This is a genomic window from Paenibacillus phyllosphaerae (assembly GCF_014192105.1).
Taxonomy (GTDB): domain Bacteria; phylum Bacillota; class Bacilli; order Paenibacillales; family Paenibacillaceae; genus Paenibacillus_Z; species Paenibacillus_Z phyllosphaerae.
Genome location: NZ_JACHXK010000006.1, coordinates 288358 through 346028, shown reverse-complemented (window position 1 = coordinate 346028; position 57671 = coordinate 288358). Strand labels below are relative to the sequence as shown.

The following is a 57671-nucleotide window of genomic DNA, read 5'->3' as shown; positions in this document are numbered from 1 at the left end:
GTAATTTTCTTGGACAGGTCGCCCTTCGCCACAGCCGTCGTGACGCCGGCAATGTTGCGCATCTGATCGGTCAGATTGCGCGCCATATTATTAACGCTCTGCGTCAAATCCTTCCACGTCCCGCCGACACCCTTAACTTGCGCCTGACCGCCAAGTTTCCCTTCCGTACCGACCTCGCGGGCGACGCGCGTAACCTCGGAAGCGAACGTCGACAGCTGATCGACCATCGTATTGATCGTATTCTTCAGCTCGAGCATCTCGCCCTGGACATCCGCGGTAATCTGCTTGGACAGATCGCCCTTGGCGACCGCCGTCGTCACCACCGCGATGTTCCGCACTTGATTCGTCAGGTTCGAAGCCATGTTGTTAACGCTCTCGGTCAAATCACGCCACGTGCCCGCTACGCCGGAAACTTCCGCTTGGCCGCCGAGACGCCCCTCGGTTCCGACCTCGAGCGCCACGCGCGTAACCTCGGAGGCGAACGTCGACAGCTGATCGACCATCGTGTTGATCGTATTCTTCAGTTCCAGCACTTCGCCTTGAACATCGGCCGTTATATGTTTCGACAGATCGCCGTTCGCGACCGCCGTCGTTACGACCGCGATGTTCCGCACCTGCTCGGTCAGATTGCTCGCCATCGAATTGACGTTCTCCGTCAGATCGCGCCATGTCCCGGAGACGCCCTTAACGTCCGCTTGGCCGCCCAGCTTGCCTTCCGTGCCTACTTCGCGCGCCACCCTCGTGACCTCGGAAGCAAAGGTCGAGAGCTGATCGACCATGGTATTGATCGTATTCTTCAGCTCCAGAATCTCGCCTTTGGCATTAACGGTAATCTGCTTCGTCAGATCGCCTTTGGCAACGGCCGTCGTTACTGCCGCGATATTCCGCACCTGGTCCGTCAGATTGCTCGCCATGTTGTTGACGCTGTCCGTGAGGTCCTTCCACGTACCGGAGACGCCTTTCACATCCGCCTGTCCGCCGAGAATCCCTTCCGTGCCGACTTCCCTGGCGACCCGCGTAACCTCCGAGGAGAACCGGCTGAGCTGGTTCACCATCATATTAATATTGCTGGCGGAGCGCAGGAATTCGCCGGTCAGCGGTCGTCCTTCGAATTCAAGATCGACCTTCTGCGTCAGATCTCCCTGTGCGACCGCATTAATAACGCGCACCATCTCGCTCGTCGGCTGGATCAAGTCTGTCACCAGGCCGTTCAGCGACTCGACCGCGATTCCCCACGATCCACTGGTGCTCTTATGCTCGAAGCGCCGGGACAGCTTTCCTTCCTTGCCGACGACTCTGGCTACCGTCTGGATTTCGCCTACCAAACCTTCCTGCAAATCCATAATCTCGTTAAACGTATCTGCCACTTTTCCCGGAATTCCAGTATAGTCATAGGGCATACGGTAAGAAAAATCGCCCTTCTTAAAGGCCATCAACGCTCGAAGCAGCTCGCCCGTGTACAGTTCTTGGTCTTGCTGGTCTGGATCACGATTCTTCTCCTGCTCTGTCATACGTTCGATCCTCTCCCGCTTCCATTTGTCATATTATGTATCCGAATAGCACTCTACTATTTTACCCTTCCGTCCTAAGCTTGTCAGCAGAAGTTAGGGAATCGACATAGAAAAGCCATCCTCCCTTGGGCGGGACGATGGCTTGGTATAGACGCTGAACATGCTATTGCTTATTGCACGGAGGGGAAGAACACGTCGATCGTGGTGCCTTGGCCTTGTACCGATCGTATCTGCAAATGCCCCTGATGCGCTTCAATGATCCGCTTCGTAACCATGAAGCCGAGACCGGTTCCTTTCTCCTTCGTCGTATAGAAAGGCTCGCCCAGACGCTGTACGATATCTTCCGGCATCCCGCAGCCTTCATCCTGAATCCGAACGCGGACATAAGCGTCCTCCAGGTCAAGCGCAACTAGGATCGTACCGCCTCCATGCATGGCCTCGATCGCGTTCTTCAGCAGGTTAACGAAAATTTGCTTCAGCTGAGTAGAGTCCCCGCGGACTGTGGTCGTCCCTGCGCGCACTTCCATGACGATCTCGATATTGCTCATGATGGCTTGCGTCGACAACAGCACAATCGTCTGCTCCAGCACCTCTTGAAGCTCCAAGGAATGGATCCGGCCCGCCTGGGGCTTGGCCAGAACGAGCAATTCGCTGGAGATCAACTCGATCCGCGACAACTCATCTTGTATGATCTTGAAGTACTCCGGGTTGATTGCCGTTCCGCTCGTATGGATCAGCTTGATGAAACCTTTTAACGCGGTTAACGGATTGCGGATCTCGTGCGCGACCGCAGCGGCGAGCTGGCCGACCACCTTGAGCTTGTCCGACTTGCGGAAGAGCTCGTTCGTCTCCAGCTGCTCCGTGATATCCTTGACGATGCTATATGTACCGACGCGCTGACCGTTAACGATAATCGGAACGAGCGTATTCGTGACCGGAATAGAGGTGCCGTCTTTTTTTAACAAATGGCTGTCTAACCGGTCGATCTTCTCTACGTCAGCGCAGGACACGACTTCAAGGTGAATCCGCTGCGCTTCCTCAGCCGTCACCATCTGCACGTAAGACATGCCCTTGAGCTCCTGAGACGTGTAACCGGAGATTCTCTCGAACGCGGGATTGACTTCGGTAACCAGTCCCGTCATATCGAACGCGCATACGCCGTCCGGGTGATGGTTGACGATGGAACGGAAGCGCTGCTCGCTCTCCGATAGCTGCCGTTCGATCTGACGAAGCAGCGTTATGTCCTGAAGACTGCCTCCCATTCGCATCTTCGCCTTGTCGCTCAGCAGGCCCGTACAGCGTACCGACCGTTCTTCTCCGTTCGGACGACAGATCCGGTATTCGAACTCGAACCCGCTTTTTCCCGACTCGCTCAACCAGTCGTAATAGATGGTCGCTATGCGGTGCCGGTCAGAAGGATGTATGAATTGCAAGAATTGATCGTAGCTCACGAACCCGTCAACAGCCGGATCCAGGCCGAATATATGGAAGATTTCGTCGGACCAATAGATGCGCCGCCGCTTCTGATCGACTTCCCAGCTGCCTACATGCGCCGTCTTCTGCGCGTCGGCCAGAAGCTCGATGCTTTTGCGCAGCAGCGCCTCGGTCATATGCTGCATGGTCATATCTTTGGCAATGCCGAGTATGCCTGTTACTTGTTCGTCTACGCGGATCGGCACATTCGTGATATGCAAATTTCTTAGCGTCCCGTCTTTACGCCTGATCGTCACCGGATAATGCTGAACATAGCCTTGGAGGGCCTGCCTAAAATGCGCTTTGGTCCGTTCAAAGTCACGTTCAATGATCAAGTTCGCGAAGGCAAGATTCTCGAGCTCCTCCGCGGTATAGCCGGTGATCCACACCGACGACGCATTCACGGTCTGATAGCGGCCATTCGGATCGACGGTGTAGACGGCGTCCGGATTATGATCGAACAACGAGTGAATACGCTGCTCGGTGTAAAGCTGCGAATGCTTTAATTCGGTAATATCTCGGATATAGAGAAGTATGCGGGGTTCCAATAGATAAATCCTCAGCTGGCAAATACGTTCTGCTGCCGAATCGTAACACTCACATTCCAAATGCTGATGACCGTCCAGTGCCTTCCTGATCGGCTCCGACAGCCAACCGATAATCGGACTCCATCGTTCACAAGTCGTGTCGGCATCCCCATTCATCCACCGGGAGAAAAGCGCAGGCGCCGCCGGACTTGCATATACAACTTCCAGAGAAGCATTTAATTCGAAGTAAGCGTCGTTCACATCTGGTAATGGATGATAATTGGCGGTATCGGGAAATTCGGAGTTGACGCTGTTTGCCCTGAGTTTCATCTATGTTTCCCCCCACTGTTGCGTGATGTCTGATAGGAATATTCTGCATGGATTGGGGTGTACCTGCTAATCGGTCAAAAATCTTCGCAAAAAGACGAAAGAAACTTCACCCGATTAAAGATTACTCCTATGTTTGTGAAAAATTCACAAAATGGAGCGGCTGTAAACAAAAAAAAGAGCTGCTATTCGGCAGCCCTCTTGCGCAGACAAATCTATTTGAAGGAAGCGAATCCTTGGTCGACCATCACGACGCTGCCGTTAATCGCTTCCGCTTCTTCAAGCGATAGCAAGTAGACCGAGTTCGCTACCGTCTCCGGCTTCGTGAGCTCGCCGCCCATTACCTTGGCCTTCATGCTCTCTAGCATCCCGCTGTTCTTATACCCCTGAATAATCGGCGTATCGACTGCGCCTGGCGCTACCGCCACGACGCGAATGCCGTATGGCGCAAGCTCGAGCGCTGCCGACTTGGACATCATGATGACGGCGCCTTTGGTCGCATGGTACGCGAACGTGCCCGGCGAGGCGAGGAACCCGAATACGGAAGCCGTATTGATGATCACGCCTTTAATGCCCAATTCCTTCATTTTATTGCCCGCCGCCATGATGCCGTAAGCGACGCCATGCTGGTTGATCGCAATGGTCCGGTGATACAGCTCCATATTCTGCGACAAGACAGGTCCGGCACCGCCGATGCCCGCATTGTTGAACATGACATCTATTCTTCCGTATCGCGATACGGTCGTTTCGACCAAAGCCTCAACGCTGGACTGAACCGATACGTCTACTTGAATGAAAGATGCGATACCGCCCTCCTGCCCGATCATGGCGACAGTCTCTGCACCGGCCGCTTCGTTGTAATCCGCGACGACGACAATATCGCCTTTGCGCGCAAACTTAAGCGCCGTCTCTCTTCCGATACCGCTTGCTCCACCTGTAATAACCGCTACGCGTTGTGCTGACATCTGGATCGTCTCCTCTGCTCTTGTTGAGTCATTCGCTCTATTTGCATTGTAGAGCAGTAGAAGGTTTACGTATATTTACACTTAATTAATTATAGTTAAGTCACACTAAAGCAACTGGACCAAATTAAATAGCCCTAACCAGCAATGAAGGTTACGTTGCGGTTAACGTACATCCTCCGTATGAATGCTACCTGTTAATCAGTTTGCTCCAACTCGTGCTTCAGCTTCTGCAGGAATAGGCGGGACAAGTTCGTAAGCCTTGTTTCCACTGACCGCACCGAAGTTAAGTAGATCGCTTGATCTTGGGGAAAATCGAGATCCAGAATGACGTAATCTTCCCGCTTATTCGCCGGCATCCGATGAAAGGAGAAGTCTAGACCGACCGTAATGGCTGCATTGTCGCCTACCGCCTTCATAATGGCATCTCTGTTATTGGTCGAGAATAGCACATCTACCGGACCATAACGGGATTGGAACGCCTCGATGTACTCTTTCAGATTGTCATCCTTATAGAGGACGAGCGGCTGGCTCTGCAACTGCTCCGGCGTCAGTCTCTTGAATAACGCGAGCGGCGAACGCCGGCTGACGCAGACGACCATCTTCCCTTGCAGCAAGCGGTCGAATTCCAGACCGTGCTGCTGCCGCTCATCCGATTCATGGATAACGATAAGGCCTACATCCAACCGGTGGTGGCGGATATCCTCGATAATCTCGCTCGTCCCTTTCTCGACAATATCCAGCTGCACCTGCGGATAATCTCTTTTGAATCCGAAGATGGCATTGATATACAGCGTAAGCGGCGCAGGAATCGTACCGACCCGCAATTCGCCGGATTGCGTGCTGGAGAAGCTGGCTACCTCTTCCTTCAGATCCTGGATCTTGCTCAGCACCTCATATGCTTTAGCGATGATCACTTGGCCTTGTCCCGTAGGCACTGCCCCTTGCCGGCCGCGCCTTAATAAGATGATGCCGAGCTCCGCCTCCAGATTAGAGATGGATTGGCTCACTGCGGACAGCGTCACATGAAGATTGTTCGCTGCAGCCGTAAGCGAACCCATCTTGGCTACTTCGACCAGACATTCCAGCTGTTCGATATGCATGTATAATTCACCTTCGTATTTAGTCATATTAAAGCATCGATTAGCACAATTAAATAGGCTTTCCCGTTGATTCGATTTACAATGGGAACGACACCATCAAGGCAACAACAATGGAGGTAGACCCCAATGATCATCATTCACGCTGAATTGAAAATTAACCCTGAGCAACGCTCCGCGTTCCTCGAGCAAGCGCGGGCGGCCGTAGCCGAAACACGCAAGGAAGAAGGCAATATCAGCTATTCGTACTACGAATCGGTTGAAGAACCGAATACCTTTATGTTCGTCGAGCAATGGAAAGACAAGCCGGCCGTCGATTTCCACTCCGGCAGCGCTCATTTTCTCGCCTTCATCGGAGCCATCCGCCCGATGCTGACGGCGCCATTCCAGCCTCAAGTCTTCCTCGTGCCCGACCCGCAGCAATAAGCGGCAACCGGCAAGTTCACCAAAAAACCTGCGCAGATGACTAGCGCAGGTTTATTGGGTTATCTATGTTATCTATGTTACTCCGCTTCAGCTAGGTGCTCCCGGCAGAATGAATCAATCTCCGCCAGTTCCTCGTCTTCGAAGTCCATCTCGATGTAGCGGTCGGAAGAACGCTCGCGGATTTCGTATTTCACGATCCCGCTGTTCTCCTCTTGCGACCGATAGACGACGCGGACATAAATGCCCATCTCCGAATGCAGCTCGTCGTCTTCGGGAATTTCCAAGTCCAATATGAATTCGTAGCGTTTGCCCGGCAGAATCCCGAATGGATCCTTCACCAGCTCGACGCTATACGATGTAATCGTCAGCATATGCGGTTACTCCTCTATGACGGTACTAAAGTGCTTAAGGCAGGAATTGCATGATTCGCTCGCGAACCTGCGGGTTGTTCAGTTCGGCGCCCATAATCGAGACATAACCTTGGTCATCGCGCGAACGGATAAGCCGCCCGATACCTTGACGCAGTCTGAGCAGCATATAAGGCATATCAACTTCCTCGAAAGGCTGCGCGCTGTCAGCTCTCCTAGCCGCGAAGACCGCATCGTTCGGCGGGAACGGGAGCGACCAGATGATGACATGGGACAATGATGGCCCCGGAATATCCAGCCCTTCCCATAACGTAACCGCGCATAACACGCTCGGCTCATCATGCTGGAACGCCGCGATCAGCGAGCTGATCTCCGCTTGGCCCTCGTAGAGGAACCGATACGAATTGGCGGCGGCAGCATGCTCCGTCGCTTGACGGAACGACCGCAGCTCCTCTTCGGACGGGAACAGGATAAGCGCTCGGCCTTCGCTTTTCTGCAACAGCTCGAGAACGAGCTTCGCTTTGTCCACGTCCGGTTGGTCCGGAATAAGCGAGGCTTGCATCTGCGCCTTGTAATCGTAAGGCGATTCCACGCTGAAGGAGAGGAATTGCTCGATGCCAAGCGTACTTGCCATATAATCGAACGTCCCGTCCACCGACATCGTAGCCGACGAGAATACGATCGGCATCGGGCGGGAGAAGACGCGCTCCTTGAGCACTTCCTTCACCTTTTTCGGCATAATGACGAGCGTAATGCCGTCCCTGTCTTCCGTAATCCAGGAGATCAGCTGCTTCGGCTGCGCGAACAGATTCAGCGCGATCTGAATCATCTCGATATGCTCTTCGACGATCGTGACATGATAGTTATCGAGCGTGAACAAGCCGCTCTCGAAGACCAGCTCCTCCTCAATATCCGAGAGCAGGCCGCGGAAGCGGTTCACTTCCCTTAGCAATTGATCGGAGAAGACGATGTCTCTGCGATCGGATCCCGGCACTTTCTTGCTCGTGCGATCGAGCAGCTCGAACAGCCGGTCGCTCTGCATGATGGCCTCTTCAATCGTCTGGGCCAGCTTCTCGCGAACTTCGCCCTCCAGCAACCGCGTGATGATGCTCTCGAACATCGCATGCTTCAACTTATAGGTCAACGCATTCTGAGCGGCGGTCTCCAGCAGATGGCCTTCATCGAAGACAACGGAGCTGTGCTCGGGAAGCAACGGCAGCTGCCCTTCGCGTTTGCGCGCTTCATAGGTCCACACATACTCCATATAGAAGTCATGCGAGCAGATGATGACATCCGCCGCTTTGCGATAGTGATCCCGAGACAGCGTCTGGCCGCAACGGTGCCGCTGTGGACAGACGAGACAATCCTGGAATACGTTCCAGCCGATCTTGTTCCACTGCTCATCGCTTAAATCCGGATAATCCTTGCGGTTTCCGTAGGGATGGAACGCCTGCATCGTATCCGGCGTCTGGACAAAGTCCGGCAGCCCCGAATAAATATCGCGGAACCGTTCTCCGTCCTCATGCTCGAATTTCGCTTCATCGAGCCGGTTCAAACAAATATACTGGTCCGGCGATTTGCCAAGCCTTGCGTCGATCGTCAAGTTCAAGTAACGGCCCAGCTTCGCAATATCGCCCTCTTCCTTCACGAGCTGCTCGATGAGCGACTCATCCGCGCAGGCGATAATGGCCGGCTTGCGCGTGTAGCGGGCATACAGAACGGCATATAGCAGATAGACCAGCGTCTTACCTGTACCGACACCCGCCTCGGCGAGTATCGTCTTCTTCTCTTGATAAGCGCGCTCGAGTTGGAACGCCATATAAATCTGCTCATCCCGTACCTCGAATCCGGCCTCGGGCAGCTGTTCGTAGAAAACATCCGCAATCCAGTCGCTTGCCTGCTGGATGAACGGCTGTTTGGGGTCAAATACAAAAGGATACGTTGTCGTCGTCAATCGGGAATTGCCTCCACATCGTTCTAATAATCGCGTCTACGCATTATATCACTTTCTGCCGTAGTCTGCTTTAATCTCGCCCCACTCCGCCGTATTCCACTTGAATATCGGCGCATGCGAACTTCGGCTTCTCAGCCAATCGAGCGCGCGGTCGACGAGAAACCAGATCTCCTCGGTCGACTTATCCCGGGCCAGATTGGTGTTGACCGCCTTATTCTTCACCCACAGCATGGCGGTTTGCGAATCCGAGTAGACGATTTTGTCCGACTTGTTCTCCTCGATCCACCTGAGCGCATGGACGATCGCCAGGAATTCGCCCAGATTGTTCGTCCCTTTGGCAATCTCCGGATGGGCAAAAATGATCTCGCCCGTCACCGTATCCACGCCTTTATACTCGACGATGCCCGGATTGCCCTTGCTGCCGACATCGACGGAGATGCTGTTCGTGATGATGCTTGCTTTGGAACTGGCAACAGAAGCGCCTTGTGCCGATCTCACGCTCGCTTGCGCCGCTCGTTCGGAAGCCTCGCCGGCATAGGCGGCCTCTGCCTCGGCCTTGGATTCGAACGACTTGAATCTCGCGCCGGAGAAGCCCGTCGTCTGCTTCTGGCATTCCGCCCACGTCGTATAGATCCCGGGTTTTCTGCCCGCCCATACGACATAATATTTGCTTTTGGCCAATGTCGCTACCCCCTGATTAAAGATCGATTACGATGCAGATGAAACCCGTGCCGTTGTGCTTGTCCGCTGGTACCATACCATAACCGCCAATGAAAGTATACAGACTGCGAGCAGGATGCCATATACATGCTGATAGGCCTCGGCGATCGGAAGATCCGCTTGCGCGGATAACAAGAGTCCGCATACCGCCACCGAGAACGAGCCGCCGAAAAATTGGATAAGCTGCATGAGTCCCATGCCTGACCCGATCGCTTGCTTGGGCAGAATGCGGGACGTCTCATTATTAAGCGAAGCCATCGTCGCCGAGAAAGCGGGAGAGAAGAACAGATACCCGCACAGAATGATGAGCGGCGACGCCGGCACGTCCAAGGCGAACAGGGTAAGCACGCACGCAAGAACCACTTGGCCTATCAGCAGGAATTTCAAGTTGCCGTAGCGGTCGATCCACCTTCCGACGAAGCGCGTCAGGAAGGCCGACAGAATGGCGCCTGGCGCAATCATCATGCCGATGAGCAGCGGCGACTTGTGGAACAGATCCGCCAGGACGAGCGGCATCAGGAACAAATTGCCCAAATTCAGCACCAGGATACAGAAGCCGACCGTCAGCAGTTTGCGATAGGAGCTGTTGCGCAGCAGGCTGGGATTGACGAACGTTTCCTTCGCCCTTCGCAAATGCCAGGCGTGGAGCAAGAGCGAAATCACGCTAATCGCCAGCCACAGGAACGAACGCTGCATGACGGCAATCAGCAGCGTAGCCGCGTTGCTGACCGTGAGGATGGCCCCGACCATGTCGAAGCGGAATGGCTGCGGCTTCTCCTTCGGCAGCAGGACGAACAAGACCGGCAACACCGCGAGCACGAGCACCGTTACGCCGAATACGCCGTTCCAGCCCCAATATTCACTGATGAGACCGCCGACGATCGGACCAAGGCCGAATGCCATCGCGCTGCCGGCAGAGATCATCGCAATGGCGCGTCCGCGCCTTTCGTAAGGAATATACCGGCTTGCTAGCACAAGGCCGAGTCCCGCCATCGCGCCAGCTCCTGCCGATTGCAGTATTCTTGCTGCCAGCACTGCTTCGAAGCTGTTCGCGAATAACCCGTAGACAGACGACAGACCAAGCACGGCCAAGCCAACGGCCAGCAATCTGCGGATCGGGATCACGTCGGACAGCCGGCTGTAGATGACCGTCGACAACGCATAACCGATCGAATAGCTGGAGATCACCCATGAGCCGAGATCGGTCGAAATATGCAGATCTTGGATAATGCCGGGAATGGATACGTTGAACATCGTTGTGTTCATCACGACAATGAAGAGCCCGAACGTCCAGATGGGCATAACAACCTTGTCATTCATAACCTAGCGCCTTCTTTCTTCGTCTTTGTTGCATTCTTTATTTTATTGGCTATGCCAACCTTACTATGGTATCAAATCCGAACGCGTTTAGCGAAGAGCACATACCCCTGCGATTCGGAGCATAGTCTAGTTAATCACGAGTATAAAGGAGAATTCGCTTGAATGACTTGAATTATTCTTATGCTTATGCCCGTTCGCAGCCGATGACGTTCGTGCTCATTCACGGTTCGTGGGCCAATGCCGGTTTCTGGAACGGGACCGCAGCAGCGCTCCGCCAGATGGGCCACACCGTCCATGCGCCGGAATATGCCGGACACGGACCGAATGCCAACAAGGACGTCACGCACGCAGACATTACGAAATCCGTGGTGGACTACATACTCGCCCATCAGCTGCGCGACTTCGTATTGGTCGGGCACAGTTTCGGCGGGTCGGTCATCCAGAAGGTAGCCGAGCAAGTGCCTGACCGTATCAAACGGCTCGTCTTCTGGGATGCATTCGTCGTTAATGACGGGGAGGCGCTGATCGACAACGTTCCTCCGCAGGCGCAGAAGTTCTTCTTAGAGCTTGCGAACAACTCGAAGGACTTCACGATCACGCTGCCCTTCTCCTACTTCAGGGATGCGTTCGTGAATACGGCCGACTATCATACGGCGCAGCAGCTGTACAAGTTGACCATCTCGGAGCCCGCGAAACCGCTCGTGGAGAAGCTGGATCTGAAGAAATTTTTCTCGCTGAACATCCCGAAGAGCTATTTGTACCTGACCGAAGATAATGTCCTCCCGCAAAACGAAGCGTACAGCTGGCATCCGCACTTGTCCGGCCGCCTCGGCCAATTCCGCCTCATCAAGGGGCACGGGGATCACTTCGTCCCAGCCTATCACCAGCCTGCCAAGCTGGCTCAGCTCATCGTAGCTGCCGGGCGAGACTAACGAGCTTCCATGTTTAACGTGAACAAAGCTATCCTCCATTAACCATTTAGACCGTTAAACAGACGAAAACCCGGACCGCGCGAACAACGCAATCCGGGTTTCTTACCGTTATGGTCGGTCAGACTTCTTCGCCAGCTCGATGATCATGATGACAAGCATGAGCAGCTGAATGAGCAGATCTGCACTCATCGCTTCAACCTCCATGTCTATCCGTCATGCTCCTTCGCGCCGGCACTCCTCACCATTTTTCGGCTCAGCTGAATGGTGCGTTCCCAATCTACTGTAAACGCAACCCAATCAGCCGACCTGACTTACGTTCCCATTATCATATCTATGTAAGACTGCCCGTCCGTTATGCCAGCAACGCGAGCGGACTTAAGGCGTCATCGACAGCGTAAAATACGTCCAGAAAACAATCCATGCCAGCGGCGGCAAACTTACGACAACGAGCAGAATAATGCCGATTATGTCTACCTTCGAAACGCCCTGCTTCTTCATCTCCATGCGATCCTCGCAGCTCCCTTACGTGTGCTTCCTGCTTTTTCAATATAGACCCTCAAGCAGCAAGCAGTAAGTACCAACTTTGCATAGTACCGGATGGAGCGAGACCTGGCGTCCGGCAGGCATAGAAAAAGCAGCTTCCCCAATGAAGAAGCTGCTAGAAGCACCGTTACGCGCCATGATCGCTTATCGTGCGTCCGCCGGAAATACGAGTCCGAATTGCTGTCTGGCTTCCGTCATGATACCCTGCACGGCAAGCGAATTCGCATGCGAGTTGACCGTTGACTCGGTCTTGCCGCTGCGGATCAGGTTCACGAACTCTTGGATCTCATACATCATCACGTCCGCGATCTGATGGGCCACGCTAATATCCTCGACCCGGCCGTCCCGATAATGAATGCGCACTTGGCGCGGTTCGCTGATCTGGTCGATCAGAATATTGCCGTTCTCCCCTTGAATCTCGGAAGGCACGAGCGAATTCGTGATCTTCGAGTACATAATGACAGCGTCCATGTCCTCGTATTTCAGAATCATGCTGCCTTCGCCGTCAACGCCGGACTCAAGCATATATGCTTCCGCTTTTACGCCGGTTGGTTGACCGAACAGGACGACGGCCGGATAGATGCCGTACACGCCGATATCCATGAGCGCCCCGTTGGAGAGATCCGGCTTGAACGCGTTCATCACTTCGCCGCGCTTGTAGGCATCGTAACGCGATGAATATTGGCAGTAGCTTGCAAAATAACGCCGCACTTTGCCGATCTTCGGCAATTGCTCGGCAATCGCCGCGAAGGCCGGCGTCAGCGTCGACTTCATCGCTTCCATGAAGAGCACCTGATTGCGCTCCGCCGCTTCGATCATGAGCTTCAGCTCGCGGTCATTGGAAGCGACCGGCTTCTCGCATAGGACATGCTTGCCCGCATCCATGCATGCGATCGCATGCTGCATATGATAAGCGGTAGGACTCGCGATATAGACGGCATCAATGGCGTCGCTAGCTAGCATTGCGTCAAGGCTCGTGAACCGGTGCTCGATGCCATGCTTGTCCGCATAGGCCGCGGCCGTCTCTTCTTTGCGGGAATAAACGGCTGCGATCGCTGCGCCTTCCGCCTGCCTGGCCGCTTGGATGAATTTTTCCGTAATCGTATTGGTGCCGATAATGCCGAATCGAATCATAGGTGTACCTCGCTATTCCTGTTATGTATCGAATAAGTGCGCACACTTATCTCTTAGCAGTATACCAAATCCCGCCGCGATGCACGACGCCTGACTATTGGCCTAGCTGAGCGCGCCGCGCAAGAAGTCGATCGTATGATGCAAGGCCTGCTCCAGCTCCGGCGTGCTTCCCGTGAAGGGATGGACGGCTCCGAAAGTATGGTTCGCCCCGTCGATGGTGACATGCTCCTGCTGTGGAGCGGCCGCGCGCAGCTGCTCATGACCGCGTACCAATCGCTCGCTATCCTGGTCGCCTTGAATGGTCATCGCCGGAATCTGCAGCCCTGCGATCCCCTTCACGATATCGAATCGCTCGGCATTGTTGTGCACATCATCGAAGAATGCGGGAAGGATCGGCATCTGCTGCTTCGTTCTCGCATTCGGTACGTATCCGATGCCGTTGGCCCGTACTTCCTGCTCGAAGTCCGGCGTGAACAGATTCACATGAGCAATCCCGTTCCAAGTAACGACGGCCCGAATCTCCGGATGCTCTGCAGCGAAGATGATCGCGTTACCGCCTCCTCGGCTGTGTCCGATGAGCGCGATCCGCGTCCTATCCAACTCTTCGGCAAACGGGAGTTCCCCGGCCAGCAGCCGATCGAGAAGCTCCGCAAGATCCGCCTGTTCCCTGGCGTATGTATTGCCGCCGAACTTGTGCAGTTCATCGAAATCCGTCGCGGCGACGCCGTTGCGCGTAAAGTTAAACCGGATGACGGCGAATCCATTCTTCGCCAGCTGTTCTGCCGTATAAGGACCGAATCCCCAATCCTTGAATCCCTTGAAGCCATGTAGATAGATGACCACGGGCTTCGGACCGCCGACCGGCAAGACAGTAACGTCTCCGCGAAGCGTCAAGTCCTCCCCAAGCGCAAATTCGAACGCGTCATGTATAACATCATGCATCGCATTTCCCTCCTATTTTTTCCCTCAAGTATATCAACTTCGGTCTGTAATGGGCAAAAAAGAGCCACCCATAACGGACGGCTCTGGTGACGGATCATAAGTTAGTTTAGACGCGCTGACGGCCCATCGCTCTGTTGCTTGGAGATCATGTATAGCGTGGCCCAGATCAGCACGAAGCCGGTCAACTGTGCCGTCGTTATCATCTGGTTGAATGCGATCCAGTTAATAATGACGCCGACCATCGGGAAGCTGAGCTCCGCCAATGTGGCGTATGAGGCTTTCACCACACTTAGCCCCTTGTAGTACAGGAGCAGGCTTAGCAGCCCGGGCAGCAGCGCTTGCAGAATCATATTCAATGCCATTAACGCCTGCTCGCCTCCGTTAGTCGGGAAGATCCAGCTGCCCCCGCCCGAGGCGGTAATGACCAGCAGCAGCGGCAAGGCCAGAATAAATCGGAGCGAAGTCACCGTCTCATACGACATCGAGCCAAGCATATACCGGCCCATTACGGTCGATCCGCCCCATAGAATGGCTGCGCCAACCGATAATAAGCTGCCGACCTGTACGAATGCCCCGGCACCAAAGTCGGGAACCGACCAGCCGAAGGTGAGCAGATACGTACCGACAAGCGCAAGCGCGATGAGGACGCCAAAGTATTGCGGCAGACGTTCCTTCAGCAAATAACGAGCCATAATGATCGCGATAAGCGGCTGCAGCTTCTGCAGCAGCAAGACGGCGTTCAAATCGCCAGTCGCCAAGCCTTGGGTGAACAGGATCGTCGCGATCGCCGAACCGCCCCAGGACAAGAAGAGCAGCGCGCCGACCTGCAGCAATCGCACGTTCCATAACTCGTGCCGGCGCTTGATCAGGACAGGAGCGGCGAAGAAGAACAAGATGATGTGTTCGAGCAATACGATCTGCGTGGAAGTGAGATACTTCAGCAGCAACACGCGGAACAGCGGGTCTACGCCCCATAGCGCGGCCCCGATGACGACAAGCCATATTTCGGGCATGAAACGTCTTCTTACATTGAAGCTTGGTCTTACAGTGGATACATTGTTCATCGTTCTAACCCCTTCTGAACTTAAGGGCACACGGTAAGAAAGCCCCGTTCCGCACCACATGTGCGCGAAACGGGGCTAGATGAGGTAAGCAAACAAACCTGCGTCCTGGTTAACGATAACAGGCGCACGTCTACCTCTGATCTTCTACCATCCGGACTATACCGTCGGCTTTGGAATTTCACCAAATCAGTCCCCTGCCTGCCGAGCAGGAAAGGGAGTCGCGGGCTTCCTCTTGCGTAAGAGGTTCACCGCCGGTTGGGAATCTCACCCTACCCCGAAGATCGATATTTGATTTTTCATTTTCACTTACTTAACTATAGCGCCGTTTACTGAAAATGTCTAGTGCTAATTCAGATGTTTCGACTCGGAATTAAAAATCGGCGATCGCCACCCCAGGTGCCTACCTGTAGAACCATTCTTCGATCAGATCCGAATTCACGCCCATCGCCGCCCGGCTGCCTTCCGCCGCTGCGATAATCAGCTGCGAGGGCATCACGAGCGCGCTGTCCCCGGCCGCATAAACCCCTGGCACCGACGTTCTGCCGTAAGAATCGGTGACGATGCCGCCGAACTCGGTGCGCGCGCAGCCGAGTTGTTCGCCAAAGTCCGACCGCTGCGACAAGCGAGGCGTAACGAAGCCGCCCGACCGCTGGATGAAGCTGCCGTCCTTGAATCGTACGCCGGCAAGCTGGCCTTCGGAACCGACGAACGCATCGATCGGCATCATATTCACCTGGACGCCTTGCCGGTACAGCTGTTGTTGTTGATCCGGCGATAAATTCGCGTGCCAATTGGTGCAGACGACCAGATTGCGGCTCCAATTCAGCAGCAGCTTAGCGGTATGATAGGCCGATGCTCCTTCCGAGACAAGGACGATCGGCTGATCCTGCATCTCATAACCGTCGCAATAGGGACAGTTGAATAGACTCCGGCCATAAAGTTCGGTGAAACCGGGAATATCGGGGAACGATTCTTTAAGTCCGGTTGCCAGGATGATTTTCGAGGCTTGCACGTATTCCCCCTGTGCCGTCGAGACCAAGAACCCATCCGTCAACCTGGCAATATGCGTGATCTCACACTCTTTGGTTACGACGGAGGGATAGCCGCGAATCTCCTCCTGCGCCATACGGCGGAAATCAGCAGGCCGCACCCCATCTCGCGTCAGGAATCCGTGAGAGGCATGAGTGACCGCGTTGCGCGGTTTATTGTTATCTAGCAGAATCGTGCCGCGCCTGGATCTGCCGAGTACGAGCGCCGCGTTCAAGCCGGCCGGACCGCCCCCTACAATCGCACAATCATATCGCATAAGCGTGCCCCTTTGCTTATGAATGTTAGCATGGTTACTTGTGGCTACTAACATATAGCTTATGTTGGGGCAAGCTGCTTCAAGAACGTGGATACGCGCCAAAGTTTGAAAATAGGAAGAAAAAAGAACCTTCATCACCAATAACGGTGCAAAGGTTCCTTGTAAGTCTTCGGTTGTCTAACGTTCTTCGTTCATGATTACACGTTCTGCGTATGCTTCTTCAGAATCTCGATCTTGCGGATACGGTGTCTTTCCTTCTCGCGAATGATGAAGGTCAGATTCTCGTAATCCCATGGCTCGCCCTTCTGAAGCTCCGGCTGTTGGCTGTAGAGCCATCCGCCGATCGAGTCGACCTCATCATGCTGAATATCCGTCTGAAGAATGTAATTCAGCTCATCTACAAGCACCGTGCCTTTGACCATATAACGGTCCGGCTCGAGCATCTCGATATCCCGTTTCTCGTCCTTATCGAACTCGTCGCGGATCTCGCCGACGATCTCTTCGAGAATGTCCTCGATTGTAATAAGGCCTGAAGTACCGCCGTATTCGTCCAGCAATAACGCGATATGCACTTGTTCCTGCTGCATCTTGGTCAGCAATCGTTTGATCGGCATCACTTCCGGAACGGTCATGACAGGCTGAAGCAGCGCGCTGAAGTCAAAGTTAGGATTGTTATCATAGCTTAAGAAAAATTGCTTCGTATTGATGATACCGATGATGTTATCTTTGCTTTCCTTGGCAACCGGGAAACGAGTGTACTGCTCTTTCTTAATGATGCTCATGTTCTCAGTCAACGTCTTATCCGCATACAAGCAGACCATATCGGTACGCGGGATCATAATCTCGCGGGCCAACAGCTCGTCGAAGGTGAAGATCCGGTTCACATAACCGAATTCCGTCTTGTTGATCTTGCCGCTCTCATAGCTCTCGGACAGAATAATACGGATTTCTTCTTCCGAGTGGGCTTCTTCATGCTCGCTCGCCGGCTTCATGCCGAACAGCTTGATCATTGTGTTCGCGGAACCGTTAAGCAACCAGATGAACGGAAACATAACTTTGTGGAAGACGATAATAATCGGTGCGCAGATGACCGTGATTTGTTCGGCCTTCTGAATCGCAAGCGACTTCGGGGCAAGCTCGCCCAGTACAACGTGCAAGTAAGTCATCAAGACGAAGGCAATACCGAACGACAGAATATGCGCCAAGCTCTCACTTACGTTTAATTGTTCGAAAATGGGATGGAGCAAAGCTTCGACCGTCGGTTCACCCAACCAACCAAGTGCGAGTGCTGTAATCGTGATCCCTAACTGACAGGCAGAGAGGTATGCATCCAGGTTAGTCGTAACCTTCTGTACAGCAAGCGCGTTCTTTTTGCCTTCGATCACCATTTGATCCACGCGGCTAGGACGCAGCTTAATGATCGCGAATTCGGTTGCTACGAAAAAGGCGGTCAGTAATATGAGCAATGCAACTAGAAATAAATTCAAAACCATCCCAATCATCCTTTTGTTTTTGAGTTGTTCTTATAACCGGTTCTTATGAACCATTCTATAGAAAACAGGTTCAGAGCACAAAGTTTGTTTTGGACCGTTTTCGTTTAATTCAGCATTAATAAGGAGGAATCACCCGGTGAACAGGGCATTCTCTTCGAATCTTTCCTTTTGACATCGCCGTAGCCGCAATTTATGATGAGTTCATAAAAACCGTTCGATCGTAAAGCGAGGTGAAGCCGCATTGGAAACATTAACTTTTAGACGCAAAGACATGGCTGATCTGCTCTTATCGCTTAATGGTCAGCTGGGTAAATCTCCGCTCGCCATCTTGCAAGACATATGGCGCATTCAGCATGAGCGGGACTTGGAGCAAGGGAAATCGATGACCGCCTTCCTGGGCACGACACTCCCTTCCCTATTCGAGAAAATGATTAAGTCGGCGATTAAACCCGCCTTTTCTTTAAGCGATATCGTTGCGCTCGGAGCGCAGGTAGAGTTTACCCATTTTAGCGTAACCTCTATACAGAACTGGGTGAAGCGTGACTTCAAGGAATTGATTGGACAGCCCGAAGACGGCAAGAAATATTCCCTGCAGCAGGTCGCGTTGTTCTTCATCATCGAGGATCTTCGATCGGCGCTCGATTACGACTCGATACGCAAGATGCTGACAATTGTATTTGGATCAACGATCGGGGAATTGAAACAGGGCGTCACGCCGCTCGATTTCTACTCCGCATACGCGGAACTGTATGAAGTGTTGGACGAGCGTTACAAGAATTACTCCGGCACGCGCCAGGATTTCATTACCAAGTGGGACCAGATGCTGGATGAGGCCGCGCATGAGTTCGCCATACGGCGTTGCCCCGCTACCGGCAGAGAAGGTCAAGAGGTGCTGAAGAATGCTATACACGTCTCGATTATCGCCGTCCATACGGCAAGTTTTAATTCGCTGGCAAGGCGCTATGTGAACGGAATGGTCTTCCTGCATGATTTTAAGTGAACGGACCTCTAGCAAGCCGTTCAAATGACGAATAGCAGCTCAAGGTGCCAAGCGCACTCGAGCTGCTCTTTTGTTCTAGTGGACCGACGTCCGGACGTAATGTTCTCACCTGCTAATTAAACTTCTTCAGAACGATAACCGCGTTATGCCCGCCAAACCCGAATGAATTCGAGATCCCGATCTTAAGCTGCGCCTCCCGAGCCGTATTCGGCACATAATCCAAATCGCACTCCGGCTCAGCCTCGCGAAGATTAATCGTCGGCGGGATAACGTCTTCTTGCAACGACTTCACGAGCGCGATCGCCTCTACGCCACCGGCCGCTCCGAGCAAATGTCCAAGCATCGACTTATTCGCCGTTACCGGCACGCGGTAAGCGGCTTCGCCGAACACGCGCTTGATTGCTGCGGTCTCAGACCGGTCACCGAGTTCGGTACTGGTCGCATGAGCGCTGATGACGTCCACTTGGCTGACGTCCAATTCCGCATCTCTCAGCGCTTCCCGCATCGCTCTGTAAGCGCCCGTCCCCTCCGGATGCGTCGCTACCATGTGATAGGCGTCCGAGCTTGCCCCATAGCCGATGACCTCCGCATAGATACGTGCACCGCGACGTTCGGCGTGGGTGAGCGATTCGAGCACAAGGATGCCCGCTCCCTCGCCCATGACGAATCCGTCCCGATTACGGTCGAATGGCCGGCTTGCCCCCGCAGGATCGTCATTGCGCGACGATATTGCCGTCGCATTGGCGAAACTGGCGAGCGCAATGTCGGTAACGGCCGATTCCGCCCCGCCTGCAAGGATCACGTCCGTCCTGCCGGATTGAATCCGGTGGAAGGCCTCCCCGATGGCGGTGTTGCCGATGGAGCACGCGGTGACGGGCGATAATGTCGGTCCATATACCCCGAACTTCATGCTGATCATCGCCGCGGCCATATTCGAGATCATCATCGGAACAAGCGTCGGGCTCACTCTGCCTGGGCCGCGTGTACGCAATGTGTCCTGCTGGTCCTGCAGCGTCCGAATGCCGCCGATCCCGGAGCCGACGTAGACGCCGACCCGCTCTCTATCCGTCTGATCCAGGTCGAGCCCGGCATCGCGAACGGCAAGATCCGCGGCGGCAACCGCGAATTGGCAGAACCGGTCCATTCTTCTGGCTTCCTTCGTACCAAGCAGACTTGGCGCATCGAAATCACGGACCACTGCTGCGATTTTCACCTTATGATTGTCGGTTGGGAACGTATCGATCAAGGAAACGCCTGAGCGCCCCTGTACCAAATTCGACCATAGCTCCTCGACAGTATTGCCAAGCGGCGTAATGGCTCCCATACCTGTTATGACGACTCTCTCCATGCATATCTCCTCCAGATCAACCTTAATGGAGCTATCTTGCCATGCCAAGTATCCTATTACAAGTTGTAGTTTATCCTAGTATAATTACTACCAGAATAAGGTCGACGGAGGAATCGAGTATGAATCATCAAACCAGGCTTCAAGCATTGTCTACTTTCCTGAAAAACGCGCGTTCCCGACTGACCCCGGCCGCTGCCGGATTGCCCGAAGGCACGCGAAGACGCACGCCAGGCTTGCGCAGAGAAGAAGTCGCGCAGCTAGCCGGCGTAAGCGCGACCTGGTATACATGGCTCGAGCAAGGCCGCGACATTAAAGCGTCGGCCTCCGTGCTCGATTGCATTGCAAGCGCGCTGCAGCTCACGGCCGATGAGCGCAAATACCTGTTCTCGCTTGCCCATGAGAACGGACCTGCCCTTAGGCTGCCGAAGGAGGAAGATCCGCAGATTAGCCCTTCGCTGCGTAAAATCATGCAGGAGCTGCGCAGCTGTCCGGTCATCGTCTCCGACCGCCGCTGCTACATCGTCGGCTGGAACGAAGCAGCCTCCCACGTATTCATGGATTTCGAGCAGATACCGCCGGAACAGCGGAATATGATCCAGCTGCTGTTTACCCGCCGGGAATTCAAGCGGCTAGCGGTCAATTGGGAACAATTCGCCAGCGGCTTTCTATCGATGTTTCGCGCCTATTACGGCCAGTACGTGGACGATGGATGGTACGAACAGTTTCTCTCCGAGATGAAAGCGGCGCATCCGGATTTTGACCGCCTATGGGAGAGCAGCGACGTCAGTTTTGCCCCTGAGGTGCTGCTCGAATTCCGGCATGCCAAAGCAAGGAAGATGTTATTCCAGTTAACGTCGCTGCAGGTCCATGGGAGCTATGATCTGAGATGCAGCATCTACACGCCGGCACCGGACACGAATACGGAGAGCAAGTTGACGCTGCTGATGGCGGAAGGCAGCGAATAGATTCGACGCGTGTACCTATGAAAAAAAGCACATGGCGGAAGATACGCGGGCTCATGCCGCCGGCCGTATCCTTCTGCTATGTGCTTCCTGATGTTAGTAGCGGGGGTAGTCCACCCGCATAATATCCATGAACGGTACTTTCGACACTGCGCCGACATGTTCGACATGAACTTTGCCGGTCCGCGAATCCATCGTTACGATCGTTCCTCTTACCTGCTCCTCGCGTCCCCATACCGTCAACAAAATCTCCGATTTCTCCTGATAAGCTTCCACCAGCTGATTGCCAAGCTCCTCCAGCACGAATTCATCGCGCGTCGGGCGCTTGGGTACTTTTGCTTTTGCCACTTGTCGTCCTCCCAATACCTTTGAGCCATTATAGCATGATTTGTACACGGTGGGACGATAAGCAACAATTCGCCATATTTTCTGCCTAATTCTGTAAGGATATGGTTTATCTTCGACGTATGGGGGTACTTAAATCATAAGCTCATATTCTCCTCATATATTTCTCACAAATTCGATATATACTGAGCTCACCTTACAAGGTGAAACGGCTTTCGCGGTCTTTGATGGCGCAGGCGCGTTTCATTCCATAGAAGATTGAAGGGAATGGTGCCCAGATGACGGATTTGGATTCGCAGATCGTGCAAATGCGCGCGAAGATGATCGATGCTGCGCAGCAGCACCAAATGAATTTGCTGCATCCCGATGTCATTGATTTCAGTGAACAGCTTGATCTACTCATACTAGAAGCGATGCGTAGCCACCGTTACGCCTCCTGACCATATAGCATAACAACAGCAAGCCTGGGGGAAATTATGTGCCAAAGGAGATGATTCCCCTGCCTTTCAAACGTCACATTCATAGCGGTAAAATCTCGGCCGAAGTATTCCAGCGCGACAAACCCTCGGTGAAAGAAGAAGCCGCGCTCTACGTCAAACGCAAAGCGCTCGACAACATAACGGACGAGTTCGGCAGCGAAGTGCTCGAGAACGAAGACGCGGACGTGTCGCTCAGCAATGTGACGATTCGATTCAGCGAAGAGCCGATGACGCACGAAGAAGGATTTTTCAAGAAGAAACTCATCGACAGCAAGAAGCTGATCGCCGAGGCCGAAGCGGATATACTTATCGAAGACTAAGAGCAGGTCAGCATGCTGACCTGCTCTTTGCTTATCGTTCCCCGCGCGATTAACGCAAGAAATAATACCAGTGCGCCGTATGAATACAATCCATGATGCTGTCACATGGCGCAGGCATTGCGTCCGCCTTGCTAGGAGCGGCAGATAAACTGCCTCCGGTTGCCAGCGCGATCGTCAAGACGCCAAGCGCGATACGTTTGCGAAATTTGTTCATCCTCAATCTCTCCCTTTCTGTCGTCAACATGCCTTACACGCTTATCGTACGTTTTCAGGCTGTCATGCCGACAGTTACCGGAGTCATCGGAAGTGTCACCAGAATTGCTGATCACCTGCACAATCTGTCATATGACAGACGCTCCATCGACGGTGATATTACTCGATCATGCTTTGCAGGACGCGCAGGTCTGCGCCCATCTCCTTACGAATTCTCGCCTCGATATCTTGCAGCAATTGTTCGCCTGTATAGCCAACCTGCACAGGCCGTTGCATTGATTGCATCCAGAGCGTGCTCGCCTCTTCGTCAAGCGGCGATGGCCACATTTCCCCCATGCTGCCCATCCATTTCCAGCTTGCCAGACTTTCCCGGTAAGGCGCCTCAGCCTCCATGGAGAAAGCGATATAACGCCATGCGGCTTCTTTGTTCGTGCCCGACCTCATCATCCAGAACGAATTTCCGCCATCGACGGCATAGGCATGGAATGGCAGTCTCGTCATCCGCCACTGATCGGCATGTTCGGGATCCCATTGCTTGACCAGGTCAAGCCCCCATTCTCCCATGTACAGCATGATCAGGCTATCGTCCCGTAACGCCTGCTGCCCTTTCTCATCCCAGATATTCGCGAAAGCGGCAAGCTTCTTCCGCTCCACCTCGAACATCACCTCAGCCAGCTTCGCGAGTTCAGGATCGTTCCTGACATAATTGCCTTCAGGGTCAAAGAAGCCCCTTCCCTTTGTGCTGATCTGAAGCACATCCGATGGAAATCCAATGATATAATGTCCCTGCGCCTTCAGTGCTTCAGCCATCTCCAACCATTGCTGGGGATCCTCCATATATGACGCTAGCGCATCTGGCTCGGAAGGGAAGCCGTATCGCTCCATCAAATCGGCCCGGTAAAAAGTAGCGAACATCGGGTAGTCCTTCGGAATCGCGATCAGCGACTGGCCATTCATGGATAAGAACGGCGCTAGCGGCAGCCCGGGATACCACTGCTTCGTAATCGAATGGCTGCCTTCATACTCGGGCAAGTTGAGGTCTTCGAATAAGTCAAGCCCGGCCAGTTGGCCCGCGAGACCATTATTCGCGATAATCAAGTCGGGAAACGGACGTTCCGCCAGCCGTTCCATCATAGCCTCGTTCTTCACCAATTCCCAATTGACCGTAATATCCGGATAGCGCTGCTTATATCCTTCCACGATGGCATGCTGCTCTTCGATAGTGGACAGGATCAGCAAGCTCTTGTCCTCGCTGTCTACTGCCGATTGTTCTAGCCCCTGCAAGGCTTGGGGGCCTTCAGACCCGTTCAGATGACAACCGGATAACAGCACGGTTACTGCCAAGACCATTGCCATAGGTATGCCCAACACGGTCGATCGCCATTTCATTCGAATCGGTATGACATTCACCTCCCAGCCGTTCTAAGCTTCTCTGTTATCTGCATGGCCGTCATTGGCTGACCATGATAATACCCCTGCTGCAGCGTGCAGCCGCTTTCCAACAGTATCGCCTCTTCTTCCGGTTGTTCCACGCCTTCGCCGATAATCGCCAAGCCCTGATTGCGGGCCAGCGCCACGATCGTGCGTACCGTGGCAAGTCTCGCAGGCTCTTCCGACAGTCGATGGACAAAAGCACGATCCAGCTTCAGACCGTCGATCGGCAGCAGATGCAGCATATGAAGCGACGAATATCCGGTACCGAAGTCATCGAGCCAGATGCGGATTCCCATACGCTTCAACCGGTTCAGCGCCTGCAAGAGCGGCTCGTAATCTTCCGCGAATACCTCCTCCGTCACTTCAACTTCGATGAAGTTCGGCGAAATCCCCGTCTCTTCCAACACGCGCTCGATACAAGCCGCTGCCTCATACTTGGCAAGCTGGCTCTTGGATAGATTAATCGTGATGGATATCGGCTGATCATGAAGATCACGCCAGGCCATGATTTGATTGCACGCTTCGATCAGCACATGCTCGCCCAGTCTGCCCATCAAACCGCCCTTCTCGGCCGCAGGAATGAATTCCAACGGGGAGATCCAGCCATGTTCGCGGTGCTGCCATCTTGCCAATGCTTCCACCTTGACGATTCGGCCAGCTGCCAGATCCACGATGGGCTGATAATGGAGCATCAGCTCCTTGTTATCGAGCGCCATCTTCAATTCAGCCAGCAGCTCGGGCTTGGAGAACACAGACTGGCCTTTCAGATCGGCATAAAAGCGGTATGCGCCATCACGTTGCTGCTTGGCTGCATACATCGCCATATCCGCATGCTTGACTACGGTATCCGCATCCTCACCGTCACTTGGAATCATCGCGATGCCGATACTGCCCCCAATGTGAAGCTGGTGTCCATCGATCTCGAACGGAGTTTCCAATGCCTCTCTTACCTTGAAGGCCAGCATGTCCGTTGCATGAGGATTCGTATCCATGATGACGAGCACGAATTCATCGCCGCCGAGCCGCGCCGCGAACGTTCCTTGACCTGACATCGCGCTTAAGCGGCCGGCCACCTGTCTTAGCAGTTCATCGCCCGCCGCATGGCCATACTTGTCGTTGACCGGCTTGAAGCGGTCCAGATCAATAAACATCAAGGCTGCGCAGCTTTCGTCTGCGACGGCACGTTCCACGGCCTCGACGATAAACTCGTTGAAATGCCTTCGGTTCGCAAGGCCTGTCAGCATATCGAGATTGGCCTGTTCCTTCGACTCGCCGAGCATCTGCTTCAGCTGCTGCGTCACGAGCGAGATATTCTGAATAAGCAGATGGATCTCCTCGATATTGGATGGGAACCAGTCAATCTGCCTGCCGCTCTTCATCCGCTGCGGCAAATCCGTCGTAATATTCACGAGCCTACGGATCGACAAGAGAATGAAACGATGGAGGAACAAACTGAAGAGGCCGATCGTGAGGGCCATGTACAGCACATTGAACGATTGGGAGACGTAATACAGCACGGCTTCCTGGATATATTTCTCCGACGATAGGTGCACGTAGATGATCAGGCCGGACAGTTTCAGCTCATAGATGAAGAAGGTATTGCGCAAATAACTGCCGGGGAGATCGTATAGGGAATCGAACCGTTCCCATCTGTACAACGAATCGGATACGCGGTTCCATCCACCTTCGGTAAGCCAATCGACCGGCTGCGTATCTTCGTTAAAATGAAAGCTGCGGATGATCATCCCCTGTTCATTGAACAGGGCCGCTTGCTCGGTTGCAATCGACGTCGAGGTCCGAATGATCTCACTTAGATAACCCAGTTGAAGCAGGCTGCGAAGCTGGATCGCTTGCCGCTCCTCCTCCGTCCAATGCGAGTAAGAATCCCGAATCGTCGCTGCAGCGGCGTCTGCTTCTTGCTGAATCGAAGCGGTCATATTCTGCTCGGCGATCTTGCCCGTGTTCAAGACGAACAAGAAGGCGGAGCCGATGATGCTGAAGATCGTCAATTCGAGGAGCATGCCAGACAGCCGGATCCTGCTCTCGTTGCGGTTACGCAGGAATGGCAAAGATTTGTAGCAAATATCCGCCACAAGCGCGTTAAAGGACTTGTTAATGACCCTAATGGTCAGATGAAGCATGAGCAGCGGACCGATCTCTTCTTCGCTTAATCGATATCCTAGCAAAATGGCAGGAATCCCGATCGCCAGCCATACCGCGATGGTAGGAATAAGAATGCCGTCCGGTCTTCTGGATAACCACAAGGCAGCAGCCGCCAGCTCGATCAGCGAGAGCGCCGCCATCAAGAGCGGTTCGTGAAACGCATTTACCCCCGCGGCATGCACGATCAGAAACTGTGCCAGCGCCGGCTTCCAGCCGAATACCCTCAGCGTAAGCAAGGTAAATACGCTGCTTATAAACAAATCAATGCCCAATGCCAGCTTAAATGGATAGGCAAGACTTAGGAGAGCCGCCGCACCTAGCAAGATATAGGCCAATATTTGCTGTATACGTTCTTTCGATAATTTGAACGGAACCATCGCCATTCCTCTAGTCCTTCTTCCCCTGTACGGATAAACTTCACACATGATGTGATTACTATATCGACATTACGAGTCCGGCGCGTTAATACAGGAAGGTGCCCAAATGTTGGCAGGTGCACAGATGCAAGTCGATGCGCCAAAAAAAAGACCCCCTATAACCGCCAATACGGGGCGGTCGGGAGCCTTATGTGTAACGTATTCATCCTATCAGCGCTTTTGGGCAATTAGCCGATGACTCGTCCGACAATCCGAAGCACGGAATCGCGAGTCAGCTTGTTCCCGCCGACCGCGAGCACCTTGACGGTAGCATGCGCGAGCGCGAGCGGAATTTTGCAGAAGGAACGCGCTGGCCCATCCTGCAGATCTGCCACATAGGCATCAGCCTGAGCGAGATTGCGCTTCGTATACGCCATCATTTCCTTCTTGCCCCAGCCTTCCGGGAAGAAGTCGACGCCGCGTTCCAGGTCTTCATCGCGGTTGCGCAAAATGTTGACCGCTTGCAGACCGCGGCCGAAGTTCGCGGCCTTAACCAGATCGGACTTCGTCCCGTCGAACCACGTCCACAGCTCTGACAGCATCTCGCCTACCATTCCTGCTACGCTATATGTATACCGATCCAGATCCTGTTCCGTGCGGATCACCCACTTATGCTTCACCCAGTTCCCCATATCTTCGGCCATCCGCGCCGTATAACGGTATACGGTCGGCGCGATCGATGGCGGACACAGCCGGGCCCACTCGTGCAGCTGCATCGTGACCTCAGGCAGCACGTCCTTGTGCGGAGCCAGAATACGCTTGATCTCTTCAATCGGTTCCGCGGATTGAAGCGCGGCATGGAGCGCGAAGAGCAGCTCCGTCTTGAGGTCATCCGGAATATCCGTATGATCCTCAATCTCGTCGATCGCACGCATACATAGATAAGCCGCGGTTACCGCCTCTTGAAGGCCGGCTTCCAATCGGCTAATAGGTATAAAAAAAGTGCGGCTTGTTTTTTTGAGCATGCTGATCGCATCTTGATGAATTAAAGTCGCGATGGGAGTCCCCTCCAAACAATAAAAATATATTGTATGGCACAAATGTACCGGTCCAACAAGGCGAAACGGCAGTCGTCGTCACTGGCGGCGCGGCGCGTTTCATTCCGGAGACATAGAGGGCAAAGTGTAAGCGGTAAACTTAACCTTTCCTATATGCCAAAATAGTTCCACTGCTCGCTATCTTCTCATATTAGCCTGTCAGATGCAACTTCGTACCTCTAGAAGAATGGGCTGCCCATACAAGATATTGTAACCCAAAAGCAAAACCTCCTAACGCATAAGACAACAAGGAAGCCGTTCTTGCTAGCTTCGCCTGCTACTCCATACGTTAGGAGGTTACTAATGTCAATTTGGTGACATATGCGGAAACGGTTGATCCTATCCTTCGGCTATCCGGTTCGCTCGGAGCGCGAACCGGACTGCGGCGGAACCAGCTTCAGATGACTGCGTTTGGCTGCCGTTGCTTGCTGCTCGGAGCTGCCCTGCGCTAGCGGAACGACGGAAGCCTCCATCGAATGCTGCGAATCCGCTTCATGCTCGATGCCGTACATCCGACTGAACAGTGCGATGGCTTGCTCAGCCTGGCCCTCACCGGCCATCTCCTTCAGCATCGCGATCGGCTCCCGCAACAGCTGGCTGACGATGCTTCCTGTCAGCTTCTGAATGACGCTGACTTCATGCGGCTCAAGCTCAGGCAGCTTCCTCAACATCGTCTCTAACGCGGCTTCTTGCACGCTACCCGCTTTCTGCTGAAGCGCAGCGAGCAGCGGATGGATCTGCCGCGATCGCAGCCATGCCGTCATCTGATGAACCTCGGCTACTATCATTCGCTCTATTCGGGCAGCCTCTTCCTTGCGCGCGTCCAGATTCTTGTCGACGAGCAAGGATAGATCGTCCACATTATATAGCCTAACGCCTGTCACCGCGTTCCCAGCCGGATCAATATCCCGCGGCACAGCAAGATCGAAGAGCAATAACGGGCGGGATTTGCGCAATCCCATCGCGCGCGTCAACATCGTTTCCGTAACGATATAATCGCTGGAACCCGTCGAGCTGATAATCAGATCCGACCATTCGATACAATCGGCGAGATGCTCCATTGCGTAAGCCGAGCCGCCAATCTGCTCGGCTAGCCGAACGCCTTTCTCTATTGTACGATTCACGATGCGGATATGGCGGCTGCCGCTGGCATGCAGATGCTTGGCTGCTAAGGCGCTCATCTTGCCGGCGCCGATAAGAACGACATTCCGGCCGGAGATATCCCCCACGCTCGCTTTGGCAAGTTCGACCGCTGCGTAACTGACCGACACCGGATGATCGTTGATTTTCGTCTCGGTTTGCGCACGTTTTGCGAATGTTATCGCCTGCTTGAACATTTTATTAAATATAGAGGAAGTCTTTTCTCTCTGCTGGGCAAGCAAGAAGGCGTCCTTCACTTGGCCCAGAATTTGCGTCTCCCCGATAATCATCGAATCCAAGCCGCTGGCGACATGGAAAAGATGCGACACCGCCTCTTCTTCCTTATATAAGGTCAGGAATGGAGCGAACGCATCCGTTGCCACCGCAAACTGTTGTGCTAGGAAGCCTTCAATCTCCGATACGAACAGGTTTATCTGTTCGACTACGGCGTAAATTTCGGTCCGGTTGCAGGTTGCCAGTACGACGCATTCCTGAACGCCGCCAAGCTTGCTGATCTGTTCCAGCACTTCCGGCAGCTGTTCTTCGTTGATGGCGAATCGTTCCCGAAGTTCCACAGGCGCGATCCGGTAATTAAAGCCTATAGCGATGATGTGCATGATCGATTCCACCTTTATTAGTTCGTCCCTCTTCTTACTGTTACTGTTATGATAACACTTATTATTTCATATTCAATACTTTTTTATAATTATTATAAATAAGATGCGTAAAAAAGAACCGTCATTCCGCTTCTCCTTTGTTGCAAGAGAGCGGAATGACGGTTCTTCCGGTTTTATTTGCCAAGCAGCAGCCAATTGCCCTTGAACTTACTGATGACGAAGCTCGCCAGCCAAGCGAGCAGCAAGGCCGCCGTGAAGCCGCCTATGATGGACAGATGATACAGCATCGGAGCGGAAGGTTGAAACTCCCTGCGCCATAAGAACAGAATGAACGGATGAATGAAGTACAACCCGAACGATAACGCCCCCCAAGCGTAGAACATCCGCAGCTTGCCGCTGAATCGGCGTTGCACCTGATAGCACAGCAGGAGCAGCGCAATACAAGTCAGGGTCACGTAGACGTAATACGTAACGAAATTGATCTGAACGATATAATCCTGCATCCACGCTCTGCGCGTAATTCTCATCCAGCCCTTCCAGACGAAAACGAAGCCCGCGGCGCCCCAGATGGCATACCACAACCAAGCCTTAGCAATCGCGTGCTGCATGAAGGACTTGAAATGGAGGCCAATATATCCCCCTACGAAATAGAAGAGCAAATAAGTGAAGAATACGCTGCCGGACGATTTCACTTGAAGACCGCCGTATTTGTCCCAGATAAAGAATGCGAGTTGCAGCGCAATGCCGATCCAGACCAGATACCGGCCGATCCAAGCGAACCGGTTCACCAGAGACATGATGAACGGAAACAGCACGTAGAACTGCACGATGACGATGATGAAATATAAATGCGTATAGTTAGTTCCGTCGAGCAGCTTGTCCCAAAATACATGCCAGCTCGATAGAACGTCAGCACCGTTCAAATACCTCGTAACGACAAAATAAAAGAGCGACCAGATGATATACGGAATGATGATATAGGTCACCCGTTTGCGGAAGAATGTCAGCCACGACGTTAGGGTCTGCTCCCTCCCGCTATAGTTGTAGAACAGCACGAGTCCACTTAGGAACAGGAACGCGGGAACTGCAAACCCGCTTGCGGTATTAAGTACGTAGTAAATGGGATACAGGGTCGAATCCACGGGCAGCTTGGCTACCGGTTGACTGGTCGCGTGAATGAGAATGACCGCCAGTATCGCAATGCAGCGGAACAGATCCAAGTAAACGATCTTCTCTTTTCGCGCATGAGGCTGTGACACAATGATTTCTCTCCTTAACTACCGATTACGTATGAGGAATTGCTTTACCATCATATCGTTACGCTTGAGGCTTGTCACGGGCTTTTGCCTTAAAGTTATCTTAATCCCGCTGCGTTAAGTTAACTCGCCGGACGCCAATTGCAAGTGCCTCAAAATAATTGTTATGCGACCTAAATTTTCGTTTGATTCCACCTCGCTTTATGCTACGATTATAGCGACAAATGACAATTCATGGAATAGAATCCATCTATTTTTTTCCTCATCTAGAAAGGAGCCCCATCCCCATGGAATCGATTCAAGATGAAATGCCTTTCCTCTCCTCCTTGGTCAAAGGGCTGTCCGCGCAATTCGGACCGAACTGCGAAGTCGTGCTGCACGATCTGACGCGCGACTACGATAGCACGATCGTCGCGATCGAGAACGGCCACATCACGGGCCGCAAGGTAGGCGATCCGGGCACGAATCTGGGCCTTGAAATTCTGAGCGGACAAGTCGAGGACGGCACAAGGTCCGGCTACGTGACGCAGACAAAGGACGGCAGGCTGCTTCGTTCGACATCGCTCTATATGAAGGATAAGAGCGGGAAGACGATCGGATCGCTCTGCATTAACTTCGACATCACGGAGCTCTCCATCGCGGAGAAGACGCTCCAGTCGCTCACCTTCGGCGGCGGCAGTCCGGTCGTACGCGAGTCCTTCGTCACGAATGTCAACGAGCTGCTCGACGCGCTGCTGCAGGAAGCGCAAGAAGCCGTCGGCAGGCCCGTCGCCGCGATGACCAAGGAGGACAAGATCCAGTTCATCCGCACGCTCGATGCCAAAGGCGCCTTCCTCGTGAAGAAAGCCGGCGAGCGGGTCTGCGTATACTTGAACATCTCGAAATTCACGCTGTACAGTTACCTCGAAGAAGGCAAAGGCACGCTTGCCAAACAAGGAGGAAGCGCGGATGAACCGTGAAGCTTCGGCAGCATCGAAGCACGCTTGGCACCCGGATCTCGCCCGCATCGAGACCCCTGCCGTCGTCATCGATACGACGGTGATGACTTCGAACATTCGCGCCATGGCGCAAGTCGCAAGCCGTTCCGGCGTTGCCCTTCGCCCGCATGCCAAGACGCACAAGATGCCGGACATCGCGAAGCAGCAGCTCGAAGCGGGCGCAGCCGGCATTACCGTTGCCAAGGTATCCGAGGCGGAGGTCATGGCGGATGGCGGCATCGACGATATGTTCATCGCTTACCCGCTTATCGCTCCCTCTAAGATTGAGCGCGCGATTGCGGTTGGACGGCGAATGAAGCGGCTCATCGTCGGCGTCGATTCGTTGACCGGCGCCAGATTATTATCAGCCTCAGCGGTCCAGCACGGCTTCGAACTGGAGGTTCGGCTGGAGATCGATTCCGGAATGAAGCGAACGGGCATCCTGCCTGCCGAAGCAATCATGCTCGCTCGGGAGATCGCCCAACTGGACGGACTGCGGCTCACGGGCATCTACACCTTCCGCGGTGCCTTGCTGGACGGGAAACCGACGCTGGACATCGAAGCTGCGGGGTTGCAAGAAGGAAGCCTCATGGTGTCGCTGGCCGAAGATCTTCGTGAAGCCGGCATTCCGATTCAAGATGTCAGCGTCGGCTCCTCCCCTACCGGCGCATATGCGGCGACCGTGCCCGGCGTAACGGAGATCCGTCCCGGGACTTATGTTTATCAAGATCGAATGACGGCAGGATATGGCATCTGTACGTTAGACGATTGTGCGGCCTATGTTGTTGCAACGGTCGTCAGCAGCCGGCCTGATGAGGGCCATGCCGTCATCGACGGCGGCAGCAAGACGTTCGCCACCGATGTCCAGCCTGGGACGTTCCCGCTGCAGCTGCAAGGATTCGGCCACGCCCTGGAGGCGCCGGATGCGGTGTTGGAGCGCCTGTCCGAAGAGCATGGCATTCTTCGGCTAAGCAGCAGCATCGTTAAACCGGGGGATCGGCTGCGCATTATTCCGAATCATATCTGCAGCACGATCAATCTGCACAACAGCGTCTATCTGCTCGGCGAGAACGGCATAAGCCGCAAGATTATCCCCGCACGGGGAATGCTCGAATAAGCGCGCGAATGGAGAGGGTTCCATGCTTGATCTAGTTCTTACGAATGGCAGAATCGTCGACGGTACAGGCAATCCGTGGTATATCGGCGATGTCGGCATCAAAGACGGGCGAATTGCCGCCGTCGGCTCGATCGGCGAGGAAGCCGCACGCGCGATCGACGTGCAGCAGAACGTCATCGCGCCAGGCTTCATCGACGGGCACTGCCACTCCGATCTGCTCGTGCTCGATGATCCGAAGAGCAGCTTTAAGCTGTTGCAGGGCGTGACGACGGAGGTTGTCGGCAACTGCGGTCTCGCCCCCGCCCCGCTCGTCCCCCGTTATGAGGAAGCGCTGAAGCAATACGTCCAGCCTGTCCTGGGCACAACGCCGTGGGCTTGGAACTGGCAATCGATCGAAGCCTACATCGGTACGTTGGCGCGCAACAAGGCTTCCGAGAACGTCGCTACTTATGTCGCCCATGGCGCGCTGCGGATTGCCGTGATGGGCTTCGAGAACCGCCCGGCAACAGCGGAAGAAATCGCCCGAATGAAGCTGCTGCTCGAGGAAGGCATGCGAGCCGGCGCTATCGGTCTATCGATCGGACTGCTCTATGCCCCGGGTAGCTATACGTCCCAGGAAGAACTCGCAGAGCTGTGCAGCGTGCTGCCCAAATACGGCGGCCTGCTCGCCACCCATATTCGCGGCGAAGGCAACAGCCTGATCGCGTCGGTTCGCGAGGTCATCTGGATCGCGGAGCGGGCCGGCATCGCGCTTCATGTCAGTCATCTCAAGGCGGCCGGCCGCATCAATTGGGGCCGTACGCTGGAAGCGATCGAGCTTATCGAAGCGGCGCGCCATCGCGGACTCGACGTGACCTGCGATGTCTACCCGTATACCGCAGGCTCGACCTCGATGACGACGATTCTTCCGCCTTGGATGCTAGAAGGCGGGATCGAGGCTACACTGGAGCGGCTGCGCAATCCGGCGTTGCGGCCGAGAATCAAGCAGGAACTGCGTGAAGAGCAACGCGATTGGGATAACCTCGTCTGCTCCACAGGTTGGCAGAGCGTCTATGTCTCGGCGGTATCGAACCCGGCGAACCTTCATCTGGAGGGCAAGCAGGTCGCGCAAATCGCAGCCGAGCGAGGCGGCCTTGATCCGGAAGACGTGATGATGGATCTGATGCTCGAAGAACGCGGGACGATCTCGATCGTCTACTTCCATATGTCCGACGATGACGTGAAGGACGTTATTCGCTACGACCGCGCGCTGATCGCGTCGGACAGCCTCGGCTGCGTCACGGGCAAGCCGCATCCGCGTACATACGGCACCTTCCCGAGGTTGTTCGCCAAATATGTGCAGGACGAGAAATTGCTTACGCTGGAGCAAGCGGTTCGCAAAGTCACTTCGTTCCCGGTCCAGCGGTTCAAGCTCGGCAAACGCGGCCTGCTCGTGCCGGGCTATCACGCGGATGTCACCGTCTTCAATCCGCTCACGTTCCGAGATACCGCAACGTATGAGCAGCCGATCCAGACGCCGGAAGGATTGTCGCATGTCATTGTCGGCGGCGAACTGACCGTCTCGCACGGGCAGCATACCGGCGCATTGTCCGGCGCCTTCCTTCCGTCATGCGGATGCCGCCATCATGCTTAACTGATCTTCGAGGCAGCAGAATGCTGCATGGACAATTTGCAAGCCATACTATACCAAACGATTAAGGAGCGATTCGTTCATGGCCATCATCGAACAACTACTTGAGGAAAAAGGCATTAAGCTGCAGCAAGTTCCGACCCCGGTCGCGCAATACGTGCCGGCCAAGACGGTCGGCAACGTCGTCTATACGTCCGGCTGCGATTGCCGGATCGACGGCGTACTGATGTATACCGGCAAAGTCGGCAAGGACCTGACCACGGAACAAGGCTACGAGGCCGCCCGTCAAGTCATGATCAATATCATCTCCGTGCTCAAAGAGCATCTGGGTGACTTGGATCGAATCAAGCAAGTGGTCAAAATGCTCGCCTTCGTCAACTCCGCGGATGGTTACACGCATCAACCTTACGTCATTAACGGCGCTTCCGATTTGCTCGTCGAAGTATTCGGCGAGAAAGGTCGCCATGCCCGCTCCGCGATCTCCGCGAACGAGCTGCCGTTCGATACGCCGGTCGAGATCGAGCTGATCGTCGAGATCGAGCCGTCCTAAGGACCCAGCCGCACAACCGCTGGGTCGTATATATGCATAGCAAAGGCGCATCAGAGTTTAATCTCTCACGCGCCTTATTTCCCCCCCGCACCAACTCAACACTTAAGATACGGCCCGCGCTCGTTCCATCGGCTTTGCCGGAATTCGGATCACGACGGCCGTCCCGATCCCCATTCCGCTCGATACCGCAACGCCATAATCGTCTCCATAATGCAGACGAATCCGCTGATGCACATTGCGGATGCCTAAGCCCACATTAAGGCTCTCGCTCGGATCGAACAGGCTGCGCAGCGTCTCGTGGTTGATGCCGACGCCATCGTCGATGATTTTGAACACGATCGTTCTGCTGCTGTCCTGGAGGTGGCCGACGATACGAAGATGAATCCTCTCGCCGTACAACCCGTGCTCGAGCACGTTCTCGACGAAAGGCTGCAGAATGAGCTTCACCGTCTCATAGTCGTACAGCGCCGGGTCGATATCGTAATAAACCTTGAGCCCTTCGCCAAATTTGGTTCGCTGAATGTTGATATACGCCTCCACTTGCTCGATCTCGTCTCGGATCGGGATGATGATCCGCCCTTCATTCAGCGTCAGCCGATAGAATTTGGCCAGATCGAGCACCATCCGATGGAGCTTATCCACCTCGCCGAACCGGGCCAGCCGGCTGATCGAGGATAACGTGTTGTATAGAAAATGCGGGTTGATCTGCGCCTGCAGCGACTCCAGCTCCGCTTCTTTCTTCTGAATATTGGTCATATACACCTCGCGGATGAGCGACCCGATATTCTGTCCCATGTCATTGAGCGCGAGCGAGATCCGCGAGAACTCGTCCTTCCCTTTGAACTGCACGCGCTTGCCGAAATCGCCTTCCTGGAAGGAATCCACCACCGACACGATCTTCGTTACCTTCCGGGCAAAATAACGCGAAATAAACAAACCGACGACCGAGAACATGACGCATCCGGCGACGCAGGCCATAATCGTCCACAGCCTGATGTTGTTGGCGGCCGCGTCGGTGATCGACGACGGAATCAGCGCTACGATGCGTAAATCCAGCTGCTCGAGATGCTCCTCGATCACGATATGCCCTTTCTTGCGGGATTCGCTCAGCGGTTGGCCGGCCGACCGGTCCATCTGACCCGTGAGCGGGACGATGCGTCCTTCCCCATCAAGCAGATAGATGGAAGATCCGCTGCCGATCTTCGCGGAGTCTACGCTGGCGAACAGATCCGCGAGCCGGACGCGAATCCGGATGAACCCCATCTCATTCACCTGAACGAATTTCTTCGTGTCCACGATACGCCGCAGCAACGAAATATGCGCATACTTGGTATCATCCTCGATCTGCCGCCATTCCAGCGTATCCCCGTACTTCTCCTTCGGAAACTGCCGATACCAAGGCTTCTCCGCTATGCGATAGATATGATAAAGATCGAAGGCGGAATTGGGACCGGCGAGCGGGTCGCCATTGGCGTGCAAGCTGTAGATTTCCCTAAGCGTTTCGTTATGGAGATAGACGGACATCCAGATTTTGCTGTTCGCGGCTTCCAGCGCGGTCTGAATTCGCGGAACGACATATTTGGTCGTCGCTGTGTAACTGACCCATCCGGCCTCGTAATGGCGCAGGTGGTCCGCAAGCGTCGTATCGAAATACAACATATCCGAGATCCGCTCCATATCCTGCATGCGATAATAAATATTGTCCTTCATCTGCTTGAGTGTACCGGCGCTCGTATCCCTGGTGCGCTCCTCGATCGACCGGACGAGCAGCGTGTTCGCTACATAACCTGCAAGCATCACAGGAATGATGATGAAGACGCAATAGGTCATCATCAGCTTATGGCCGAACGGGATGTAACGCTGCGCGCGAGCCTGTTCAGACCTCATCGGCAACCGCCCCTTATCTGTATTAGCTGCGCCGGAATTCCAGAGGCGTCTTGCCGTAAGTTTCCTTGAATTGGCGGCTGAAGTACGGCAGATAGCGGTAGCCGACGCGATCCGCGATCTCGTAAATTTTCAGATTCGTCTCCTTCAGCAGCGCACAGGCGCGCTCCATTCGGAGCATGATGAGGTACTCGCTGAAGTTCTGGCCGGTCTCCTCCTTGAACAAGAGGCCGAGATAATTCGGCGAGAAGGAGAATTGCTCCGCGATATCCCTCAGCGTAATGTTGCTGGCGATCCGCTCCTCCACGTATTGAATGATCTCCCGAATCAGCTTCCAGTTCTTCTTCTGTCCCTTCGAATGAAGCAGCTCGGAGATCGTGAACATTCGCTGTCTGAGCCACAAGTGAATATCGTCGATCGTCTCGAATTGCATAATGACGTCCAGGCTCTTCAGATCCATGCCGAGCAGCTGGAACAAATCTTCGTTCAACGTCCGCAGATGATCATGCAGCTTCATTAATATATAAAGCGCGTAATTGCGCACCGTAAACTTCGATTTGACGTTCTTCGCGGCAAGGAACAATGCGCCAAGCTCATCATGAATGCGGACTAATTCATAGCTGGACAGCGCTTGGAACAGCGCATCCATACGCAGATCGAACGTCCGGATATCCTCCATCTCGGATGTGGAGATTTCATGGTAGTCGATGATTTTGCCCTTACCTTTGAACATCTTGTTATCCAGTGCCTCGAGCGCCTGGCGGTAGCTGCGGCTTAACTCCGGGACAGATCCGCACATCGTACCCGCGCCTGCCGTGATCGTACAGGGCATCCTCTCTCTTAGCTTCAGCAGCAGTTGTTCCACCCTTACCGTCGCGTCGACAAGCAGCGCGATACGCGCTTGATCCACTTTGCACATGAAGACGGTCTTGCTGTCTTGAACCACGTTCATCAGCTGCTCCATCAGCGTCTGCGTCAGTCCTTTGCCCTCCTGCTCTTGCATAAGGCTGGTGTGAACGGCAAAATCATCGATCTCCAGCACGACGGCACGTCCCGGCCAGTCAAATAGCGACAGCTGGTAGTCCCGCTCGAGCACGTCGATCGCGGCGTTCGTATACGTCCCTTCGAACAGCTGCAGCAAGTATTCGTTCTTCACGACCGGCACCATCGAGGAATAGGCCGCCTCTTGCTTGCGGACCTGATCCAGTTGGTTGCGCGCCTTGACGAGCGAGTCGATCAGCTCCTGATCGTCCATCGGCTTGAGCACATAGCCGCACGCGTTAAGCGACATCGCTTTCTTCGCATAATGGAAGTCCTGATAGCCGCTGACGAAAATCACCTTCAGATCCTTCCGGCCCTCCATCGCCTGCTCCGCGAGCTCAAGCCCGGACATATGCGGCATTCGAACGTCGGTCACCAGGATGTCGATCTGCTCGGATTCGAGTACGCTGCGCGCGTTAAACCCGTTCGACACCGCATCCACGACGTGGAGCCCGAGCTCCTCCCATGGAATGAACGTACGCATTCCTTCCAGATCCAATCTCTCATCGTCAGCCAGCAGCACCCTGTAGGACATCTTGATCACTCCCGTAAGTTGGAATCGTGAAACAACGCCGTGCTTTCTGAACGAACATGCTCATGAGGGCCCTTTTGAACATAGTGATCGCTTTACGAATTCGTAATCCCAACTAGAATTTCCCATATCGAGCTTGATCCGACAAGGTTAAATTTCTCTGATTTGGAGGGTCTTTTTGTACACCTGCGCATCGAAAAACGAGGATGCGCTGATCATCAGCACACCCTCGCTCGGGACGTCTAGCTTCAAGGCTCAATTGCCGGCCATCTTCTCTTGGTTCGAATGCCATTTGGCCGTGATCGCTTCGAGATATTGCGGGAAGCCGACCGCAACGGAATCGTCGTGCGCTTTGTCTAGAATCGCCAGTACTTCCGCATCCGACTTAGCGAACAGCGCCTGCGCCCGGGCAGTCAGCCAGATGTCCTTCACGCTCTGCGCTACAATGCCTTCGGGCGAATCCGGGGACGGGTTAAGGTTGACGAACTGGGTCGCATCGCCTTGCGTCTTCCACGTAATCTTGTACTGCCAGTTCGTCGACCAATTGCGTTTCTCTTCCGGCAGCGTCGCTTCGAATTCGCTCTTCTTGCTGTCGAGGAATACCGTATTGCCGACCCAGATCATGTCGCCGGATACCGCTTGGATATCGATGAGCTCCTTCGGGTCGTCGCCATAGCGCGCCGTGAAGTTCGGCGTCTCGCTGTCTTCCTTGAATCCGTCCCAATAGCCATCCGGTCCTGGAGGACCCCACATTTGGACGGAGGAGCCTTCCGGTCCCGTCATCCAATCGAGCATCGCGAAGATCGCCTCCGGATTATCCGCGCTCGTCGTGATGGCCGCCATATTCCAGCCGAGCATATTATATGTGCCCGGATAAATTTTCGCCGGATCCAGACCTTGTTTATAGATAGGCATAATGAAGAAGTAGCCGTCATTGGGGTCCTTCGCGGACAGCTCCTGATCCGCCTGCATCGCCAGCTTCATCGGATCGACGGAGGCATAGACCGCGACGCGGCCGCTAAGGATTTTCTCCTTGATCTGATCTTCCGTCTGTGTCATTGCGTCCTGCGTCATCAGCCCTTCGCGCATCAGCTTGGCGGAATAGACCATCGATTCGCGGAAGCCTTCATCCTTATAGATCGATTCGAATTTGTCTCCTACCGGAACGGCCCAGTACCGGGTAAAGCTGAAGTTGTCTTCCTTGAAAGCGGAGAATAATTGATCGATGCCGTTGCCTTCCTTCGCAAGGCCGGTCTCGAACGGCACGACGTCCGGGTACTTCTCCTTCACTTGCTTCAAATAAGCGTACAGATCGTCCGTCGTCTCGAGCTTCGGTTCGCCGAGCGCTTTGTAGATTTTGCGGTTCACGATATAGCCGGCGTTGCCGTTCGGCTGATTCGTATAATAGTTCGGCATGCCGTAGATTTTGCCGTCGGCGGAGCGGAGCATGTTGATCATTTTGGGATCCGCCCACTTCTTGAAGTTCGGGTATTTCTCGATGTATTCGTCTAATGATACCAGCAAGCCAGCCTCGTACAGACGGTCGAAGTCGGCACCGCGGTCGGTCCAGATAATGTCCGGCAAGTCGTTGCCGGCAATCATCGTTTGCAGCTTCTGAGGGGCATTGCCGCCGGAATGAATGGCCGTGATGTTGATTTTCTTGTTCTCCTGGATCCATTTGCTCGCGGCGTCCTTGCCCCATTGCGGCATCGTGTACCAGTTATAGTTGCCGTAGAACGTGAGATCGAGCGGTTCCTTGCCGAGTTCATAAAGTTCGCTTTTCGGCGCTTCGGTAGTCGTGTTGCCTTCTGTCGTCGCCTCTGTGTTCGTCTTGTTGTTCCCCGTATTGCCGCCCTCCGGCGCATTCGCATTGTTGCCATTATTGCTGCTACAGCCGGCAACGACGGTGACCGCCACAGCGACGGTTAACGCATTCAACAGCACCTTTCTCTTCCCCACAAGCACTAACCCCTCTCATGAATATAATCTATGTTTAAAGCATTGCGCTCTAAACGTAAGCCTTAAGACCGCTTGGATGCGGCTATTCTTTCAGCGATCCTACGAGTACGCCCTTGACGAAGAAGCGCTGCAGGAACGGGTAGATGCAGATGATCGGCAGCGTGGCCACCATCATCGTCGCCGTCGTCAGCGATTTGCTGGTCACGGTCTTCACTTCGTTCATGCGGGCGATTGCGCCGGCATCCATATTGCTCATTTGCTCGGTCGCAATGTTGGAGAACAGTATCTGCCGAAGGATGGTCTGAATCGGGAGCAGCTTCTCGTTCATGATGTAGATACTGGCGATAAACCACTCGTTCCAGTGCGCAACCGCGGTGAACAATGCCAATGTTGCCACGACCGGGCCGGATAGCGGCAGCACGATGCGGAAGAACGTGCCCCAGTGCCCGGTGCCGTCGATTTTGGCCGACTCCTCCAGTCCTTGCGGCAGCTCGCGGAAGAAGGTTCGGAAGATGATCATGTTCCACACGCTCACAAGCGACGGGATAATGAAAACCCAGAAGGAATTGAACAGGCCGAGATCGCGAATGAGGAGATAAGTCGGAATCAACCCTCCGCCGAAATACATCGTTATCACGCAGACGAGCATATAGAAGTTGCGGCCCATCAGCTCCCTTCTGGACATGCCGTAAGCGAAAATAGCGGTGAACAAGATCGACGTAATCGTGCCCACGACGGTGCGGGATATCGTGACCATGAAGCCTTGAATGAGGCGGGAATCCTCGAAGACGACCTTGTAGTTATCCCACGTGAACGAGCGCGGCCAGAACGTAATGCCGCCTTTGGCCGTATCCATCCCCTCATTAAGCGAGACGACGATCGAATTCCAGAACGGATAGAAACTTGTGAATGCCAACAGAATCAGGAAGATATAGATGAATCCGACCAGGAAGCGGTCACTGAAGCTATAGTGAGTCACGCTGAACACCTCTCTTGCACGGTTTCCGTTACCATAAGCTGTTACCCGATCTGCGTGCGATCAAGTTGGCGATGGTCAGTAACGTTACACTGAGCACGGCTTTGGTCAGTCCGATCGCCGTCGCGTAGGAGTAACGGTAGTTGTCGATGCCCACCCTCACCACATACACGTCGAGCGAATCGGATACGCTTCTTAAGGCGGGATTGGAGGCGAAAATCAAGATATCCTCGAAGCCGGCGTTGAGCAGATTGCCGATGGCCAGAATGCCGAAGATGATGATGACCGGCATCATGCACGGGATCGTGATCATGTAAATTTGTTTGAAGCGGCTTGCGCCGTCCATGGATGCTGCCTCGTAGAGATGCGGATCGATGCCGGCGATCGCGGCGAGGTAGATGATCGAGCTGAATCCGATTTCCTTCCACACATTCGTCGTCACGAGAATGCCCCAGAAGTATTCCGGAAGCGACATGAAGTTGATCGGCTTGTCGATGAAATTCAGCTTCTCGAGGAACATGTTGATGCTACCGTTATCCACCGCGAGCATAGAGGTCACCATGCCGCCGATGACGACCCAGGACAGGAAATGCGGCAGGTACGTTAACGTCTGGATGATCCGCTTAAAGAACATTTTCCTGATTTCATTCAGCATCAGTGCCAGGAGGATCGGGGCCGGGAATGTGAATAGCAGTTTGAGCGAACTGATGATAAGCGTGTTGCGTACAACGGTATTGAATTCGGGCGCATTGATGAAATACTTGAAGTGCTTGAGGCCCACCCAATTGTTGCCGACCAGATCGGCCCCCATTTTGTAATCCTGAAAGGCGATCAACAACCCGTACATCGGGATGTAGCTGAATACGAAGATGAGCGCGAGCGCGGGCAGGACCATCATCTGCAGGTCCAGCTGGCGGATGAACCGCTGCAGCGCATTTTTCTTCGGTACATCGCGACTTGCTGCGCGTGCTGCGTTCACATCGGCGGACGCATTCGCCATGCGTGCATTCCTCCTTCTTGGGCAGTAAAGTTATAGCGTTTTAATTTTGTAGATGGGCTGCTGCGATGAGGAGAATCCCCGGGAATGTTAACTTATCTCCTTCGATCAGGCACTTTCGTGTTGCTGTATGTACAGTGTAACGTTTACATGGGGAAAGCTCTATATAGCTGAGCAACGAAAATTGATAATTATCAATTGGGAGTGTCAAGCAAGTTGACGTAGGCTTTAGGGGCTTTGCCCCTTGAACCCCTTTTTTTTGGCACCTCCCCTAAATCCCCTCCTGAGGAGGGGACCCCGAGGGCAACCGCCCTCTGGACACCCGTAAGTGGCATCGCTCGATACGCGGCCATCTTCGATGTGTCCTTTCGTGCGGGGAGACGCTATTGTCTGAACCAACTGGAGTAGAAGTCACTACTCCAGTTGGTTTGTGACAAAGCTTTGGGTTCGAGCTTCGTTCGCGGCTTTGGTGCCTTGGGGAGGAAACCTGGCTCGGTAGAGTTTGGTGCTGCTTGCGTGCTGACTCTCGCTTGACGTCCACCTTGTGGACACGCTTACGTTTTTCTTGGTGGTGACCTGTTTGGCTTGGCGGTATCATCATGCTTGCGTGCTGACTCTCGCTTGACGTCCACCTTGTGGACACGCTTACGTTTTTCTTGGCGGTGACCTGTTTGGCTAGGTGGTTTCATCATGCTACGTGCTGACTCTCGCTTGACGTCCACTTCGTGGACACGCTTACCTTTTTGCTCATAGTAAAAAGCCGTGCAGGGTTTCTGCACGGCTAATCAGTTACCTTTAACGCCACATTTAACGATGTTGATTCACGTACGCCACGGCGCGGCGCGAGCCTTCTTGTTGATCCTCGTCGCCTTCGTATTCGACAGTTAACCAGCCGTCGTAGCCGGATGAACGCAATGCGGCTAGCCGGTCGGCTACGATTACGTTGCCATCGCCTGGGACGACGCCGATGAATGGGCGGCCGCTGTCGGATTTGTAAACATTCCCCGGATAAGCCGCGGCATCGGACTCGGACAGTTCCTTGAAATCCTTGACATGGACATGAGTAATCCGGCCAGTCAGCTGTTCGTAAGCCGTTACCGGATTTTCGTCCACGAGCAGGAAGTTCCCCATGTCGTACGTGCTGCGGAGCGCCGGGGAACCGACGTCTTCGATAATGCCCAATACCTGCGTCCCTTTGCCGGCCAATCGGCCGTGGTTCTCAAGGCTGAGCACGATGCCCTTGGACTCGGCGTAGTTGGCCGCTTCCTTCAAGCCATCAATGATCCAGGCTCTGGCGGCTTCGATCGTCAATCCTTCGCGGACATCGCCGGCGAACACGCGGACGACCTTCGCGCCGAAATGCACGGCGGCGTCAACCGAACGCAGAATATCCTCGACCTGCTCCCGCCGTTTGCCGTCATCCGGTTCCGCGAGATTGTTGCATGCGCCGAAGCAAGCCAGCTTCAAGCCGGACTGCGCCAGCGCCGCCTCAACTGCCGGAATGTCCGACTCCGGCTTCCAGAACATGCTAAGAAGCTCGACGCCTTCGGCGCCGCTCTCCTGTGCGAAAGCGATAAAATCGGCATTGCTCCATTCCCCGCTGAACAGCTTACTGTGGCAGCTCCATATGCTAAGCGACGTTTTCATTGGCCGTTCTCTCCTTATTTGAACCGATTGATATAATCGACGGCAAGTTTGATGTCGGCTTCCGGATCGTCGCCAACCTCGCGCTCGATCGTCAGATAACCCGTATACCCGATGTCCTTAAGCGCAGCGAAATACGCATCAAACTTCACCTCGCCCTGACCTAACGGAAGCTCCGCAAAGTCGGCTCCCTCGCTTGCCATCTCGGCGATCTTCTCATGACTCATGCGGTCATAACCGAGATAACCGTACACCTGCTTCGGATCGACCACGCGCAGACGTTTGCCGTCCTTCACATGCGTATGGACGATATAGTCCTTCAGCGTGTACACGCCCTGGACGGGATCATCGCCTGTCACCATGACCATATTCGCCGGGTCAAAATTGACCGAAACGCCTTTGGAGCTGAGCGTATCCAGGAATGCGCGCAGATGCGACGCCCGTTCCGGCCCCGTCTCGATCGCAAAATAGGCGCCGCTTGCCGTTGCATATTGCCCCAGCTCTTCGCAAGCCTGCTGCAGGTCGGCATAGATGATTTCGCTCGTATCGTCAGGAACGATGCCGATGTGCGTCGTTACGATGTTCGTGCCCAGATCAAGCGCGAGGTCGAGAATGCGCTTCGATTTTTCGACTTTGGCCGGATTAGCCGCACCGTCTTGGAAGCCGTGTCCGCCGAGGTCGCCGCATAACGCGCTAATCTCCAGCCCCAAGTCCTCGATGTATGCGCGAAGCTCGCGGCGCTTCGCCGGCGTCATCGCTGCCGGGTCCATCTCGCCGGATACGGCGTAGATTTGCACGCCGTCCGCACCGATAGCCTTTGCTTTCAACAGGCCTTCCTTGACGCCAATCCCGAAACTGTCGACCATAACGCCGATTTTATTCGTGAGTTTCATCACTAGTCCCTCCCCAATGCATGATGTTAGTCGAATACGATCTCGCGGCCGGTCGCGGCCGACTCATAGATGGCCGTCAGAATCTTGATGATTTCCACGCCATCCTCTACCGGGCTTAACGTCTCGCATTCCCCTTGCGCGCTGCGGATAAAATGAGCGGTCTCGCGTCTGAACGAATCCATGAAATCGAAGGTGGAGAAATCGGTCTGCGGCGTCACATTCAAGATCGTGTCGTTCTTCTCGGTTACGATCTGCAGGGCCGGCTCAAGCTCGGCGCCGCCCTTGTCGCCATAGAGCTTCACGGACAACTCATCGTTCTTCGCATGCAGCGTGAAGCTGACCTCTACCATTAACGAAGCACCATTCTCGAAGCGGATGAGCGCATTGGCCATATCTTCCACGTCATTCTTCGTTGGATCGTAATCCGCTGCCTTATAAAAGCCCAAGTTAGCAATATTGGAACGGTTGCCTAATTTGTTGTAGGTGTTGCCGCTAACCGATTTGACCTTCGGTTTGCCCATAAGATACCAGCATACGTCAATGATATGAACCCCCAGATCGATCAGCGGGCCGCCTCCCGATCGCTCGCGGTCCGAGAACCATCCGCCCGGATTGCCGAGGCGGCGAATACAGTTCGCCTTGGCGTAATAGATTTCGCCCAGATCGCCGGCATCCACGAAGTTCTTCAGAATGGCCGTGTTCTGCGCATAGCGGCGCACGACGCCGACCTGCAGCAGCTTCCCCGTGCGCTTCACCGCTTCTTCCACACGAAGCGCCTCTTCCACCGTCATGCACAGCGGTTTCTCGCACAGCACATGCTTGCCCGCTTCCAATGCCGCGATGCTAATCTCCGCATGCGAATTGTTCCAAGTACAGATACTGACGCCGTCGATGTCGTCGCGTGCCAGTAATTCCCGGTAATCGGTATAGACATGCGCGGCGCCATACTTGGCAGCAGCCGCAGCAGCGCGTTCCTCGTTCAAATCACAGACCGCAACCAGCTCCGCCGCCTCCGAGTTCGCTTGATATGCATCCAGATGAACGGACGAAATCGAGCCCGTGCCAATTACGCCAATCCGAAATTTCCTGTTCGCCGTTTGCATCGTAAGACCGCTCCCATCTCCCGCTAGATTGTTATGTACCTATCTCATATAATCAAATTAATTGATAGAGCGATGTTGCTCTTAGATCCAACTATATCATGCATACTTATGGAGGGAGAATGTACAGGATGACAACATATCTGGATTATATGATCAGTCCGCTTCCGATTCGGGTGTACGATCCGAAGGTCGATAAGAGCAAGCTGCGCGTGAAGTCGCTGCGCCTCGTGTCGGCAGGTCATCTGCCGGGCCGGACGCTGCAGCGGGACAATGCCGTATTCATTTATTGGGCTTTTGTCTACATCGCGGGCGGTTCCGGTTATTACAAAGTCGGCGAAGGCGAAAAGCAGCCCGTCCAAGCCGGATCGCTGTTCTGCTTCTATCCGGGCGAAGTGTTTCAGTATGGACCGGACGAAGGAGGCGATTGGGAGGAATATTATTTTAACGTCGAAGGCGCCCGCATCGAGGAATGGCTGGCGAATTGGGTGGATAATCCGGCTATCGTCCGCCAGGTCGGCAGAGATGAGGCGGTGCTCAGCAAGCTGGAACGAATCTTCACGCTGGTGGAAAGCGGCATACCCGTTCAGCTCGACCAGGCTGCGCTGCTGCTCGAATCGGTACTGTTCGAATGGCTGGTTCAGCAGGCGCAGCCGACCGCGGGCAGCCGCAGCCAATACATGACGCGGATTATCGATGATTTGTCGGATACGCTGTATGAGGCTTTTGACGCGGACAAATTGGCTAAGCGACACCATATCTCCGTCTCCACGCTGAGGCGGATCGTTGAATCGTATACGGGTTATCCGCTCGGCGAATACATGCACCGGCTGCGGATATCGGAATCCAAACGGCTGCTGCTGAATACGGACTGGAGCGTGAAAGAAATCAGCGAACGGCTGGACTACAAGGACCCGTTCTATTTCTCCCGCGTGTTCAAGCGTCTGACCGGCTATTCGCCGAAGCGTTACCGCGATCAGATCGGGCAATAAAAAATACCCCGCAGTTACCTGACGGGGCATGAGACCTATCCATTTCAACTTCGCCTTGCTCGAACGATCTTGATGATTCCGATCACAATCAGCGTGACGCCAAGAATCACCCCGAGCCAGATCAGCATGCTCGTTAACGGCATGTTGTTAGCAGCAGACGTATTCGCCTTTTCCTTCGTATCCTCGACCGACTTGATATCTGTGCTCGGCTCCGGAGTTTCCGCGGTGTTTTCGATTGGCGCAATATCCGGGTTCGGCGGATAACCTTTGCCGAGCGCCTCGAGATCAGGGTCCCCGACAGCCGAGACTGGTCCGGTTCCTTCGCATAAGCCGGTCTCCAGCTGCGAATCGGAATCGTAGGCGAATACAATATAGCTCTGATTCTCCACAAACCCTTCATAGCCGCAGCTTGCCGAACTTTGCGCCGTATATACGACCGTTTCCTCGCCAAGATCGCCTTTCCATACGGTATCGACGTCGAACACGACCTTAACCGGATCAGCAGACGAGTAGAGCGGCCCTTCCGTTGGCAGTGTAATCGACTTCACTTTACCTGTGAATATAGCCGTCTTATACTTTAGCTGCTCTTCCACGTTCGGCAGCTCTGCGCATGAACAAGCAAATGCCGGACTTGGTCTTACGAGATCCCATACGCCGAGCAGCAGCAAGCAGCCAAGCGCGAACATCGCGACCGGTCGGACTATCGCCCTCATAACATCCCTCCATCTCAATGACGCTTGTTAAGATTCGGACGTTAGGAGTACCGGACTTGTTGCACCATCTTGCGGCTGCCAGTCTAATTGGCAGATGCGGCTGCCGTTGGCTTGAACGTCACGTCAATGACGGCAATCTCCGAACGGCTGCCGATCCGCACCGGAGGTCCCCAGAATCCGAACCCCGAAGTCACGATCGAATGCAGCGCTTCTTTGCGCAGATAACCCCAATCGTTCTCATAGATGCGATTCGTAATGGAACTGCCGGGTGCGAGCTGTCCGCGATGGGTGTGACCGGATACGACCAGATCGACGCCGCTTGCCGCAATCTGATCGAGTTCCCGCGGTTGATGGTCCAGCAATAAGACCGGCTTGGCTAGATCGATCCCGTCCATAACCTCGCTAAGCGAGGCGCGATCTTCAATGCTGTAATCCTCCCTGCCGATCACATAGAGCTGATCCGCAATCGGAGCCCATTCGTCGACGAGCAGCTGGATGCCGCTCGCCGCAAGCGCCTCGCCCAGTTCTTCCACGCCTCCCCTATAATCGTGATTGCCGAGACTTGCGTAAATACCGTATTTGGCTTCCAGCTTCGCCAGATCGTCGCCGATCCCCTGCTTCAGGAACTCGTCCAGGCTGTCATCGATGATGTCCCCGGGCAGCAAGATCAGATCCGGCTGCAGACCGTTCATCTTCTCCACCAACCTTTGCGCGTGCTTCTTGTTCGAGAGCGCGCCGAAATGCATGTCCGCCGCCATCACAATCCGCAGCGAGCTGCCCATCGCAACCGGCTTGTCGATGGTGATGGGATAACTGCGAACAACGGGCGAATAGGCCATATAAGTCCCGATCGTGAAAATGACGGCAATCGCGACGGCGACGATACTGCCTGTCCATCGTACTAGCCGTCGCGAATCGATGCGCGTAAAACGTTTCATGAGTGCGACCGTTACTCCGGCCAGCGGGAGAAGGATCAAGCCATACAACATGAGCACGAGCCAATAGTACCCAATTACCTCTATGAATAACGGCGCGGCGCCGAATCTCCCGAGCGGATAGGCATAAGCTATAATCGCAATGGCGAACGCATAACCGACCTTGACCTTATTCGACAGCTTGCGGATCGAATTCAGCCATTTCCATCCGCTCCACCCGATATAAAACGTAAATGCATTGTACAAAAGTAAAAACAAAATGAAGTAAACAATCATGATTCTGCTTTCTCCCCTCACAGCTGCTGTGCTTTACCTTCATAAAGCTTTGATTAACTTTTTGAAGAAATAGCTGACATAGCGTTGATAAATGATAAAAATCGTTATTTAGTATAACGCCGACTATATTGTGAGATAAATTACAGTTCGATATGATTATGCATATAAGCGAGTCGGGCGTTTATATTGGCGTATCGAAATGGGCTCTGGTATACTCCCGTCACGCCTGGATGCCATGGCCGCTCATTACAGATGAAAGGAGGAACTACACTTCTTCGTTCAGACAAAAGTTTAAGCGCTTTTATTTCATCAGTTATGGGAGGAAAACATTAATGACACTTCGTTTGGCAGATCAGACGATGCTCAGGAAGCTGCTGATTGCGGGCGGCATACTGACGCTGATGATGGTGGCGCTGTTGTTGTTCGCAGCTGGCAAGGCATCCGCTCACGGTTACATCGAGAATCCTGGCAGCCGCGCGGCGCTCTGCAAGAGCGGCGCCAACGTCGACTGCGGCAATATCGTGTATGAGCCGCAAAGCTTGGAAGCCCCTAAAGGCTGGCCGGCAGCTGGTCCTGCCGACGGCAAGATCGCAAGCGCCGCCGGCGCATTCCCTAAGCTTGACGAGCAATCCGCGACGCGTTGGAGCAAAGTGAACATCTCCGCCGGTCCGATCACGTTCCAATGGAAACTGTCGGCGATGCATGCCACCGCAAGCTGGAAGTATTATATCACTAAAGAGGGCTGGAACCCTAACGCTCCGCTGAGCCGCGACTCCTTCAATCTGACGCCGTTCTGTTCCATTAACTACGGCGGCGTGCAACCGCCTAGCAACTATGCCAGCAGCTGTAACGTTCCTGTCCGCACGGGATACCATGTCATCCTGGCTGTCTGGGAAGTTGCCGACACGGCCAATGCCTTCTATAACGTCATCGACGTAAACTTCGGCGGCGGCACGACGAACCCTACCCTGTCCGCACCGACTGGCCTTGCCGCATCCGGCATTACGAACACAAGCGCAACGATCTCCTGGAACGCGGTGTCCGGCGCTACCGGCTATCAAGTTTACCGCAATGGATCGCTGGTTGGCACCGCAACAACCACTTCCTTCACGAATTCGGGCTTGACCGCGGGGTCGACCTACTCCTATACGATAGTCGCGACGAATAGTTCCGGATCATCAGCAGCCTCATCGGCCCTATCCGTGACGACCACCGGCGGTACGACCACCGCCTACCCGGCCTGGAGTTCATCAACGGTCTATGTCGGGGGCAACAAGGTCACCTACAACGGCAAGAACTATGAAGCTAGATGGTGGACGCAAGGCGAGACGCCAGGCGTTGCCGAAGTGTGGAAGCTGATCTCATAGTTTTCGCCAAATGAACTGTTAATGGCACGCAAAAAGGCCAGCCGGACATAATTCCGGCTGGCTCTTTGTTGTCGGCAAGGAGGCCTCCCCCGCCTTAAGCTTCTTTACAGATGTCCGGATGCCTTCATCTCCGCGAGCGCTTTATTCACCAGCATCACGAACACGATCAACGACATAGGGCTATGACTCTAGTAGAATAGGCTCGTTTGCGGTTTCGCCAGGTTCAGCCTTTGCCTCGGACGCCATCAAGGATGAAACGAAGCAGCATCTTCAGTTCCTGCTCGTATTGCGCCTCGGACCGTTCCGGCAGCAGGATGAATCGGGTGGCGAAGTAACCGCCTATGCAGGTGAAGATCATCCGCATCAGCATCTCGTTAGGCAGATCGGCCAATTCGCCGCTTGCCTTGTACCGGTCGAGCGCTTTATACATATGCTTGAGGACCAGATCAAGCTGAATATGGGGAAGCAGATCCTTCCTCAGCTCCTCGCGGTAGAGCAGCTCCTTGACGACGATCTGGAAGATCTCCTTGTTCTCCTGCAGGAAAGCGGCCCGATTGCGCAGCAGCGCTGTCAGGAAATCTTCGAACGTCTCATGGTCTTCCGGCTTCACAGTCTGAATGACGTCTTGCATGAGCAACGGGTTAAATTCCTTCAGGAACGGAACGATGACCGACAGGAGCAAATTATCCTTCGTGCCGTAATGACGGAAGATGGTTGCTTCGGCCACGCCTGAAGCCCGGGCAATCTCGCTAGTCGACGTATTCGCATAGCCCTTCTCGGCGAACAAGGCGATGGCGGACTCGACGATTCGCTGCTGCTTGACCGTCTCTTTCTTGGATAATTTGGCCTGGGCGATAATGGTATCTAGAATATTAGTCATGCGATGAACCTATCCTTTGGTGGAATTCACGATAACCTTCATTATAGTTTACGATATTTGCGCAGCGCAAATGTGTTGAGCGCGATGAAGACCGCCGCGAATAGCAGCAACACGAGGACATCCACGGCGATATCGCCGAACCCCCAGCCTTTATACATGACACCCTTGAGCGCGTCGGCCCCGTAATAGAGCGGCATAATCCTGGCCAGTACCTGCATCCAACCCGCCATCGCGTCGAACGGGAATATCCCTGCGAAGAACACTTGCGGAATAATGACGATCGGGATGAACTGCACCATCTGGAATTCGGACGATGCGAAGGTAGATAGCAGGATGCCAAGCGAGAGCGCCACCAGCGCGAGCAGCAGATTGACGAGCAGCACGTTCCAGATCGAGCCGGCTAACGTAATGTCCAGCACCGTAATCGCATAGAACACGACTATGATCGTCTGTATGACCGCGAATATGCCGTAGCCTGCCAGATAGCCGGTTATGACTTCGCTGCGCCGGATCGGCGTGGACATCAGACGTTCCAACGTTCCTGTCATTCGTTCCCGCAACAGACCGATGCCTGAGATGAGGAAGACGAAGAAGAAGACGAAGAAACCGACCAGAATCGGACTTAACACATCGAAGAAATTCGTGTCCGCCGTGCCATAAAGATAGGTTGTGGTCATATTCCGTCCACCTGGCTGTTCAGCCGATTGCGCACCCTGCGATGCCGCCGCAAGCGTCTGAGCGACTTTCATCTGCAGCGCCTTGGCCTTGGTCGGGTCGTTGTTCGTCAGCGCCAAACTCAATTGTCCATCCGTCAGCTGAAGCGCGCCGTCCAGCTTCTCCCGGGTCAGCAGCTCCTCATCGATATGGTCGTAAGCTATGACGGTTAGATCCGCTTCCTCCAGCGCTTGCACGACGGTTGCCGGCACTTGAGAGACACCGAGACGGGATGGATCGTCATTCCCGTTGAACAAATAATACATGAGCGTCAGCACGAACAGCGGCGCAACGAATAGTAAGGCAAGCGTTCGTCTGTCGCGCAGCATTTGCTGCCGAATACGTCTGATTAAAGCCAACGTCCGCGTCATCGCGCTCCACCTACCTTCAAGAATACCTCTTCCAAGCCGCTCACCTGATAATCTGTCATAAGCTCCCGCGGCGAACCCGATGTCAGAATGCGTCCATCGCGCACCATCGCAAGCCTGTCGCAACGCTCCGCTTCGTCCATGACATGCGTGGTGACAAGGATCGTCTTGCCGGCTTCCCGCTTGAGGCGCAGCAGCTCGTTCCAGATAGACAGGCGCAGTTCCGGATCGATGCCGACCGTCGGCTCATCGAGGATCAGGATCTGAGGATCTTGAATCAGCGCAATGGCAAGCGACAGCCTTCTTCGCATGCCCCCGGAATAAGCCGCGACTTTCTTGCCCAGCTCATTCGCAAGCTTCACCAGATCGGCCGTATACGCGATCCGCTCCTTCTGCTGCGCCTTGCTAAGCTTGAAGAGCGAGGCGAAGAACTGCAGATTCTCAAGGCCGGTCAGTTCCGCGTATAGAGCGTCCGCCTGCGCCATATAGCCGATGGATTGCAGCAGATCGAGGTCCGGCATCCGCTTGCCGAGCACGTGTACCGTCCCCTTGTCGGCAATATCCATGCCGACCAATAACTTGACCAAGGTGGTCTTACCAGCGCCGGACGGGCCGATCAAGCCGTGAATTTCGCCACGCTGCACCTGCAGGTCGATTCGTTCGAGCACCTTCTTCTTGCCGAAGCTTTTGCTTACCTGATCCACGCTGATCGAGCGCTCCATAGAACGGCCTCCCGTTTCAATTTTGTGAGTGATTACTTACTTTTTATATTGCTACCATATTCGGGAGCTGTCAACTGGGTTCAAGCATAATTCATTGCGCTGTACGTTTCTATCTCATCCGTATAAGCTTATGAATATAGATATCTTCTAAGGAGCTGATACCATGTCGACTTTGGCAAAAGCAATCGAAATTGCAGCACAAGCCCACGGGGCAACAATGGACCGCAATGGACAACCTTACATTCTCCATCCGATTCGAGTCATGCTCGATCTTGATTCGGAGGACGAGCGTATCGTCGGCGTACTTCATGACGTGATCGAAGATACGGATCTGACGCTTGGTGATCTGCGCAATGCCGGATTCGCCCCGCATATCGTGGATGCGGTCGATAGCGTCACCCGCAGGGAGCCGAACGGCGGAGAGCAAGAAGATTACTTCGACTTCGTCCGCCGCGCCAAAGGCAACGAGATCGGACGCCAAGTCAAACTGGCCGACCTGCGCGATAATATGGACTGGTCCCGCATTCAGGAGCCGACTGAAAAGGATATGAAGCGGATGCAAAAATATGAGCAAGCGTACTATATGCTCCTATCGTAGACTCCCGGAATCCAACTTCGAGCTTTACCATTACTCCTTCGCGCCCTTCTCCCCCTTGACCCTGACATTGATGTCAAGGTCTATAATGGGGAAGCAAGCCGTAATCAGACGACGAAAAGGATGATTGAAGATGAGAATCGGCCAACTGGCCCAGGAAACCGGCGTCAGCGTCCGTTCGCTTCGCTATTACGAGCAGCAAGGGTTAATCTCCCCCATCCGGCAGGAGAACGGTTACAGGGACTATTCGCCGTTGACCGTCCATACCGTCGAAGCGATTAAGCTTTATTTGAATCTGGGATTGTCGACCGAGCAGATTGCCGGTTTTCTCACTTGCGTGCTGCGCAACAAAGAAGCATTCTGCGCCGAAATCATGCCGGTCTACGAGAAGAAGCTTGCCGAGATCGAAGCGCAAATCCAGCAGCTGACCCAGATCAGGAGCAATCTGCTCGATCGTATCGCGGCCTTTCAAGCCGAGCGGGCGGGGAAGCCTGACGAATAGGAGGAATGAATGATGGGTAACCGAAGTATCCAGGAAGCCAAAAGTTTCGAGCAGCTGCAAGACCTTATTCGCGAGGGCGTCGTATTGGTGGATTATGGGGCGCCGTGGTGCCCGCCTTGCCGGGTGCTGCTGCCGATATTGGAGGAGTTAAGCGCCTCGCAAGCTGGACAGAGCCGTATCGTTAGCGTCAATTGCGACAACTTGCCCGATGCCGCTTCTGCGGCCGGTGTCATGGGCATGCCGACGGTCGTGGTATATAAGGACGGCGAGCCGATGGACAAACTCGTCGGTCTCCGCCCGATCTCTGCCTATCAGCAAGCCATTGCCAGACAGTTATAGTTTCGGAAGAACACGCCAGTCATCTCGCTCCTTCAACTAGACAGTTGCAGCCTGGCTGCAACTCGCCGACCGCCTAAACATCAGAAGCCTGCATTCCTCAATGAAGGAAGCAGGCTTCTTCTCGCTTTGCGATAATCGCGGTGCATCGGTGTAAGAGCGAACTGGACAATGATAGATCCGACTAGCAAATAATCCTCAACAGTATGCCTTGGGTGAGAGGGAACTAGAATGTCACTTCCCTGTTGCAACCAGGCTGTGAACGATCATGCCGATGACGACGATGCCCATACCCGCCCATGAAAGCGGCGAAGGGAAGACGCTCGCAAGCAGGATAAGTTCGCCGATTACCGTGAACACAACTTCTCCGGCTTGCGTCGCTTCTACCGCGGCAAGCCGCTGCGGCGATTGCTTCACGAGCTCCGTCGCCGTGAAGAACAGAATGGTGGCGATGACGCCGGAACTGACAGCGACGATCGCCGATTGCCCAATCTGCGCCGTGCTGGGAAACCCGGCCGTTGCATAACCGCACAGCGCCAGCACGATCCAGACGGGAAGACTCGCGGTCGTCATCCCGAGCACCCGCTGATAGACATCAGCCGCCGTATTCCCCCGCGTAATAGAACGATTCCCCACAATAATGGCAGCATGATCAGATACCTCAAGGATGCGCTCCACATCCAACTGCCTCCACCCAGCTCCATCGCGCGGTTCATCACGAAGGCCATAGAGAAAAACAAGGATGTCAAAATGCCGTACAAAAACGGCACGTAATTCTTCATGCTAAGTAAGCCTCTTTCACCTCTGTATTCCCAAGCAGAATCAAAGCCTCGTCGCCAGCGTCGGCCGCCTGTCTGAATCACATAGCCGATATGCAATAAGCAGCGCTTGGTAAGCATTCTGTTCGACAAGGCGGACTGCCTTTCCTTCCCGTTTCAGCTCATCCTCCTCCCCTTGACAGACGGACCGTTTCGAAATCATCCACCATTATTTGCACTACTCGGCCCAATATTTTGGTCCATACTAAGGTTCAACATGAACTTCAATAACCTACTCCTGTTCGCTGAACATCAATTGATAAAACGCAAGCCGCCGATACACGCAACACACGAAAGGAGCGTCCTATACGTTGGATATCGAACAATCACGGCAACTCGAGATGCTTCAAGACGCGCATCAACAAGGCACGGCCTTTACGCAACAATATTGGCATGCCTTCTCGGGCACGGACACCTGGCAATTCTGGCTGTTGCTCGGTCTGCTCGTCGTGCCGCTGCTCGTCCTATTCATGTTCATCGACCGTAAGCAAGCAATATTAGTTGGATTTTTCGGACTCAACATACACGTTTGGGCGAGTTATTGCGACCATTTCGGCGTTACCCACGGGTATTGGAATTATCCGTATAAACTAATGCCCTTTTTCCCGGAGAGCGTCCCGCTCGACACAGCACTGGTCCCCATCACGTATATGTTTATCTATCAATGGACCTTAAATTCGAATCGCAATTTCTACGCTTATGCACTTACGGTATGCGCGTTATTCGCCTTCGTCGTTAGACCGACGATGGTTGCATTCGATCTGTTCGTCATGTTCAACGATACGAATTTCGTCGTTCTGTTCATGATTCAAGTCATCGTCCTGCTCGTCTCCAAATTGATTACCAGCATCTTCCTCAATCTTCGCCATAGCGCAAGCGGCATCGAGCTGGACGAGATCCGGTTCCGTTGGACCGACAAAAGAAAAGCAAGATAGCTTGGCGCCGCGCCAAGTTATCTTGCTCTTTTATTATGCCGCGATTATCCTGTTGGCCGCTTATTCGTCGCCATGGTCGGAGAAGACGCCTCGGTTCAGAATATTGTTCTCCAGCATCTCCGTGATGTCGCCGTATTCCTTGGCAATATGTCTCTCGCCCCACGAACAGAGCGAATCCAGGATCGTCTTCAAGCTCCAGCCGTATTCGCTGAGCTCGTACTCCACTCTCGGCGGTACTTCGTTGTAGCTGATCCGGTTGACGATGCCGTCGTCTTCAAGCTCCCGAAGCTGCTGGGTCAGCATCTTCTGCGTAATGGACGGCATCAATCTCCGCAGATCGCTCGTGCGCTTCTTGCCATGCGTCAGATGGCACAAGATCACGCATTTCCACTTCCCGCCGATGACCTCAAGCGTCGCTTCGACCGATATATTATATTTCTTTTTCACCAAAGTCTTCTCCATTATGCATACCTCCGATTCAACTGCCGCTTGCCCTAGGGAACTTTTTGGTGCCTATAGCACTTCAAAGTACGTACTGTTCTTATTCGTCTAATGGCTCCATAATAACATTCACCGGCCGGGTTTACTAGAAAAGGAGTTGAAGCGCATGTCGCTTGATCACAAACGCAGTACCTTAGCGCTGCTTGCCTTAGCCATCAGCGCCTTTGCGATCGGAACAACCGAATTCATCAGCGTGGGGCTTCTTCCCCTGATTGCCGATGATCTGCATATATCAGTTACTTTAGCGGGATTAACCGTTACGTTGTACGCGCTTGGCGTCACCTTCGGCGCCCCCGTGTTGACTTCCATGACGTCTGGCGTGCCGCGCAAAACGCTGCTCATCTGGATCATGCTCGTGTTTATATTCGGCAATACGCTGGCTGCGCTATCCCAAGGTGTCTCATTGCTGCTGACCGCGCGCGTTATCTCGGCCTTGGCGCATGGCGTCTTCATGTCGATCGGTTCGACCATCGCCGCCGATCTTGTACCCGAGAACCGCAGGGCAAGCGCGATTGCGACCATGTTCTCCGGGCTCACGATCGCGACGGTGACCGGCGTTCCGCTGGGCACTTTCATCGGGCAGCAGCTTGGCTGGCGCGCGGCTTTTGTCTCCATCGTCATAATCGGGGTGCTCGCCTTGATCGCCAATCTCATTCTTGTGCCGGCACAGCTGCGCAAAGGAACGAAGACGCCCGTGCGTCATCAGCTGAAGCTGTTTGCCAGCGGACGACTGGTGCTCGCCTTCTTAATTACGGCGCTTGGCTATGGCGGCACGTTCGTCGTCTTCACTTATCTGTCGCCGCTCTTGCACGACGTAACCGGATTCGGCGCGTCTACCGTAGCGCTGTTGCTCTTGCTGTACGGAATCGCCATCGCGATCGGGAA

At 54.1% G+C, this 57671-nt stretch carries 53 protein-coding genes, 2 pseudogenes and 1 riboswitch (2 of these 56 only partly in view); of the genes and pseudogenes, 18 read left to right on the top strand and 37 right to left on the bottom strand.

The window, feature by feature from the left end; all coding sequences use genetic code 11:
- The 4 genes from FHS18_RS16175 to FHS18_RS16160 form a co-directional block, all read right to left on the bottom strand.
- On the bottom strand, nt 1–1511 hold the 5' portion of the coding sequence (locus tag FHS18_RS16175) for a HAMP domain-containing protein (RefSeq protein WP_183601096.1). It extends 3670 nt beyond the left edge of the window; the window shows 1511 of its 5181 coding nt (coding positions 1–1511); it begins with the start codon at nt 1509–1511; the stop codon falls past the left edge of the window.
- A 170-nt stretch (nt 1512–1681) separates the two neighbouring features.
- Nucleotides 1682–3841, bottom strand: coding sequence for a PAS domain-containing protein (locus FHS18_RS16170; RefSeq protein ID WP_183601095.1), 2160 nt, complete (start codon nt 3839–3841; stop codon nt 1682–1684).
- Nucleotides 3842–4053: 212 nt separating this feature from the next.
- On the bottom strand, nt 4054–4803 hold the full coding sequence (locus FHS18_RS16165; protein ID WP_183601094.1) for an SDR family NAD(P)-dependent oxidoreductase: 750 nt from the start codon (nt 4801–4803) through the stop codon (nt 4054–4056).
- A 194-nt stretch (nt 4804–4997) separates the two neighbouring features.
- A complete protein-coding gene (locus FHS18_RS16160; protein WP_183601093.1) occupies nt 4998–5903 on the bottom strand; it encodes a LysR family transcriptional regulator in 906 nt (301 codons plus the stop codon).
- Between the two features lie 126 nt (nt 5904–6029).
- Between FHS18_RS16160 and FHS18_RS16155 the strand changes: the two genes are divergently transcribed.
- A complete protein-coding gene (locus FHS18_RS16155; protein WP_183601092.1) occupies nt 6030–6326 on the top strand; it encodes a putative quinol monooxygenase in 297 nt (98 codons plus the stop codon).
- Between the two features lie 77 nt (nt 6327–6403).
- On the opposite strand, the gene FHS18_RS16150 is transcribed toward FHS18_RS16155, so the two are convergent.
- From FHS18_RS16150 to FHS18_RS16135, 4 genes are read right to left on the bottom strand one after another with little or no spacing between them, the layout of a single operon-like run.
- The gene (locus tag FHS18_RS16150; protein ID WP_183601091.1) at nt 6404–6697 is read right to left on the bottom strand and encodes a DUF6509 family protein; all 294 of its coding nucleotides are present in this window, start codon (nt 6695–6697) and stop codon (nt 6404–6406) included.
- A gap of 34 nt (nt 6698–6731) precedes the next feature.
- A complete protein-coding gene (locus tag FHS18_RS16145; protein WP_221401343.1) occupies nt 6732–8648 on the bottom strand; it encodes an ATP-dependent DNA helicase in 1917 nt (638 codons plus the stop codon).
- A gap of 48 nt (nt 8649–8696) precedes the next feature.
- Nucleotides 8697–9329 (bottom strand): ribonuclease H, encoded by a 633-nt coding sequence (gene rnhA / locus FHS18_RS16140; RefSeq protein WP_183601090.1) that lies wholly within the window; start codon nt 9327–9329, stop codon nt 8697–8699.
- A gap of 27 nt (nt 9330–9356) precedes the next feature.
- On the bottom strand, nt 9357–10688 hold the full coding sequence (locus tag FHS18_RS16135; protein WP_183601089.1) for an MFS transporter: 1332 nt from the start codon (nt 10686–10688) through the stop codon (nt 9357–9359).
- A 158-nt stretch (nt 10689–10846) separates the two neighbouring features.
- Here FHS18_RS16135 and FHS18_RS16130 point away from each other — a divergent pair, with 158 nt between their 5' ends.
- Nucleotides 10847–11620 (top strand): alpha/beta hydrolase, encoded by a 774-nt coding sequence (locus FHS18_RS16130; RefSeq protein WP_246427683.1) that lies wholly within the window; start codon nt 10847–10849, stop codon nt 11618–11620.
- A gap of 375 nt (nt 11621–11995) precedes the next feature.
- Here FHS18_RS16130 and FHS18_RS34935 read toward each other — a convergent pair whose 3' ends face one another.
- The 6 genes from FHS18_RS34935 to FHS18_RS16105 form a co-directional block, all read right to left on the bottom strand.
- Nucleotides 11996–12124: a hypothetical protein gene (locus tag FHS18_RS34935; RefSeq protein WP_281378768.1), complete on the bottom strand. Its 129-nt coding sequence runs from the start codon at nt 12122–12124 to the stop codon at nt 11996–11998.
- Nucleotides 12125–12307: 183 nt separating this feature from the next.
- A complete protein-coding gene (locus FHS18_RS16125; protein ID WP_183601088.1) occupies nt 12308–13297 on the bottom strand; it encodes a Gfo/Idh/MocA family protein in 990 nt (329 codons plus the stop codon).
- Between the two features lie 102 nt (nt 13298–13399).
- Nucleotides 13400–14239, bottom strand: coding sequence for an alpha/beta hydrolase family protein (locus FHS18_RS16120; RefSeq protein ID WP_183601087.1), 840 nt, complete (start codon nt 14237–14239; stop codon nt 13400–13402).
- A 101-nt stretch (nt 14240–14340) separates the two neighbouring features.
- Complete coding sequence (locus FHS18_RS16115; RefSeq protein WP_183601086.1) at nt 14341–15303, bottom strand: DMT family transporter; 963 nt, start codon at nt 15301–15303, stop codon at nt 14341–14343.
- A gap of 135 nt (nt 15304–15438) precedes the next feature.
- A riboswitch (FMN riboswitch) is annotated at nt 15439–15589 on the bottom strand.
- Between the two features lie 114 nt (nt 15590–15703).
- Nucleotides 15704–16609, bottom strand: coding sequence for an NAD(P)/FAD-dependent oxidoreductase (locus FHS18_RS16110; RefSeq protein ID WP_183601085.1), 906 nt, complete (start codon nt 16607–16609; stop codon nt 15704–15706).
- 197 nt (nt 16610–16806) lie between these two features.
- Nucleotides 16807–18102, bottom strand: coding sequence for a hemolysin family protein (locus FHS18_RS16105; RefSeq protein WP_183601084.1), 1296 nt, complete (start codon nt 18100–18102; stop codon nt 16807–16809).
- 241 nt (nt 18103–18343) lie between these two features.
- Here FHS18_RS16105 and FHS18_RS16100 point away from each other — a divergent pair, with 241 nt between their 5' ends.
- Nucleotides 18344–19102, top strand: a complete 759-nt coding sequence (locus FHS18_RS16100; RefSeq protein ID WP_183601083.1) for a DUF1836 domain-containing protein — start codon at nt 18344–18346, stop codon at nt 19100–19102.
- Between the two features lie 112 nt (nt 19103–19214).
- Here FHS18_RS16100 and fabF read toward each other — a convergent pair whose 3' ends face one another.
- A complete protein-coding gene (gene fabF, locus FHS18_RS16095; RefSeq protein ID WP_183601082.1) occupies nt 19215–20450 on the bottom strand; it encodes a beta-ketoacyl-ACP synthase II in 1236 nt (411 codons plus the stop codon).
- A 119-nt stretch (nt 20451–20569) separates the two neighbouring features.
- Here fabF and FHS18_RS16090 point away from each other — a divergent pair, with 119 nt between their 5' ends.
- A complete protein-coding gene (locus FHS18_RS16090; protein ID WP_183601081.1) occupies nt 20570–21415 on the top strand; it encodes a helix-turn-helix transcriptional regulator in 846 nt (281 codons plus the stop codon).
- Nucleotides 21416–21508: 93 nt separating this feature from the next.
- Here FHS18_RS16090 and FHS18_RS16085 read toward each other — a convergent pair whose 3' ends face one another.
- On the bottom strand, nt 21509–21760 hold the full coding sequence (locus FHS18_RS16085) for a YolD-like family protein (RefSeq protein ID WP_183601080.1): 252 nt from the start codon (nt 21758–21760) through the stop codon (nt 21509–21511).
- Nucleotides 21761–22035: 275 nt separating this feature from the next.
- On the opposite strand from FHS18_RS16085, the gene FHS18_RS16080 reads away from it, so the two are divergent.
- Together FHS18_RS16080 and FHS18_RS16075 are read left to right on the top strand one after the other, a co-directional pair.
- Entirely contained in the window at nt 22036–22197 is a 162-nt protein-coding gene (locus tag FHS18_RS16080; protein WP_183601079.1) for a Spo0E family sporulation regulatory protein-aspartic acid phosphatase, read from the top strand.
- Nucleotides 22198–22235: 38 nt separating this feature from the next.
- Entirely contained in the window at nt 22236–22556 is a 321-nt protein-coding gene (locus FHS18_RS16075) for a hypothetical protein (protein ID WP_183601078.1), read from the top strand.
- A 49-nt stretch (nt 22557–22605) separates the two neighbouring features.
- Here FHS18_RS16075 and FHS18_RS16070 read toward each other — a convergent pair whose 3' ends face one another.
- The 6 genes from FHS18_RS16070 to FHS18_RS16045 all read right to left on the bottom strand — a co-directional run bounded on the left by FHS18_RS16070 (nt 22606) and on the right by FHS18_RS16045 (nt 30835).
- A complete protein-coding gene (locus tag FHS18_RS16070) occupies nt 22606–22770 on the bottom strand; it encodes a hypothetical protein (protein ID WP_183601077.1) in 165 nt (54 codons plus the stop codon).
- A 158-nt stretch (nt 22771–22928) separates the two neighbouring features.
- The gene (locus tag FHS18_RS16065) at nt 22929–24125 is read right to left on the bottom strand and encodes an ABC transporter substrate-binding protein (protein WP_183601076.1); all 1197 of its coding nucleotides are present in this window, start codon (nt 24123–24125) and stop codon (nt 22929–22931) included.
- Between the two features lie 50 nt (nt 24126–24175).
- Entirely contained in the window at nt 24176–26749 is a 2574-nt protein-coding gene (locus tag FHS18_RS16060) for a putative bifunctional diguanylate cyclase/phosphodiesterase (protein WP_183601075.1), read from the bottom strand.
- A gap of 221 nt (nt 26750–26970) precedes the next feature.
- Nucleotides 26971–27747, bottom strand: a complete 777-nt coding sequence (locus FHS18_RS16055) for a squalene/phytoene synthase family protein (RefSeq protein ID WP_183601074.1) — start codon at nt 27745–27747, stop codon at nt 26971–26973.
- A gap of 422 nt (nt 27748–28169) precedes the next feature.
- Nucleotides 28170–29576: a glutamyl-tRNA reductase gene (gene hemA, locus FHS18_RS16050; protein ID WP_183601073.1), complete on the bottom strand. Its 1407-nt coding sequence runs from the start codon at nt 29574–29576 to the stop codon at nt 28170–28172.
- A gap of 173 nt (nt 29577–29749) precedes the next feature.
- The gene (locus FHS18_RS16045) at nt 29750–30835 is read right to left on the bottom strand and encodes an acyltransferase family protein (RefSeq protein ID WP_183601072.1); all 1086 of its coding nucleotides are present in this window, start codon (nt 30833–30835) and stop codon (nt 29750–29752) included.
- Nucleotides 30836–31119: 284 nt separating this feature from the next.
- On the opposite strand from FHS18_RS16045, the gene FHS18_RS16040 reads away from it, so the two are divergent.
- From FHS18_RS16040 to FHS18_RS16025, 5 genes and pseudogenes are all read left to right on the top strand, one after another.
- Nucleotides 31120–31791 carry a helix-turn-helix transcriptional regulator gene (locus FHS18_RS16040; protein ID WP_183601071.1) on the top strand — a complete coding sequence of 224 codons (672 nt, stop codon included), beginning with the start codon at nt 31120–31122 and terminating at the stop codon, nt 31789–31791.
- Complete coding sequence (locus FHS18_RS16035; protein ID WP_183601070.1) at nt 31781–32926, top strand: alanine racemase; 1146 nt, start codon at nt 31781–31783, stop codon at nt 32924–32926. Before FHS18_RS16040 ends, FHS18_RS16035 begins: the two co-directional genes overlap by 11 nt.
- 13 nt (nt 32927–32939) lie before the next feature.
- A pseudogene (locus tag FHS18_RS35170) lies at nt 32940–33059 on the top strand (hypothetical protein); the annotation flags it as partial.
- Nucleotides 33060–33086: 27 nt separating this feature from the next.
- A complete protein-coding gene (locus FHS18_RS16030) occupies nt 33087–34559 on the top strand; it encodes an N-acyl-D-amino-acid deacylase family protein (protein WP_343060556.1) in 1473 nt (490 codons plus the stop codon).
- 79 nt (nt 34560–34638) lie between these two features.
- Complete coding sequence (locus tag FHS18_RS16025) at nt 34639–35106, top strand: RidA family protein (RefSeq protein ID WP_183601068.1); 468 nt, start codon at nt 34639–34641, stop codon at nt 35104–35106.
- A gap of 102 nt (nt 35107–35208) precedes the next feature.
- Here FHS18_RS16025 and FHS18_RS16020 read toward each other — a convergent pair whose 3' ends face one another.
- The 8 genes from FHS18_RS16020 to FHS18_RS15985 form a co-directional block, all read right to left on the bottom strand.
- Nucleotides 35209–36993, bottom strand: coding sequence for a cache domain-containing sensor histidine kinase (locus FHS18_RS16020; protein WP_183601067.1), 1785 nt, complete (start codon nt 36991–36993; stop codon nt 35209–35211).
- 22 nt (nt 36994–37015) lie between these two features.
- Nucleotides 37016–38566 carry a response regulator gene (locus FHS18_RS16015; protein WP_183601066.1) on the bottom strand — a complete coding sequence of 517 codons (1551 nt, stop codon included), beginning with the start codon at nt 38564–38566 and terminating at the stop codon, nt 37016–37018.
- A gap of 252 nt (nt 38567–38818) precedes the next feature.
- Complete coding sequence (locus FHS18_RS16010) at nt 38819–40522, bottom strand: extracellular solute-binding protein (protein WP_409348549.1); 1704 nt, start codon at nt 40520–40522, stop codon at nt 38819–38821.
- Between the two features lie 82 nt (nt 40523–40604).
- A complete protein-coding gene (locus FHS18_RS16005; protein ID WP_183601064.1) occupies nt 40605–41501 on the bottom strand; it encodes an ABC transporter permease subunit in 897 nt (298 codons plus the stop codon).
- A 28-nt stretch (nt 41502–41529) separates the two neighbouring features.
- Entirely contained in the window at nt 41530–42498 is a 969-nt protein-coding gene (locus FHS18_RS16000; RefSeq protein ID WP_183601063.1) for an ABC transporter permease, read from the bottom strand.
- An 804-nt stretch (nt 42499–43302) separates the two neighbouring features.
- Entirely contained in the window at nt 43303–44142 is an 840-nt protein-coding gene (locus FHS18_RS15995; RefSeq protein WP_183601062.1) for a sugar phosphate isomerase/epimerase family protein, read from the bottom strand.
- Between the two features lie 14 nt (nt 44143–44156).
- Entirely contained in the window at nt 44157–45032 is an 876-nt protein-coding gene (locus FHS18_RS15990; protein WP_183601061.1) for a sugar phosphate isomerase/epimerase family protein, read from the bottom strand.
- 26 nt (nt 45033–45058) lie between these two features.
- Entirely contained in the window at nt 45059–46135 is a 1077-nt protein-coding gene (locus FHS18_RS15985) for a Gfo/Idh/MocA family protein (RefSeq protein ID WP_183601060.1), read from the bottom strand.
- 128 nt (nt 46136–46263) lie between these two features.
- Here FHS18_RS15985 and FHS18_RS15980 point away from each other — a divergent pair, with 128 nt between their 5' ends.
- On the top strand, nt 46264–47124 hold the full coding sequence (locus FHS18_RS15980) for an AraC family transcriptional regulator (RefSeq protein WP_183601059.1): 861 nt from the start codon (nt 46264–46266) through the stop codon (nt 47122–47124).
- Between the two features lie 44 nt (nt 47125–47168).
- On the opposite strand, the gene FHS18_RS15975 is transcribed toward FHS18_RS15980, so the two are convergent.
- Nucleotides 47169–47837: a hypothetical protein gene (locus FHS18_RS15975; protein ID WP_183601058.1), complete on the bottom strand. Its 669-nt coding sequence runs from the start codon at nt 47835–47837 to the stop codon at nt 47169–47171.
- 83 nt (nt 47838–47920) lie between these two features.
- Nucleotides 47921–49048, bottom strand: coding sequence for a metallophosphoesterase (locus tag FHS18_RS15970; RefSeq protein WP_183601057.1), 1128 nt, complete (start codon nt 49046–49048; stop codon nt 47921–47923).
- A 332-nt stretch (nt 49049–49380) separates the two neighbouring features.
- Here FHS18_RS15970 and FHS18_RS15965 point away from each other — a divergent pair, with 332 nt between their 5' ends.
- Entirely contained in the window at nt 49381–50415 is a 1035-nt protein-coding gene (locus tag FHS18_RS15965) for a lytic polysaccharide monooxygenase (protein WP_183601056.1), read from the top strand.
- Between the two features lie 223 nt (nt 50416–50638).
- Here FHS18_RS15965 and FHS18_RS15960 read toward each other — a convergent pair whose 3' ends face one another.
- From FHS18_RS15960 to FHS18_RS15950, 3 genes are read right to left on the bottom strand one after another with little or no spacing between them, the layout of a single operon-like run.
- Complete coding sequence (locus tag FHS18_RS15960; RefSeq protein ID WP_183601055.1) at nt 50639–51295, bottom strand: TetR/AcrR family transcriptional regulator; 657 nt, start codon at nt 51293–51295, stop codon at nt 50639–50641.
- A 41-nt stretch (nt 51296–51336) separates the two neighbouring features.
- Nucleotides 51337–52380 (bottom strand): ABC transporter permease, encoded by a 1044-nt coding sequence (locus tag FHS18_RS15955; protein WP_183601054.1) that lies wholly within the window; start codon nt 52378–52380, stop codon nt 51337–51339.
- Nucleotides 52377–53099: an ABC transporter ATP-binding protein gene (locus FHS18_RS15950; RefSeq protein WP_183601053.1), complete on the bottom strand. Its 723-nt coding sequence runs from the start codon at nt 53097–53099 to the stop codon at nt 52377–52379. The genes FHS18_RS15955 and FHS18_RS15950 overlap by 4 nt, the downstream gene beginning before the upstream one ends.
- A 163-nt stretch (nt 53100–53262) precedes the next feature.
- On the opposite strand from FHS18_RS15950, the gene FHS18_RS15945 reads away from it, so the two are divergent.
- The 3 genes from FHS18_RS15945 (at nt 53263) to FHS18_RS15935 (ending at nt 54535) form a co-directional block, all read left to right on the top strand.
- Nucleotides 53263–53697, top strand: coding sequence for a bifunctional (p)ppGpp synthetase/guanosine-3',5'-bis(diphosphate) 3'-pyrophosphohydrolase (locus FHS18_RS15945; RefSeq protein WP_183601052.1), 435 nt, complete (start codon nt 53263–53265; stop codon nt 53695–53697).
- A 130-nt stretch (nt 53698–53827) separates the two neighbouring features.
- Nucleotides 53828–54196, top strand: coding sequence for a MerR family transcriptional regulator (locus tag FHS18_RS15940; protein ID WP_183601051.1), 369 nt, complete (start codon nt 53828–53830; stop codon nt 54194–54196).
- A 9-nt stretch (nt 54197–54205) separates the two neighbouring features.
- A complete protein-coding gene (locus FHS18_RS15935) occupies nt 54206–54535 on the top strand; it encodes a thioredoxin family protein (protein ID WP_246427681.1) in 330 nt (109 codons plus the stop codon).
- A 231-nt stretch (nt 54536–54766) separates the two neighbouring features.
- Here FHS18_RS15935 and FHS18_RS15930 read toward each other — a convergent pair.
- Nucleotides 54767–55314, bottom strand: a pseudogene (locus FHS18_RS15930) (multidrug resistance efflux transporter family protein).
- Between the two features lie 347 nt (nt 55315–55661).
- On the opposite strand from FHS18_RS15930, the gene FHS18_RS15925 reads away from it, so the two are divergent.
- Nucleotides 55662–56285 (top strand): CBO0543 family protein, encoded by a 624-nt coding sequence (locus FHS18_RS15925; RefSeq protein ID WP_183601050.1) that lies wholly within the window; start codon nt 55662–55664, stop codon nt 56283–56285.
- Nucleotides 56286–56345: 60 nt separating this feature from the next.
- Here the strand turns inward: FHS18_RS15925 and FHS18_RS15920 are convergent, their stop codons facing one another.
- Complete coding sequence (locus tag FHS18_RS15920) at nt 56346–56747, bottom strand: winged helix-turn-helix transcriptional regulator (RefSeq protein ID WP_246427680.1); 402 nt, start codon at nt 56745–56747, stop codon at nt 56346–56348.
- Nucleotides 56748–56892: 145 nt separating this feature from the next.
- Between FHS18_RS15920 and FHS18_RS15915 the strand changes: the two genes are divergently transcribed.
- Nucleotides 56893–57671: the 5' portion of an MFS transporter gene (locus tag FHS18_RS15915; protein ID WP_183601049.1), read on the top strand. 445 nt of this gene lie beyond the right edge of the window; the window shows 779 of its 1224 coding nt (coding positions 1–779); it begins with the start codon at nt 56893–56895; its stop codon lies beyond the right edge, outside the window.

Bases quoted from the DNA above. Each gene is read 5' to 3' on its own strand.
- FHS18_RS16170 (WP_183601095.1), bottom strand. From the start codon at position 3,841: ATGAAACTCAGGGCAAACAGCGTCAACTCCGAATTTCCCGATACCGCC.
- FHS18_RS16165 (WP_183601094.1), bottom strand. From the start codon at position 4,803: ATGTCAGCACAACGCGTAGCGGTTATTACAGGTGGAGCAAGCGGTATC.
- FHS18_RS16160 (WP_183601093.1), bottom strand. From the start codon at position 5,903: ATGCATATCGAACAGCTGGAATGTCTGGTCGAAGTAGCCAAGATGGGT.
- FHS18_RS16155 (WP_183601092.1), top strand. From the start codon at position 6,030: ATGATCATCATTCACGCTGAATTGAAAATTAACCCTGAGCAACGCTCC.
- FHS18_RS16150 (WP_183601091.1), bottom strand. From the start codon at position 6,697: ATGCTGACGATTACATCGTATAGCGTCGAGCTGGTGAAGGATCCATTC.
- FHS18_RS16135 (WP_183601089.1), bottom strand. From the start codon at position 10,688: ATGAATGACAAGGTTGTTATGCCCATCTGGACGTTCGGGCTCTTCATT.
- FHS18_RS34935 (WP_281378768.1), bottom strand. From the start codon at position 12,124: ATGGAGATGAAGAAGCAGGGCGTTTCGAAGGTAGACATAATCGGCATT.
- FHS18_RS16125 (WP_183601088.1), bottom strand. From the start codon at position 13,297: ATGATTCGATTCGGCATTATCGGCACCAATACGATTACGGAAAAATTC.
- FHS18_RS16120 (WP_183601087.1), bottom strand. From the start codon at position 14,239: ATGCATGATGTTATACATGACGCGTTCGAATTTGCGCTTGGGGAGGAC.
- FHS18_RS16115 (WP_183601086.1), bottom strand. From the start codon at position 15,303: ATGAACAATGTATCCACTGTAAGACCAAGCTTCAATGTAAGAAGACGT.
- FHS18_RS16110 (WP_183601085.1), bottom strand. From the start codon at position 16,609: ATGCGATATGATTGTGCGATTGTAGGGGGCGGTCCGGCCGGCTTGAAC.
- FHS18_RS16105 (WP_183601084.1), bottom strand. From the start codon at position 18,102: ATGGTTTTGAATTTATTTCTAGTTGCATTGCTCATATTACTGACCGCC.
- fabF (WP_183601082.1), bottom strand. From the start codon at position 20,450: ATGGAGAGAGTCGTCATAACAGGTATGGGAGCCATTACGCCGCTTGGC.
- FHS18_RS16090 (WP_183601081.1), top strand. From the start codon at position 20,570: ATGAATCATCAAACCAGGCTTCAAGCATTGTCTACTTTCCTGAAAAAC.
- FHS18_RS16080 (WP_183601079.1), top strand. From the start codon at position 22,036: ATGACGGATTTGGATTCGCAGATCGTGCAAATGCGCGCGAAGATGATC.
- FHS18_RS16070 (WP_183601077.1), bottom strand. From the start codon at position 22,770: ATGAACAAATTTCGCAAACGTATCGCGCTTGGCGTCTTGACGATCGCG.
- FHS18_RS16065 (WP_183601076.1), bottom strand. From the start codon at position 24,125: ATGGCAATGGTCTTGGCAGTAACCGTGCTGTTATCCGGTTGTCATCTG.
- FHS18_RS16060 (WP_183601075.1), bottom strand. From the start codon at position 26,749: ATGGCGATGGTTCCGTTCAAATTATCGAAAGAACGTATACAGCAAATA.
- FHS18_RS16055 (WP_183601074.1), bottom strand. From the start codon at position 27,747: ATGCTCAAAAAAACAAGCCGCACTTTTTTTATACCTATTAGCCGATTG.
- hemA (WP_183601073.1), bottom strand. From the start codon at position 29,576: ATGCACATCATCGCTATAGGCTTTAATTACCGGATCGCGCCTGTGGAA.
- FHS18_RS16040 (WP_183601071.1), top strand. From the start codon at position 31,120: ATGGAATCGATTCAAGATGAAATGCCTTTCCTCTCCTCCTTGGTCAAA.
- FHS18_RS16035 (WP_183601070.1), top strand. From the start codon at position 31,781: ATGAACCGTGAAGCTTCGGCAGCATCGAAGCACGCTTGGCACCCGGAT.
- FHS18_RS16025 (WP_183601068.1), top strand. From the start codon at position 34,639: ATGGCCATCATCGAACAACTACTTGAGGAAAAAGGCATTAAGCTGCAG.
- FHS18_RS16020 (WP_183601067.1), bottom strand. From the start codon at position 36,993: ATGAGGTCTGAACAGGCTCGCGCGCAGCGTTACATCCCGTTCGGCCAT.
- FHS18_RS16015 (WP_183601066.1), bottom strand. From the start codon at position 38,566: ATGTCCTACAGGGTGCTGCTGGCTGACGATGAGAGATTGGATCTGGAA.
- FHS18_RS16000 (WP_183601063.1), bottom strand. From the start codon at position 42,498: ATGGCGAATGCGTCCGCCGATGTGAACGCAGCACGCGCAGCAAGTCGC.
- FHS18_RS15995 (WP_183601062.1), bottom strand. From the start codon at position 44,142: ATGAAAACGTCGCTTAGCATATGGAGCTGCCACAGTAAGCTGTTCAGC.
- FHS18_RS15990 (WP_183601061.1), bottom strand. From the start codon at position 45,032: ATGAAACTCACGAATAAAATCGGCGTTATGGTCGACAGTTTCGGGATT.
- FHS18_RS15985 (WP_183601060.1), bottom strand. From the start codon at position 46,135: ATGCAAACGGCGAACAGGAAATTTCGGATTGGCGTAATTGGCACGGGC.
- FHS18_RS15980 (WP_183601059.1), top strand. From the start codon at position 46,264: ATGACAACATATCTGGATTATATGATCAGTCCGCTTCCGATTCGGGTG.
- FHS18_RS15975 (WP_183601058.1), bottom strand. From the start codon at position 47,837: ATGAGGGCGATAGTCCGACCGGTCGCGATGTTCGCGCTTGGCTGCTTG.
- FHS18_RS15970 (WP_183601057.1), bottom strand. From the start codon at position 49,048: ATGATTGTTTACTTCATTTTGTTTTTACTTTTGTACAATGCATTTACG.
- FHS18_RS15965 (WP_183601056.1), top strand. From the start codon at position 49,381: ATGACACTTCGTTTGGCAGATCAGACGATGCTCAGGAAGCTGCTGATT.
- FHS18_RS15960 (WP_183601055.1), bottom strand. From the start codon at position 51,295: ATGACTAATATTCTAGATACCATTATCGCCCAGGCCAAATTATCCAAG.
- FHS18_RS15955 (WP_183601054.1), bottom strand. From the start codon at position 52,380: ATGACGCGGACGTTGGCTTTAATCAGACGTATTCGGCAGCAAATGCTG.
- FHS18_RS15950 (WP_183601053.1), bottom strand. From the start codon at position 53,099: ATGGAGCGCTCGATCAGCGTGGATCAGGTAAGCAAAAGCTTCGGCAAG.
- FHS18_RS15945 (WP_183601052.1), top strand. From the start codon at position 53,263: ATGTCGACTTTGGCAAAAGCAATCGAAATTGCAGCACAAGCCCACGGG.
- FHS18_RS15940 (WP_183601051.1), top strand. From the start codon at position 53,828: ATGAGAATCGGCCAACTGGCCCAGGAAACCGGCGTCAGCGTCCGTTCG.
- FHS18_RS15935 (WP_246427681.1), top strand. From the start codon at position 54,206: ATGATGGGTAACCGAAGTATCCAGGAAGCCAAAAGTTTCGAGCAGCTG.
- FHS18_RS15920 (WP_246427680.1), bottom strand. From the start codon at position 56,747: ATGGAGAAGACTTTGGTGAAAAAGAAATATAATATATCGGTCGAAGCG.